Origin of the sequence: Mesorhizobium sp. M0751 (genome assembly GCF_040320265.1) — a bacterium.
Taxonomy (GTDB): Bacteria; Pseudomonadota; Alphaproteobacteria; order Rhizobiales; family Rhizobiaceae; genus Mesorhizobium.
In genome coordinates this window covers 1-55590 of the sequence record NZ_JAMYPH010000016.1, presented here as the reverse complement: position 1 = coordinate 55590, position 55590 = coordinate 1, and the positions used below count along the sequence as shown (strand labels likewise).

Annotated in this window: 59 protein-coding genes and 1 pseudogene (1 of these 60 only partly in view); 33 read left to right on the top strand and 27 right to left on the bottom strand. The window is 61.4% G+C overall.

Translation table 11 applies throughout. From position 1 onward, the window contains the following. A protein-coding gene (locus NKI19_RS22855; RefSeq protein WP_352491310.1) for a pyridoxamine 5'-phosphate oxidase family protein crosses the window boundary here: on the bottom strand, positions 1-203 show its 5' portion. Its footprint begins 409 nt before the window's first position; 203 of the gene's 612 nt are visible here — the first part of the coding sequence; its start codon is at positions 201-203; its stop codon lies beyond the left edge, outside the window. A gap of 36 nt (positions 204-239) precedes the next feature. On the opposite strand from NKI19_RS22855, the gene NKI19_RS22850 reads away from it, so the two are divergent. Next, positions 240-791 (top strand): nuclear transport factor 2 family protein, encoded by a 552-nt coding sequence (locus tag NKI19_RS22850; RefSeq protein WP_352491309.1) that lies wholly within the window; start codon positions 240-242, stop codon positions 789-791. Between the two features lie 23 nt (positions 792-814). On the opposite strand, the gene NKI19_RS22845 is transcribed toward NKI19_RS22850, so the two are convergent. After that, positions 815-1168 carry a gamma-butyrobetaine hydroxylase family protein gene (locus tag NKI19_RS22845; protein ID WP_023717628.1) on the bottom strand — a complete coding sequence of 118 codons (354 nt, stop codon included), beginning with the start codon at positions 1166-1168 and terminating at the stop codon, positions 815-817. 199 nt (positions 1169-1367) lie between these two features. Here NKI19_RS22845 and moaA point away from each other — a divergent pair, with 199 nt between their 5' ends. Together moaA and NKI19_RS22835 are read left to right on the top strand one after the other, a co-directional pair. Beyond that, positions 1368-2363 (top strand): GTP 3',8-cyclase MoaA, encoded by a 996-nt coding sequence (gene moaA / locus NKI19_RS22840; RefSeq protein ID WP_352491308.1) that lies wholly within the window; start codon positions 1368-1370, stop codon positions 2361-2363. Positions 2364-2418: 55 nt separating this feature from the next. Then, on the top strand, positions 2419-2892 hold the full coding sequence (locus NKI19_RS22835; RefSeq protein ID WP_352566232.1) for a hypothetical protein: 474 nt from the start codon (positions 2419-2421) through the stop codon (positions 2890-2892). Positions 2893-2942: 50 nt separating this feature from the next. Here NKI19_RS22835 and NKI19_RS22830 read toward each other — a convergent pair whose 3' ends face one another. Further along, complete coding sequence (locus NKI19_RS22830) at positions 2943-3452, bottom strand: DUF1579 family protein (RefSeq protein WP_502899328.1); 510 nt, start codon at positions 3450-3452, stop codon at positions 2943-2945. On the opposite strand from NKI19_RS22830, the gene NKI19_RS22825 reads away from it, so the two are divergent. The 12 genes from NKI19_RS22825 (at position 3445) to NKI19_RS22770 (ending at position 11951) form a co-directional block, all read left to right on the top strand. Continuing rightward, complete coding sequence (locus NKI19_RS22825) at positions 3445-3678, top strand: hypothetical protein (protein WP_352710193.1); 234 nt, start codon at positions 3445-3447, stop codon at positions 3676-3678. The two genes, NKI19_RS22830 and NKI19_RS22825, sit on opposite strands and share 8 nt — an antisense overlap. Positions 3679-3868: 190 nt before the next feature. Continuing rightward, entirely contained in the window at positions 3869-4225 is a 357-nt protein-coding gene (locus NKI19_RS22820; RefSeq protein ID WP_352491305.1) for a hypothetical protein, read from the top strand. Positions 4226-4347: 122 nt separating this feature from the next. Beyond that, on the top strand, positions 4348-5268 hold the full coding sequence (locus NKI19_RS22815; RefSeq protein WP_352491304.1) for a DMT family transporter: 921 nt from the start codon (positions 4348-4350) through the stop codon (positions 5266-5268). A gap of 66 nt (positions 5269-5334) precedes the next feature. After that, positions 5335-5964 carry a molybdenum cofactor guanylyltransferase MobA gene (gene mobA / locus NKI19_RS22810; RefSeq protein WP_352491303.1) on the top strand — a complete coding sequence of 210 codons (630 nt, stop codon included), beginning with the start codon at positions 5335-5337 and terminating at the stop codon, positions 5962-5964. After that, positions 5961-6470 carry a molybdopterin-guanine dinucleotide biosynthesis protein B gene (mobB, locus tag NKI19_RS22805; protein ID WP_352491302.1) on the top strand — a complete coding sequence of 170 codons (510 nt, stop codon included), beginning with the start codon at positions 5961-5963 and terminating at the stop codon, positions 6468-6470. Before mobA ends, mobB begins: the two co-directional genes overlap by 4 nt. A 213-nt stretch (positions 6471-6683) precedes the next feature. Next, a complete protein-coding gene (locus NKI19_RS22800) occupies positions 6684-7466 on the top strand; it encodes an ABC transporter substrate-binding protein (RefSeq protein ID WP_292653573.1) in 783 nt (260 codons plus the stop codon). Positions 7467-7584: 118 nt separating this feature from the next. Beyond that, a complete protein-coding gene (locus tag NKI19_RS22795) occupies positions 7585-8298 on the top strand; it encodes an ABC transporter permease (RefSeq protein WP_023675013.1) in 714 nt (237 codons plus the stop codon). After that, positions 8295-9122, top strand: coding sequence for an ABC transporter permease (locus tag NKI19_RS22790; RefSeq protein WP_023675012.1), 828 nt, complete (start codon positions 8295-8297; stop codon positions 9120-9122). The genes NKI19_RS22795 and NKI19_RS22790 overlap by 4 nt, the downstream gene beginning before the upstream one ends. A gap of 64 nt (positions 9123-9186) precedes the next feature. Beyond that, positions 9187-10056, top strand: a complete 870-nt coding sequence (locus tag NKI19_RS22785; protein WP_352566233.1) for an NAD(P)-dependent oxidoreductase — start codon at positions 9187-9189, stop codon at positions 10054-10056. A 7-nt stretch (positions 10057-10063) separates the two neighbouring features. Then, positions 10064-10768, top strand: a complete 705-nt coding sequence (locus tag NKI19_RS22780; RefSeq protein ID WP_352491300.1) for a DNA alkylation repair protein — start codon at positions 10064-10066, stop codon at positions 10766-10768. Next, complete coding sequence (locus NKI19_RS22775) at positions 10728-11309, top strand: GNAT family N-acetyltransferase (protein WP_352491299.1); 582 nt, start codon at positions 10728-10730, stop codon at positions 11307-11309. The genes NKI19_RS22780 and NKI19_RS22775 overlap by 41 nt, the downstream gene beginning before the upstream one ends. 69 nt (positions 11310-11378) lie before the next feature. Then, positions 11379-11951 carry a DUF3299 domain-containing protein gene (locus NKI19_RS22770; protein ID WP_352566235.1) on the top strand — a complete coding sequence of 191 codons (573 nt, stop codon included), beginning with the start codon at positions 11379-11381 and terminating at the stop codon, positions 11949-11951. A gap of 11 nt (positions 11952-11962) precedes the next feature. Here the strand turns inward: NKI19_RS22770 and NKI19_RS22765 are convergent, their stop codons facing one another. The 4 genes and pseudogenes from NKI19_RS22765 to NKI19_RS22750 form a co-directional block, all read right to left on the bottom strand. Further along, complete coding sequence (locus NKI19_RS22765) at positions 11963-12454, bottom strand: Lrp/AsnC family transcriptional regulator (RefSeq protein ID WP_023675006.1); 492 nt, start codon at positions 12452-12454, stop codon at positions 11963-11965. Between the two features lie 202 nt (positions 12455-12656). Beyond that, positions 12657-13274 (bottom strand): annotated as a pseudogene (locus NKI19_RS22760) (uracil-DNA glycosylase family protein); the annotation flags it as partial. Positions 13275-13287: 13 nt separating this feature from the next. Next, positions 13288-13899 carry a glutathione S-transferase gene (locus NKI19_RS22755; protein ID WP_352491297.1) on the bottom strand — a complete coding sequence of 204 codons (612 nt, stop codon included), beginning with the start codon at positions 13897-13899 and terminating at the stop codon, positions 13288-13290. A 41-nt stretch (positions 13900-13940) separates the two neighbouring features. Then, a complete protein-coding gene (locus NKI19_RS22750; RefSeq protein WP_352466227.1) occupies positions 13941-14564 on the bottom strand; it encodes a thermonuclease family protein in 624 nt (207 codons plus the stop codon). 75 nt (positions 14565-14639) lie between these two features. Between NKI19_RS22750 and NKI19_RS22745 the strand changes: the two genes are divergently transcribed. After that, on the top strand, positions 14640-16154 hold the full coding sequence (locus NKI19_RS22745; protein ID WP_352491296.1) for a sensor histidine kinase: 1515 nt from the start codon (positions 14640-14642) through the stop codon (positions 16152-16154). A gap of 4 nt (positions 16155-16158) precedes the next feature. Here the strand turns inward: NKI19_RS22745 and NKI19_RS22740 are convergent, their stop codons facing one another. Beyond that, complete coding sequence (locus NKI19_RS22740) at positions 16159-17157, bottom strand: nicotinate-nucleotide--dimethylbenzimidazole phosphoribosyltransferase (protein WP_352566245.1); 999 nt, start codon at positions 17155-17157, stop codon at positions 16159-16161. A gap of 197 nt (positions 17158-17354) precedes the next feature. Between NKI19_RS22740 and NKI19_RS22735 the strand changes: the two genes are divergently transcribed. Next, positions 17355-17588: a DUF1289 domain-containing protein gene (locus NKI19_RS22735; protein ID WP_031193575.1), complete on the top strand. Its 234-nt coding sequence runs from the start codon at positions 17355-17357 to the stop codon at positions 17586-17588. A gap of 13 nt (positions 17589-17601) precedes the next feature. Beyond that, positions 17602-18306 carry a TIGR02281 family clan AA aspartic protease gene (locus NKI19_RS22730; protein ID WP_352491295.1) on the top strand — a complete coding sequence of 235 codons (705 nt, stop codon included), beginning with the start codon at positions 17602-17604 and terminating at the stop codon, positions 18304-18306. 9 nt (positions 18307-18315) lie between these two features. Here NKI19_RS22730 and dusA read toward each other — a convergent pair whose 3' ends face one another. Together dusA and NKI19_RS22720 are read right to left on the bottom strand one after the other, a co-directional pair. Beyond that, the gene (dusA, locus tag NKI19_RS22725) at positions 18316-19308 is read right to left on the bottom strand and encodes a tRNA dihydrouridine(20/20a) synthase DusA (RefSeq protein ID WP_352566236.1); all 993 of its coding nucleotides are present in this window, start codon (positions 19306-19308) and stop codon (positions 18316-18318) included. A 200-nt stretch (positions 19309-19508) separates the two neighbouring features. Next, a complete protein-coding gene (locus NKI19_RS22720; RefSeq protein WP_352491972.1) occupies positions 19509-20180 on the bottom strand; it encodes a GntR family transcriptional regulator in 672 nt (223 codons plus the stop codon). Positions 20181-20321: 141 nt separating this feature from the next. Here NKI19_RS22720 and NKI19_RS22715 point away from each other — a divergent pair, with 141 nt between their 5' ends. The 8 genes from NKI19_RS22715 (at position 20322) to NKI19_RS22680 (ending at position 29142) form a co-directional block, all read left to right on the top strand. Next, a complete protein-coding gene (locus tag NKI19_RS22715) occupies positions 20322-20909 on the top strand; it encodes an amino acid synthesis family protein (RefSeq protein WP_352491973.1) in 588 nt (195 codons plus the stop codon). After that, a complete protein-coding gene (locus tag NKI19_RS22710) occupies positions 20902-22701 on the top strand; it encodes an alpha/beta fold hydrolase (RefSeq protein WP_352491974.1) in 1800 nt (599 codons plus the stop codon). The genes NKI19_RS22715 and NKI19_RS22710 overlap by 8 nt, the downstream gene beginning before the upstream one ends. Positions 22702-22706: 5 nt before the next feature. Then, on the top strand, positions 22707-23765 hold the full coding sequence (locus NKI19_RS22705) for an LLM class flavin-dependent oxidoreductase (protein ID WP_352491975.1): 1059 nt from the start codon (positions 22707-22709) through the stop codon (positions 23763-23765). Then, positions 23762-25237, top strand: a complete 1476-nt coding sequence (locus NKI19_RS22700; RefSeq protein WP_352491976.1) for an aldehyde dehydrogenase — start codon at positions 23762-23764, stop codon at positions 25235-25237. The genes NKI19_RS22705 and NKI19_RS22700 overlap by 4 nt, the downstream gene beginning before the upstream one ends. Positions 25238-25320: 83 nt before the next feature. After that, positions 25321-26340: an ABC transporter substrate-binding protein gene (locus NKI19_RS22695; protein WP_352491977.1), complete on the top strand. Its 1020-nt coding sequence runs from the start codon at positions 25321-25323 to the stop codon at positions 26338-26340. 66 nt (positions 26341-26406) lie between these two features. Further along, a complete protein-coding gene (locus NKI19_RS22690; RefSeq protein ID WP_352492020.1) occupies positions 26407-27267 on the top strand; it encodes an ABC transporter permease in 861 nt (286 codons plus the stop codon). 1 nt (position 27268) lies between these two features. Beyond that, positions 27269-28069: an ABC transporter permease gene (locus tag NKI19_RS22685; protein ID WP_352491978.1), complete on the top strand. Its 801-nt coding sequence runs from the start codon at positions 27269-27271 to the stop codon at positions 28067-28069. Next, the gene (locus NKI19_RS22680; RefSeq protein WP_352491979.1) at positions 28066-29142 is read left to right on the top strand and encodes an ABC transporter ATP-binding protein; all 1077 of its coding nucleotides are present in this window, start codon (positions 28066-28068) and stop codon (positions 29140-29142) included. The genes NKI19_RS22685 and NKI19_RS22680 overlap by 4 nt, the downstream gene beginning before the upstream one ends. A 590-nt stretch (positions 29143-29732) precedes the next feature. Here the strand turns inward: NKI19_RS22680 and NKI19_RS22675 are convergent. The 4 genes from NKI19_RS22675 to NKI19_RS22660 form a co-directional block, all read right to left on the bottom strand. Then, positions 29733-30770 (bottom strand): phosphatidylglycerol lysyltransferase domain-containing protein, encoded by a 1038-nt coding sequence (locus NKI19_RS22675; protein WP_352491980.1) that lies wholly within the window; start codon positions 30768-30770, stop codon positions 29733-29735. 273 nt (positions 30771-31043) lie between these two features. Then, complete coding sequence (locus NKI19_RS22670) at positions 31044-31766, bottom strand: glycosyltransferase (RefSeq protein WP_352491981.1); 723 nt, start codon at positions 31764-31766, stop codon at positions 31044-31046. Positions 31767-31855: 89 nt separating this feature from the next. Then, positions 31856-32647, bottom strand: a complete 792-nt coding sequence (locus NKI19_RS22665) for a glycosyltransferase family 2 protein (protein WP_352566238.1) — start codon at positions 32645-32647, stop codon at positions 31856-31858. 113 nt (positions 32648-32760) lie between these two features. Next, a complete protein-coding gene (locus tag NKI19_RS22660) occupies positions 32761-33924 on the bottom strand; it encodes a glycosyltransferase family 4 protein (RefSeq protein ID WP_352491983.1) in 1164 nt (387 codons plus the stop codon). Here NKI19_RS22660 and NKI19_RS22655 point away from each other — a divergent pair. Beyond that, positions 33892-35106, top strand: a complete 1215-nt coding sequence (locus NKI19_RS22655; RefSeq protein WP_352566239.1) for a glycosyltransferase family 2 protein — start codon at positions 33892-33894, stop codon at positions 35104-35106. The two genes, NKI19_RS22660 and NKI19_RS22655, sit on opposite strands and share 33 nt — an antisense overlap. A 30-nt stretch (positions 35107-35136) precedes the next feature. On the opposite strand, the gene NKI19_RS22650 is transcribed toward NKI19_RS22655, so the two are convergent. From NKI19_RS22650 to NKI19_RS22600, 11 genes are all read right to left on the bottom strand, one after another. Then, complete coding sequence (locus tag NKI19_RS22650) at positions 35137-35832, bottom strand: sulfotransferase family protein (RefSeq protein WP_352491985.1); 696 nt, start codon at positions 35830-35832, stop codon at positions 35137-35139. A 14-nt stretch (positions 35833-35846) separates the two neighbouring features. After that, positions 35847-36626: a sulfotransferase domain-containing protein gene (locus tag NKI19_RS22645; RefSeq protein ID WP_292653547.1), complete on the bottom strand. Its 780-nt coding sequence runs from the start codon at positions 36624-36626 to the stop codon at positions 35847-35849. Positions 36627-36929: 303 nt separating this feature from the next. Then, positions 36930-38108, bottom strand: a complete 1179-nt coding sequence (locus NKI19_RS22640) for a glycosyltransferase family 9 protein (RefSeq protein ID WP_352491986.1) — start codon at positions 38106-38108, stop codon at positions 36930-36932. Next, positions 38098-39285: a glycosyltransferase family 9 protein gene (locus tag NKI19_RS22635; protein ID WP_352491987.1), complete on the bottom strand. Its 1188-nt coding sequence runs from the start codon at positions 39283-39285 to the stop codon at positions 38098-38100. The genes NKI19_RS22640 and NKI19_RS22635 overlap by 11 nt, the downstream gene beginning before the upstream one ends. Positions 39286-39294: 9 nt before the next feature. Further along, positions 39295-40476 carry a glycosyltransferase family 9 protein gene (locus NKI19_RS22630; RefSeq protein WP_352491988.1) on the bottom strand — a complete coding sequence of 394 codons (1182 nt, stop codon included), beginning with the start codon at positions 40474-40476 and terminating at the stop codon, positions 39295-39297. A gap of 6 nt (positions 40477-40482) precedes the next feature. After that, a complete protein-coding gene (locus NKI19_RS22625; RefSeq protein WP_352566241.1) occupies positions 40483-42288 on the bottom strand; it encodes an ABC transporter ATP-binding protein in 1806 nt (601 codons plus the stop codon). Between the two features lie 218 nt (positions 42289-42506). Beyond that, a complete protein-coding gene (locus NKI19_RS22620) occupies positions 42507-43049 on the bottom strand; it encodes a class I SAM-dependent methyltransferase (RefSeq protein ID WP_352491990.1) in 543 nt (180 codons plus the stop codon). A 425-nt stretch (positions 43050-43474) separates the two neighbouring features. Further along, positions 43475-43729: a DUF6894 family protein gene (locus tag NKI19_RS32900; RefSeq protein WP_352977186.1), complete on the bottom strand. Its 255-nt coding sequence runs from the start codon at positions 43727-43729 to the stop codon at positions 43475-43477. 215 nt (positions 43730-43944) lie between these two features. Next, the gene (locus NKI19_RS22610; protein WP_352491991.1) at positions 43945-44169 is read right to left on the bottom strand and encodes a hypothetical protein; all 225 of its coding nucleotides are present in this window, start codon (positions 44167-44169) and stop codon (positions 43945-43947) included. 264 nt (positions 44170-44433) lie between these two features. Further along, on the bottom strand, positions 44434-44976 hold the full coding sequence (locus NKI19_RS22605) for a hypothetical protein (protein ID WP_352491992.1): 543 nt from the start codon (positions 44974-44976) through the stop codon (positions 44434-44436). 6 nt (positions 44977-44982) lie between these two features. Next, positions 44983-45306 (bottom strand): hypothetical protein, encoded by a 324-nt coding sequence (locus tag NKI19_RS22600; protein ID WP_352951239.1) that lies wholly within the window; start codon positions 45304-45306, stop codon positions 44983-44985. Between the two features lie 34 nt (positions 45307-45340). On the opposite strand from NKI19_RS22600, the gene NKI19_RS22595 reads away from it, so the two are divergent. After that, positions 45341-46657, top strand: a complete 1317-nt coding sequence (locus NKI19_RS22595) for a methyltransferase family protein (protein ID WP_352567644.1) — start codon at positions 45341-45343, stop codon at positions 46655-46657. Between the two features lie 33 nt (positions 46658-46690). On the opposite strand, the gene NKI19_RS32895 is transcribed toward NKI19_RS22595, so the two are convergent. Beyond that, complete coding sequence (locus NKI19_RS32895; protein WP_502899325.1) at positions 46691-47251, bottom strand: DUF982 domain-containing protein; 561 nt, start codon at positions 47249-47251, stop codon at positions 46691-46693. On the opposite strand from NKI19_RS32895, the gene NKI19_RS22585 reads away from it, so the two are divergent. The 5 genes from NKI19_RS22585 (at position 47250) to NKI19_RS22565 (ending at position 54906) form a co-directional block, all read left to right on the top strand. Beyond that, positions 47250-48311: a glycosyltransferase family 4 protein gene (locus tag NKI19_RS22585; RefSeq protein ID WP_352491995.1), complete on the top strand. Its 1062-nt coding sequence runs from the start codon at positions 47250-47252 to the stop codon at positions 48309-48311. The two genes, NKI19_RS32895 and NKI19_RS22585, sit on opposite strands and share 2 nt — an antisense overlap. A gap of 47 nt (positions 48312-48358) precedes the next feature. Continuing rightward, a complete protein-coding gene (locus NKI19_RS22580; RefSeq protein ID WP_352491996.1) occupies positions 48359-50521 on the top strand; it encodes an amylo-alpha-1,6-glucosidase in 2163 nt (720 codons plus the stop codon). Between the two features lie 178 nt (positions 50522-50699). Next, positions 50700-52481 carry an alpha,alpha-trehalose-phosphate synthase (UDP-forming) gene (locus tag NKI19_RS22575; RefSeq protein ID WP_352466252.1) on the top strand — a complete coding sequence of 594 codons (1782 nt, stop codon included), beginning with the start codon at positions 50700-50702 and terminating at the stop codon, positions 52479-52481. Then, a complete protein-coding gene (gene otsB, locus NKI19_RS22570; protein WP_352491998.1) occupies positions 52478-53320 on the top strand; it encodes a trehalose-phosphatase in 843 nt (280 codons plus the stop codon). Before NKI19_RS22575 ends, otsB begins: the two co-directional genes overlap by 4 nt. 128 nt (positions 53321-53448) lie before the next feature. Next, a complete protein-coding gene (locus tag NKI19_RS22565; protein WP_352491999.1) occupies positions 53449-54906 on the top strand; it encodes an NCS1 family nucleobase:cation symporter-1 in 1458 nt (485 codons plus the stop codon). Positions 54907-54936: 30 nt separating this feature from the next. Here NKI19_RS22565 and NKI19_RS22560 read toward each other — a convergent pair whose 3' ends face one another. After that, positions 54937-55476 (bottom strand): DUF1697 domain-containing protein, encoded by a 540-nt coding sequence (locus tag NKI19_RS22560; RefSeq protein ID WP_352492000.1) that lies wholly within the window; start codon positions 55474-55476, stop codon positions 54937-54939. Positions 55477-55590: the final 114 nt, after the last annotated feature.

Below are 55590 nucleotides of genomic sequence, written 5' to 3'. Positions count from 1 at the left end.
TGGACGCGGACGAAGCCGGCGAGATCGCCGCGCGGCGAGCAGTCCAGCCCTTCAGGCCCGCAGGTTGCGAGCGCGGCAAACGACGAAGCTTCGATGAAGGCTGCGTATTCGGGAATCAGCCTGTCGAGTTCCTTGACCACCGACGCCTCGCCGGGCAGGCCATAGAGCGCTTCGAGCTGTTCGATGCTGGTGATCATGGACATGTTTTCGTCTCCAAAGCTTTGCCGGCGCTACTCCAGATGCATGACGTTTTCACGACATGTGCCCATTTGCGGTCATCAGGAAACGGGTGTCGAGGCAACGCAAACAAGGGCAAACGCTTTCACCTACACAATCGTGCCGACGGATACGGAGACCGAAAAATGGATGAACCGCACGACCGGCGACGCACCGCCATGGAACTTATCGAAAACATGTTCAATGTTGAAATGCGTTTCCTGCAATCAGGGTCGGAGAGCCTCGATATGCTTGCCGGCGCATTTCATGCCGAGATTGTCGTGCATGAGCCGCGCTCCCTGCCCTATGCCGGTGACTGGAACGCCCTCGACGGCGTTGGCGCCCTTTTCCGCAAGATGGGGGAAATCTGGAGCGACGTGGCGGTGGAGGGCCTTCAGGTCGCCCAAAACGATGACACGGTGTTCATGAGCTGCACGCTTTCACTGACATCGCGGGCCAATGGTGCGACCATCAAACAGCCGTTTGCCGAAGTCTTGCGCTTCAAGAATGACCGGCTGATCGAAGGCACGCCGTTTTATTACGACACCAGTGAGATACTGGCGATCCTGCGTTGATCGGAGAGTCCTGCGGGATCCATTCAACGGTCGCGGCTCAGGCCCTTCTCTTCCAATTCGGCGAGATAGGCGGCCCAGCGTGCATCCTTCTCATGACCCAGCGTGTGCAGGTAATTCCAGGTGAAGATGCCGGTATCATGGAAATCGTCGAAGGTGATGCGTACAGCATAATTCCCGACCGGCTCGATCTTAAGGATCGCGACATTGCGCTTGCCGGGAACGGTGACGCGCTGTTCGGGCGAATGGCCCTGCACCTCGGCGGATGGCGAGGCGACGCGCAGCAACTCGGCCGGCAACTCGAACGGCTGATGGCCCGGAAAGGTCACGGAAAGCAGCTTGCGATCTTTCGAGACCCTGAGTTCCTTCGGCGCTGTCATGGTGGTGGATCCTGCGGAGAACTGCCCTTCCCTACGCCGCTTCGTGTCGAGGGAAAAGGCCGCATGGAAAGTTCCGACATGATCTGTCGGCGTCGGAATGTTACCGAAGATCGCGAGCTTCTATCTTGAATGGCAAGTTGGCTCGTATCACATAGCGATATATAACGAAGCCGTTCACGGCCACGGGAAGCGCATAAGCATGGATATGATCGATCCTTTCGGTCGCACGATCACCTACCTGCGCGTGTCGGTCACCGACCGCTGCGATTTCCGCTGCACCTATTGCATGGCCGAGGACATGACGTTCCTGCCTAAGAAGGACCTGCTGTCGCTGGAAGAACTCGACCGGCTCTGCACGGTCTTTATCGAAAAGGGCGTGCGCAAGCTCCGCCTCACCGGCGGTGAGCCGCTGGTGCGCAAGAACATCATGCACCTAGTGCGCCAGCTTTCGCGGCATCTCGAGAGCGGTGCGCTGGAAGAGCTGACGCTGACCACCAACGGATCGCAACTTTCCCGCTTTGCCGCCGAGCTCGCCGACTGCGGCGTCAAGCGCATTAACGTCTCGCTCGATACGCTCGATGCCGACAAATTCCACCAGATCACCCGCTGGGGCAATCTGGACAAGGTCATGGACGGCATCGACGCCGCGCAGGCGGCCGGGCTGAAGGTAAAGCTCAACGCCGTGGCGTTGAAGGACTTCAATGACGCCGAATTGCCGGACATGCTACGCTGGGCGCATGGCCGCGGCATGGATCTGACGGTCATCGAAACCATGCCGATGGGCGAGATCGACGCCGACCGCACCGACCAGTATTTGCCGCTGTCGCTGCTGCGCGCAGCACTCGAGCGCCAGTTCACGCTAAGCGACATCCCTTACAAGACCGGCGGCCCGGCCCGCTATGTCCACGTCGCCGAGACCGGCGGGCGGCTCGGCTTCATCACGCCGATGACGCATAATTTCTGCGAAAGCTGCAACCGGGTCCGGCTGACCTGCACCGGCACTCTCTACATGTGCCTCGGCCAGGAAGATGCCGCAGACCTGCGCGCGCCGCTGCGTGCGTCGGAAGGCAATGAGCTGGTCGCCGATGCCATCGACGAAGCAATCGGCCGCAAGCCCAAAGGCCATGACTTCATCATCGATCGCCGCACCAACCGTCCCTCGGTGTCGCGGCATATGAGCGTCACCGGCGGCTGATTTTTCGCCGATTTCGTGCAAGAATAATCGCCTTGGTATCGGCGCGAGGCAAGGCGTGCAGCGGTTTTTTGCAGTCCTGACGTTTTTCGGAGTGATGGCAGGGACCACGGCAGTCGCCGCGCCATTTACCTATACGAACGAGCGCTTCGGTACCGTCTGCACTTTTCCGGATGAAATCTTCACTCTTCGCCAGCCCGAGCCGGACAATGGCGATGGACAGCAATGGCTCACCGCCGATGGCGCCAGCCTGATCTGTTCGGGTATCCTCAACATCGATGATGACACCCCGACAGCCTTCGTCTCCGCCGAGAGGGCCAGCAAGGAACCTGGCTACAGGATCACCTACAGCAAGACTGGCAAGGACTGGGCGGTGCTGTCGGGCATCAAAGGCGGGAATATCTTCTATGAACGCCGCCTGTTCGGAAAAGACGGTGTCATCCGCACGGTCTGGATCGACTATCCGCCAGCCTTGAAATCGAAATACGACGCGCTCGTCGATGCGATTGCCGGTAGCCTCAGGGGACTGTGAGCATCCGCGACGTCAGAACTTATTCGCAGCCTATTGTTTTTGCTAGCGAGTCACGGTTGTTGACGCGTGTAGTCGTATCGTACGGCAATCCATTTCTTGCCGCCGCCATTGGCCTGGAGGAAATGTTGCTCGGCCACTTCGTGATTGTCGCCGTCCCTGGAAATGACGAAATCGGAGGCCGTGAATCGCCCTTCGACCTCGGGCCCGAACCCGACGAAACCAAGCGGCTCGAACAGCAGTGAAATCTTGCCGTCCTCGTCGCCACCAAAACTCCAGGCGGGCATGATCCCTGCCGGGAAACGGGTGTCCATGGAGACATACTTCCAGCGGCCCTCCACCCGGTCATAGCTCAAATAGGCTATCCGCTGGAAGTCTGGGATTTTCGACCCGCGCGCCGGGCGCATCACCTCCTGCATGAAGGGGCCGATCATCGTGCGCTCGGCCACCAGCCCGGTCATCACGATCGGCTGGGCGCCGGGCGTTGGCCAGATCGTGTTGACGACGGACCATTTCCCGACGCGGCGAGCGAGCTCATCCGCTTCGTGACCCGGCGTGGACATCCGTTCGACTGCCGACGCCGAAGCGCCGTTCTCGGCGAACGCAGGCGCTATCGCCATGAGGATAACCGCCAGTGCAGAAGAGAACCGGAAAGCCGACGAAACGTGCCGCCTGCTGCCTGTGCCAAGCCTGTCCGCATTGCCTCGTGCATTCATCATGGACTACCTCCCCAGACAAGATCAGAAGCCTACAATGACCAATTTGGTGAATCTTGCCGAGCAAATTTGATGGCGTCGAAAAGTTTTCCTGGAGCCGCGGTGTGATCAGTTTGCCCTCCGAAGCCATCCTTTAGAACGGCACCTTTCGGGGTCACACCCAGAAAAGGTCTTGTCCGCAAACGGTCACCGGATTTACCGCAAGCTCATTCGGGCCTAGCCTCTGCCCTGGAGCGGTTCTTCGCCCAGTGGGGGAATACGATATGCGCAAACTCATTCTTTCTCTTGCATTGCTCAGCCTCGCGGCCCTGCCTGCGGCGGCTCAGTCGATCGGCGGCACCTATGTCGTGGCCGGCACCAATTTCGATGGGTCGTCCTATGATGGCGACGCGACGATCACGCTGACGAGCGAGACGACCTGCACGATCCATTGGGAGACAGGCGGCTCGTCCTCGGACGGTATCTGCATGCGGAACGACGATGCCTTCTCCGCCGGCTATGTCATGGGCAAGGCGGTCGGTCTTGTCGTCTACAAGGTGCAGGAAGACGGCTCGCTGCATGGCCTGTGGACGATTGCCGGCAAGGAAGGCAACGGCACCGAGGTACTGACGCCAAAATAAGCCCTGCCGCTCTTGCGCGGCAGATGTCATCGGCCACAGAAAGGCTGTGGCCCAGCCCTTTGACGTTGCTGTCTTGTGGGTGCCTGCTAGACGCTTGCTGCAGGACTCACCCGGTAATCGCCTTGCCTCTTTCGCCAAACCTGCGCGGCGCGTTGTTCATGATGGTGGCCATGGCTGGTTTCACCCTCAACGACGCGATCACCAAATTCTCATCGGAATCGATGAACATGGCGCAGGTCATGCTGATCCGCGGCGCCTTCGCTTCGCTTTTCGTTGGCCTGCTTGCGTGGCAACGCGGCGCGCTTGCCCTGCCAGCTTCGATGCTGCAGCCGACAGTTGCGCTGCGCGTCGCCGGCGAGGCCGGCGCCACCGTGTCGTTCCTGGTTGCTCTGGCACATCTTCCGATCGCCAATGTCTCCGCCGTGCTGCAGGCGCTGCCGCTGGCGGTGACGATGGGCGCCGCGCTTGTGTTCAACGAGGGCGTCGGCTGGCGGCGCTGGCTGGCTATTGCCGTCGGTTTTGCCGGCGTGCTGATCATCGTGCGGCCGGGCTTCGAAGGGTTCAGCGTCTTTTCTCTGCTGGCGCTGGCCAGCGTCGCATGCTGTGCGGTGCGCGATCTCGCCACCAAGCGGATACCGCAGGCAATTCCGACATTGCTGGTGTCGAGCGCCACGGCACTTGCCATGACAGTTCTGGGCGCGGCACTGCTTTCGCCGATGGGCGGCTGGACACCGATGACAGGAAGAACCACGGCGTTCCTGGCGCTGGCGGCGGTGCTTGTGCTCATCGGCTACCAGTTCATCATCACGGCGATGCGGGTGGGCGATATCTCCTTCATCGCGCCGTTCCGCTACACCGCCCTGCTCTGGTCAATCCTGCTTGGCTTCACGGTCTTCGGCGATGTCCCTGATCTGCCGATGATCCTCGGTGCCACGATCATCATCGTGTCGGGCCTCTATGCACTCTACCGCGAACGGATCGTCGGCCGGCAAAAGACAGCTGCCGAAAGCGCTGGACCGGACATGGCGCCGGACGGCATATAGGCGTGACCGTCGACGACCGTCTGATTTGAAAACTGGATTTTGGTCATTGGGTCTAGGCAGCAAACGATGGGCCGACATATTGCAGGGATCATTCTGGCCGGCGGCCGGTCGAGCCGGATGGGTGGCGGCGACAAGACCCTGCTTGCACTTGGCGACGGTACTCTGCTCGACCGTGTCGTTTCGCGCCTTGGCCCGCAAGTCGGCCCGCTTGCGCTAAACGCGAATGGCGATCCGGCACGGTTTGCCGCGACGGGGCTTCCGGTGCTTGCCGACACCGTCAAGGGTTATGCCGGGCCGCTTGCCGGGATCCTGACCGGCCTCGAATGGGCTTTCGACACGACTTGCCAGGCGCTGGTCACGGCTGCCGGCGACACGCCTTTCCTGCCCAGGGACATGGTCGAGCGGCTGCTTGCGGCAGCCGACGAACGCCCCGGCTCGATTGCGGTCGCCTGTTCCGGCGGCAAACGGCATCCGACCTTTGCGCTGTGGCCGCTGAGTTCCGGCCAGGTCTTGCGACAATTTCTCGTCGAGGAAGACAATCGGCGCGTTTCGGCGTTCATCGACCGGCACGGTTTTGTCGAGGTGGAATTTCCCATCCTGAAATCCGGCGGGGCCGAGATAGATCCGTTCTTCAACATCAACACTCCGGACGACCTTGCCCAGGCCGCGCATCTGTTGCAGAGCATCGAGCCATGAAAAGACGTATTTTCGGCATCACCGGCTGGAAGAACTCCGGCAAGACGACATTGACCGAAAAGCTGGTAGCAGAACTCGTCCGGCGCAACTGGAAAGTGTCGACTGTAAAACACGCCCATCATGATTTCGACATCGACAAACCCGGCGCGGACAGCTTTCGCCACCGGCAGGCGGGAGCGACGGAGGTCGCGGTCGTGTCGGGCAGGCGCTGGGCGCTGATGCACGAATTGCGGGGCGAGGACGAGCCGACGCTGGACGCGATCCTGTCACGGCTGGTACCCTCCGATATCGTGCTGGTCGAGGGGTACAAGCGCGAGGCGCACAAGAAAATCGAGACGAGACGGCTCGAGGCCAAGGACCGGACACCGCTCTCGGCAGGCGATCCACACATTGTCGCCATCGCGTCCGACTTCCCCATTGTCGGCGAAGACTTGCCGGTTTTCGATCTCGACGACACGAATTCGATAGCTGACTTCATCGAGCGCGCCACCGGCCTGTCGCGCTGAGAATGCGGCAGAAGACAGTTTCCGCCCGCTTGCTTTCCAATTTAGGCGTCTGACCCAGCGTCATCGCTTTCTGAACATGACCTTCCCTCAAGCGACGGTTTTGCAGTTGCTTTTTCTTGGGAAAGAATGGGAGTATCGCGCCAGCGGGCGGTCAAAAGCACCGCCCACAGAGCCGTTCGGGAACGACGGCCGGGACCAACAGAGAGGACCATTATGCGTATTGCACTGCGTATCGCGCTCGCCGCATCGGCTGCGCTGCTGACGCTTGGCGTTGCCCAGGCCCAGGAAAAAACCTTGCGGATCGGCACCGAGGGAGCCTATCCCCCATTCAACAATCTGACAGCCGACGGCCAGCTCGTAGGCTTCGATATCGACATTGCCAAGGCGCTCTGCGACGAGATGAAGGTGAAGTGCACCTTTGTCGCGCAGGACTGGGACGGCATCATTCCAGCCCTTCAGGCAGGCAAGTTCGACGCCATCGTCGCGTCTATGTCGATCACGCCGGAACGCGCCGAGAAGGTCGACTTCACCCACAAATATTACAATACGCCGCCGGCGATCGCCGCGCCCAAGGACACCGACATCAAGGGTGTCACCAAGGAAGACTTGGCCGGCAAGACAATCGGCGTGCAGGCGTCCACCACGCATTTCAACTATTCGACCAAGACTTATACCGACAGCACCGTCAAGCCGTACCCGACCGCGCAGGAATACCAGCTCGATCTGGCCAATGGCCGGCTCGATGCCGCCAATGACGACGTCGTCGTGCTGCAGCAATGGCTGGATTCGCCGGACGGCGCCTGCTGCAAGCTGGTCGGCACAATCCAGCCGGTTATCGAAATCCACGGTCCGGGCGCCGGCATTGCCGTGCGCAAGGGCGAGACCGATCTGGTCAACCAGTTCAATGCGGCGATCGACGCCATCCGCGCGAACGGAAAGTACAAGGAAATCAACGACAAGTACTTCAAATTCGACGTCTATGGCGGCGAGTCCTGATCGACCGACATAGGACGGCGTGAACGGCGGGAGATTCCCGCCGTTCTTATAAGGATGCCGCGCACGAGGGGTGACGCGGCACGGGTCTCAAAGAGCCTCAAGGAGAACAAGCAGGCGGATGCAGAGCGCACTGACGCTTCTCAGTTGGGGACCCGAAGGCTGGCTCGACGACATCGCCGCGGGTGTGTTTGTCACGGTATGTCTTGCGCTGGCCACTTTGCCATTTGGGCTGACGCTCGGCTTTTTCGTGGCGCTGGCCAAACAGTCGGAAGAGCCGTCGCTGAGGCTGGCCGGGAACATCTACACCACGATTTTTCGCGGAATACCCGAGCTGCTCACGCTGTTTCTGATCTTCTTCGGCATCCCATTGATCCTGCAGTACATTGTCCGGCTGGTGAGCCCCGGAACGTCCGCCGACGTCAACAGCTTCGTCGCCGGCATGATCGCGCTATGCTTTATTTTCTCCTCTTATTCCAGCGAGGTATTTTTATCCGCCTTCCGTGCCATTCCAAAAGGGCAATATGAGGGAGGCTATTCAGTTGGCCTGTCCAGCGGTCAGACGATGCGGCTGATCGTGCTGCCGCAGTTGATCCGCATCGCGTTGCCCGGACTTGCCAATCTGTGGCTGATCCTGCTCAAGGACACCGCCCTCGTCTCGGCGGTCGGCCTCAACGAGATCCTCCGGCAGAGCGGGGTTGCCGCTCGCGTCACCAAGCACGCCTTCCTGTTTTACGGTTTTGCCGGCCTGATCTATCTCCTGCTGGCGATCGTCTCCTCCTTCGGGATCAATGCGATCGAACGAGCGGTCGGCGGCAGCGAGGTCAAGAGATGAGCCTGGCCACCGACACGCTGAAGGTCGACCGGCCGCCGCCGCCCGCACGCGGCTGGTCGCGCCAACGCATCCTCGGCCATGTCCTGGTCGGCCTGTGGATCGCTCTCGGCATTGGCATGGTCGTCTACCTGGTCGCTGCCTGGAACCCGGAGTTCTTCCAGAAATATGCACCCGGCTACATATCCGGCCTCGGCATCACCCTGTTGCTGGTTGCCATCTCGATTGTGCTTGGCGCGATCCTGTCGGTGCCGATCGCCTATGCACGCATGTCGAAGAACCCGATCCTTTCGGGGTTCGCCTATGCCTATGTCTATTTCTTTCGCGGAACGCCGCTGTTGGCGCAGACCTTCCTGGTCTACTACGGGGTCGGCTCCTTCCGGCCGGAGCTCGAGATGGTCGGACTGTGGGGCTTCTTCCGCGAAGCGTTCAACTGCGCGATCTTCGCCTTTTCGCTGAATACGGCTGCGTACCAGGCCGAGATTTTGCGTGGCGCGATCGAGAGCGTGCCGAGGGGCCAGTGGGAAGGTGCCGCCTCGCTTGGCCTGCACAAACTGCAGACGATGTGGAAGATCATCCTGCCGCAGGCGCTGATCGTCGCGTTGCGCCCGTATGGCAACGAGATCATCCTGATGATCAAGGGCTCGGCAATCGTCGCCATCATCACCGTCTACGATTTGATGGGCATCACCCGGCTCACCTATGCGCGCACCTTCGACTTTCAGTCGTATATCTGGGCGGCGATCATCTATCTGATCATCGTCGAAACATTGCGCCACGGCGTCGAGTGGATCGAACGGCGCATCACTATCCATCTGCACCGCTGACTCCCATCGCCTTGCCTGATCCGGTAAGAAGACCGCAAAGCAGGGTTCTAAGGGATTCGACAACATGGCTTCGGTGGCATTTCTTGGTCTTGGCGTCATGGGATATCCGATGGCCGGGCATCTCAAGAACAAGGGCGGTCACAACGTCACCGTCTACAACCGCACCAGGGCCAAGGCCGAGCAGTGGACTGCCCAGCATGGCGGCAGCTTCGCCGCGACGCCAGCGGAGGCGGCCGAGGGCAAGGATTTTGTCTTTTCCTGCGTCGGCAATGACGACGATCTGCGCTCGGTGACGACCGGAGCCGGAGGCAGCTTCAATTCCATGAAGAAAGGCGCCGTCTTCGTCGACAACACCACGGCATCGGCCGAAGTCGCGCGCGAACTGGCGCAGCAGGCGCAAGCGCTCGGGTTTTCATTCCTCGACGCCCCGGTCTCCGGCGGTCAGGCAGGCGCCGAGAACGGCGTTCTGACCGTGATGGTCGGCGGCGAGCCCGACGCCTTCGACAGGGCCCAACCAGTCATAGATGCTTATGCCCGCATGGTCGGATTGATGGGACCAGCCGGGGCTGGCCAACTCACCAAGATGATCAACCAGATCTGCATCGCCGGCCTCGTTCAGGGCCTCGCCGAGGGCATCCATTTCGGCAAGAAGGCTGGGCTCGACATCGAAAAGGTCATCGAGGTGATCTCCAAGGGCGCCGCCGGTTCCTGGCAGATGGAGAACCGCCACAAGACGATGAATGCCGGCAAATATGATTTCGGCTTCGCCGTCGACTGGATGCGCAAGGATCTTGGTATCTGCCTCGCCGAGGCCGACCGCAACGGCGCCAAACTGCCGGTGACGGCACTTGTCGACCAGTTCTACAAGGACGTGCAGGCGATGGGCGGCAAGCGCTGGGACACGTCCTCGCTGCTGGCAAGGCTGGAGAAGTAGGTTCGCCGTGGCCGAGCTTTCGCCTCAATCCAGCGCCGACGACATCGTCGCTCATCTGCGCTCGATCGCCTCGGAGGAAAATCGACTTGGCATGCTGCGCTACGGCATCAAGATCGAACGTGCGCTCGGTATCTCGCATGGCGTGCAGCGGCAGATTGCCAGGAAAATCAAGCGCAACCATGAGCGTGCCTTCGAGCTTTGGCAGACAGGCATCATGGAGGCGCAGTTCATCGCTTCCGTCACGGCCGATCCGGAGCGGTTCTCCGCCGCGGATGCAAGACGATGGGCGGCGACTTTCGATTCCTGGGATATCGTCGACGGGGTCTCCGACCTCTTTGTCGATTCGGATTGCTGGAAGGAATTGATCGCCGAATTCGCGGTCGACGAACGGGAATTCGTTCGGCGCACGGCTTTTGCGATGATGGCCTGGTCGGTGGTTCACCGGAAGAAGGAACCCGAGACGACCTTCCTCGAATTTCTGTCGATCATCGAAGCGCATGCGACCGACGGCCGCAACTTTGTGAAGAAGGCTGTGAACTGGGCACTTCGTTCGATCGGCAAGCGATCGATGAATTTGCACGGCCCTGCCCTTGCCCTGGCGCAAAAACTGGCAGCCTCGACGGACAAGACTGCACGCTGGATCGGCAAGGACGCCGTGAAGGAACTTTCCGATGCCAAGACGCTCGAACGGCTCGCCACCAGAAAAGCTTGACCTGAGCGAAGTGCGCTTCACGGAGGTGACGCAATCGACGCGCGCCGATTTCGAAAACCTGTTCGAGCAACCCGGCGGGCCGAAATACTGCTGGTGTATGGCTTGGCGCAATCTCGACCGCCGCGAGCATGTCGAGAACGTCGAGAAGAAACGCGCGATGATGGCGCTGATCGACGCCGGCACGCCGGTCGGCATTGTCGCCCAGAACGATGGCCGGACCGTCGGCTGGTGCTCGGTCGCGCCGCGCGAGACCTACCGCAAGCTGTCACGGCAGCAGGACGACCGCGAGGCGGGGATCTGGTCGATCGTCTGCTTCTTTGTGCCTAGAGCGTTGCGCGGCGGCGGGCTGGCGAGCGCATTGCTTGATGCAGCCATCGATCACGCCTTTGCCAAAGGCGCCACGACGATCGAGGCCTATCCGGTCGACCAGGCGTCGCCGAGCTACAGCTTTATGGGTTTTCGGGACATGTTCGCCGCCCGCGGCTTTCGCGAGATCGGCATGACCGGCTCGCGCCGGCATGTGATGCGGCTTGAACGTTGACCTTGGCGACAGCGGCAGCTTTACTTGCTGGCATAGGCCGCAGATCAAGGCTCAGCAAGTGGAGCAGGAATGAAAAACCGTCTCAAGTCAGGCGCGACGCTTGCAGCCGCAGTGTTCGCGTCTGTTGTCGCAGGCAACGCTTGCGCCGGGACGATGCATATTTTCTGGAAGGATCTGCGCCCGGCGAGCCAGGCAGCCGCCGAAAGCGTCGGGCTGCCGATGATCGCGGCCAAAATGCCGGATCATGGCGAGACGCTGTCACTCAACTTGCAGGACAAGACCGTACAACTCGCGGGCTATGCACTGCCGGTCGATCGCGACGGCGATCTCGTCTATCAATTCCTGCTGGTGCCCTGGACGGGAGCCTGCAGCCATATGCCGACGCCGCCGCCCAACCAGATCGTCCTCGTTACGCCTGCCCACCCTTACAGGATGTCCGAGGCCTACCAGCCGGTTTCGGTGACCGGCTCCTTGAAACTGGGTATGGAGAAGAGCCAGCTTTTCATTCTTGACGGCGTCAGCGTCATCCAGTCGGGTTACACCGTGCGCAAGGCCGAGGTGGTCAACGTCGACACGGTGCCGGACACGATCACGCTGCCGGTCAACTCGCCCTGGACTTTCCTGAACAAAAAGAAGAACTAAACAGAAGAATCTCAGGCGGCGTTGGCGCCGGACTCCTTGTCGAGCATCATGTAATCCAGCGGCATCTCGGTTGTGTATTTGATCTGCTCCATGGCGAAGGAAGACGACACGTCGCGGATCTCGATCTTGGCGATCAGGCGCTTGTAGAAGGCGTCGTAGGCGGCGATATCCGGCACCACGACGCGCAAGAGATAGTCGACGTCGCCGCTCATGCGGTAGAATTCGACCACTTCGGGAAATTCCTGGATAACTTCCGAAAAGCGCCGCAGCCATTCATGGCTGTGCGAATTGGTACGGATCGAGACGAACACGGTGACCCGCACATTGACCTTTTCATGATCGAGGATGGCGACACGCCGCTTGATGACGCCCTCTTCCTCGAGCTTCTGGATGCGCCGCCAGCACGGCGTCGTCGACAGGCCCACCTTCTTGGCGACGTCGGCGACTGCAAGCGTCGCATCCTCCTGAAGGAGGCGGAGGATTTTTCTATCGAGGCGGTCCATTGGGTGCTCCCCTGATGCAAGTCGTCCAAAGTGCGCAGCGGCCTTGGCACAACGACATGCATAAAAACAAGAATTTAACGTGCGTCCCCTCATGCGCGACGCGCTTCGAGGAATGAATTACCATATTCCCTCTTGCTCAAGCCTATTACAAGAAAGAAATTCTGTTGAATAGCGCAAAAGCGAGTGATTTCTTGCTGATTGCCTAGCCGAGGCGATAGCGAATTTCCGATCTCAGAAAGGGCAGCAAATCCATTTCAAACCATGGATTGCGCGTCAGCCAACCAGTGTTGCGCCAGGACGGGTGCGGCAGCGGCAGGACTTTCGGGTCGGTCGCCGCCGCCCAGATGGCACGCCAATCCATGACCGTTTCCGTCAGCGAGGGACGGCGCGCCGCGCCCATATGCCAGCTTTGCGCGTAGATGCCGATCGTCAGCACCATATCGACTTGCGGCATCAGCGCCATCAGCGATGCGCGCCATGCCGGCGCACATTCGCGGCGCGGCGGCAGGTCGGCGCCCTTGGCGTCCTGACCGGGAAAGCAAAAGCCCATCGGCACGATGGCAAACTTGTCCGTGTCATAGAATTCCTCGCTGCCGACGCCTAGCCAGCTTCGCAGCCGGTCGCCGGAGGCGTCGGTGAACGGCATGCCTGACAAGTGGACCTTGGTGCCCGGCGCCTGGCTGGCGATCAGGATACGCGCGCTCGAAGATGGCCTGAGCACCGGCCGCGGTTGGTGCGGCAGCGGGCCGGCAGCCGGCTTATCGACGCAGATGCGGCAGGCGCGCACCCTCGCCGTCAGGGCTTCCAATTCTTCGCTCATTGGGGACTCGTTGTCAGGCGACGGCACTCGGCCGGCTGGAGATTTCTCGATGCCAGCGTAGCACATTGGTACACTCTTCCGGCACCTTGATGCGAGCCGGCTTCATGAAGTCGATGGCGACCAGCCCGGTGATGTCGGCGATCGAATAGGCATCGTCGGCGACGAATTCCCTGCCGGCGAGCTCAGCGTCCAGAAATCTCAGGAATTCGATCGCCTTCGGCTTGTTGGCCTCGCCCCATTCGGGGATTTGCGGGATCTCCCATTCCCTCATTGCGGGGTGGATATGCCGGAACGCCGCGGCGACGCAGCCGAACAGATTGAACTCCACACGCCTTTGCCACATCTCGACGATCGCCTTGCCGAGCGCGCCACGCCCGAACAAAGCTGGCTCGGGGTGCAGTTCCTCGAAGTAACGACAGATTGCGACGGATTCGGTGATGACTGTGCCATCATCGAGCTCGAGCACCGGCAGACGCTTCAGCGGATTGCGCGAGCTGACCGGCTGCTCTTTGTGCTCCAGCGCGCCCATGTCGACGGGCACCAGCGGAACCTGAAGTCCCTTTTCGGCCAGAAAAATCCGAACCCGACGTGGATTGGGCGCGCGCCCGCCGTCGAACAGCTTCATCTCCATCCTCCTCGTCCGTCCCCACGAACTATAGGCACAACTCACCAGAAGCGAAAAATTTCGCGCAAGGCATCGCCGATCGACGCCAAGGTGCCGTGCTTTCTTTCGACCAGCTCATGGCCGTGGCTCTCGCGCCAGTTCTTCGGCTCGTCGAAAGTTCCGGCCCAGATGCCGGCTTTGCCCGCGCGCGCAGCAGCTTCCTCGGTCTCGAAATCGCCAAAGGCGACCGCCCAGCCGGCCTCGACCTGCGCGCGGTTGAGATCCTTGCCGCCGACTTTGCAGTCGCCGAGCAGCCTGCCGTAGCGGTCGCGCTGCCAGCCGCTGCAGGAGACGGCTTTGCCGGCTATCAGCCGCACCAGGGACTGCCGCGCGAGCTTGCCGCAGGGATAATCGGCACCGTCCTTCCGGCAGATCTGCGAATATTCCGGGGCGTCGATGCCACGCATGCGGATACGCTCGCTGCCGAGGGTGATGCTATCGCCGTCGTTGACGATGGCCGCGCCCTCCGTCTTGCGCGTCTCCACCCGGTCGAGGCGCGCCGCCAGGAGGATCAGCAGGCCGAGCACGATGAGTGTCAGCCCATAGTCCATTAGTCGGCGCCACAGGCTTCGCGGACGCGGCGCATAGTATCGCTGGCGCGGCCATCGCGACCACGAACGGCTCATATGGCAAACCGTTGGTTAATCATTCGAACGTAGCTTAACGAATTGAAATTGCTGCCCGCGTAAATTGAAGACTTCATGCCCCTGCAACGCTCGACCACGGCGGACAAGTTTATTGTGGACCGCAGGAAACGCCATCGCAACAGCGATGTCGCGCGCGCGGTGCGCAAGACGCGCGACCGTCTTTCGCAGCAAGCCGGAAATCCCGACTTCGACCGCGAGCTTTTGAAACTCCACGCGCTTTCGATGACCGGCGGCGTGATCGTCATCCCGCTGCTCGTTCTGGCAACGGCCGCGGCAGGCTTGCTCGCGGGCATCGGCAAGGAGATCGGCGTCTGGGCGCTGTTCACATTCATCTGCTATACCATCGTTGCATTCATGGCCAGACGCGTCACTCAAGCGTCCGAGCTCAACCCGCTGGAAACGCATAGGGATTTCCTGATCGGCCATTTTCTTTGCGGGCTTGGCTGGGCCTGGTTCGCATGGCTCGGCTGCGAAACTTGCCAAATGGATCAGTTCCAGGTCGCCAAGGCGGTGGTGCTGCTGCTCGCCATGTCGGCAACCGCGATCCTGGCCTCGTCCCTGCGCGGTGCACTGTTGGCGACCTTCGCCCTCCCGGTCGCCATCTATGCTTATGCCAGTGCGAAATTATGGATGCCGGTCGAAGTGATCATGGCAGGCTTACTGATCGCGTCGCTGCCTTTCTTCGCCTATGTAGCGCGCCAGCTCAACCGTTCCTCGCTGATGCTGCTGTCGTTCCGCTCCGAAAAGGATGCGCTGATCGCCGAACTGGAGACGGCGAAATCGATGTCGGACGAGGCACGGCGGCGGGCGGAAGACGCCAATCTGGCGAAATCGCGTTTCCTGGCCTCGATGAGCCACGAACTGCGCACACCGCTCAACGCCATTCTCGGCTTTTCCGAAGTGATGGCCAACGAGGTGCTCGGCCCGATGAGCAACCCGACCTATCGCGACTATGCCCGTGACGTGCACGACTCCGGACAGCATCTGCTCGACCTGATCAACGAAATTCTCGATTTGTCGCGCATCGAAGCGGGCCGCTACCAGCTCAACGAGGAACCGATGATGCTGCTCTCCGTCGTCGAGGATTGCTGCCACATGATGGAGCTGAAGGCGCGCAACAAGGACATCCGCATCGTCCAGGATTTCGAAAACACGTTGCCGCGCTTGTTCGCCGACGAACGCGCGGTGCGGCAGATTGCGCTCAACCTGTTGTCCAATGCCATCAAGTTCACCGCCACTGGCGGCGAAATCCGCGTGCGCGTCGGCTGGACGGCGGGCGGTGGGCAATATCTCTCCGTCAAGGACAATGGGCCGGGCATACCGGAGGACGAGATTCCCATCGTGCTCTCGGCCTTCGGCCAGGGCTCGATCGCCATCAAGAGCGCCGAACAGGGCACCGGGCTTGGCCTGCCGATCGTGCAAGGCTTGCTTGCCATGCATGGCGGCGAATTCCAGCTCCATTCCAGACTGCGCGAAGGCACCGAGGCGATCGCCATCTTCCCGCTGAGCCGGGTGATGGAGGAACTGCCGGCGCTGCCGACCAAGGCGGTTGCTTCGCGCCGGCGCTGAATGCTTAACCGCGGACCGCGGCTGCCATGCCTGAACTGGTCAGCGCGGCCGCCTTGACCAGGCCGGCGGCAAGGGCCGCCCCTACCCCCTCGCCTTGACTGACGCCCAGATCGAGCAGCGGGCGAAGGCCGAGGCGCTCGGCGGCCTTGGCATGACCAGGCTCCGGCGACAGACTTGCAAGGAGACAATGATCGAGCGCGGCTGGGTTGGCGGTATGCAGGACACCAGCGGCCGCAGTCGCCGTGAATCCATCGAGCAGCACCGGGATCTTCTGCATCCGCGCCGCCAGAATGGCGCCGCAGATCGCTGCGAATTCCCGTCCGCCGACCCGGCGCAGCGCTTCCAGCGGGTCCTTGAGGCTCGCGCCGTGAAACGCGATCGCGGCATCGACCACCTCCGTCTTGCGCCTCTGCATTGCCGCGTCGGCCCCCGATCCGGGGCCGATCCAGTCGGCGCCGGTGCCGCCGAACAGTGCCGTGCAAAGCGCCGCGGCGACAGTCGAATTGCCGACGCCGAGGTCGCCAAGGCAAAGCAGGTCGGTGCCACCGGCAATCGCTTCCATGCCGAAGGCCATGGTGGCGGCGCAACCGCGCTCGTCCAGTGCCGCATCCTCGGTGATGTCGGCTGTCGGAATGTGCAGAGCCAGATCGAACACCTTCAAGCCGAGATCGTAAGCGATGCAGATCTGGTTGATCGCTGCACCGCCGGCGGCGCAGAGCTCGACTGCATTTGCCGTGGCGGCGGCGGGGCGCGGCGAAATGCCGTGGCGGGTGACGCCATGATTGCCGGCAAAGATTGCCACCAATGGTCGCGTCACCGCCGGCGGCGCGCGGCCGCTCCAGCCGGCGAGCCAGGCGGCGATGTCCTCGATGCGGCCGAGCGAGCCTTCGGGCTTGTCTGCTTCGGCAAACAACTGACGCACGCGGGCCTTGGCCGTCATATCTGGCGGCGGCAGGCTCACCAGAAGGTCGCGAAAATCGTCGAAAGGCAGCGCGCTGGTCATGTCGATGGCGATCGTCCGTGTGAATTGGTGAGCGGCATAGCCGCCTTGGCCAGCCGGCACAACCTCAAGCCGGCACAACCTCCAGGCCCGGTACAACTTGGCGGTATTGACGCGAAAGCATTCGTTGGCGGCGCATCCCGGAGGGCTTGCATTGACTTTGTCGTTGCACCATGTGGAGGCTAGCCAAGGAAATCCTTATGACGGCCATTGAATCCCCGTGCATCCTGGTCTGCTCGATCGATATGAAAACCGGCTTCTGTTTCGGTTGCGGGCGCACGCGCGAGGAAATCGCCGCCTGGATCGATATGACCCCACAAACCCGCCGCAGCGTCATGGCCGAGCTGCCGGCAAGGCTGGAAACGGTCGAGCGACGCCCCCGCCGGGAAACCCGTCGCAGCCGCATGGCACGCGAACGCGACGCCCTCTCGTGAACCGGCCGCAGAGATGAACCGACTATTGTGGATTCTGATCGTCGCGATCGGGGCGGGTGTACTCCTGCTCATGCTCAACGATTCCGCCGGCAGTACATTCGGCATTGAGAATTACGACTTCAGCCAGCTGATCTGGCTTGGCGCTTTAGCGGCGCTCGTCGGTGCCGGCCTGCTCAGATCAGGCAGGCCGTTAGGCACCATGGCACGCAGCCTCGGCGCCTGGGCTGCCATCGTGCTGGCGCTGATCGCCGGCTATCAGTACCGCTATGAGTTGCAGGATTTCGCCAGCCGCATCACCGCCGGCCTTGTTCCCGGCAGTCCGCTGGCGCTGGGTGTGGAAGAAGGCCATGCCACTGTCACTCTGGACAAGGCCGGCAGCGGCCATTTCGAAGCGCGCATCACGATCAATGGCACGCCGATCCTGACGGTAGTCGACACCGGCGCGACCAGCACCGTGCTGACCGCCGAGGACGCGCTGGCGGTCGGGTTCAATTCGGCGGCTCTCCGCTTCACCATACCGATCTCTACCGCCAACGGCATGACACGCGCCGCCGCGGTGCGAACCGACGAACTGTCGATCGGCGGCATCGTACGCAAGGACATGCCCATCATGATCGCCGCACCAGGCACGCTCGGTCAGAGCCTTCTCGGCATGAATTTCATCGGCTCGCTGTCCGGCTTCGACGTCCGTGGTGACCGCATGGTGTTGCGGGATTAAGTCTTCTCCTCAGGCCGCCTCTGCGGTCCTGCCGAAATCGACCTCTGCGAAAGCCGTCTTGAGCACCTCCGGTCCCACACCCGGCTTTGTCGCCTCGGTGGAAAGGATCTGTCGGTAGCGGCGTGCACCGGGCAGGCCGTGAAACAGCCCGACCATGTGCCGGGTGATATGCCCCAGCCGGCCGCCCTGCTCGATGTGGCGTGCCGCATAGTCCGCCATCGCATCGATCAGTGCGGCAAAATCGAACGGCTCAACTGTGCTGCCGTAAAACGCGGCATCGATGCCGGTCAGTATCCCTGGCGTGTGATAGGCGGCGCGGCCGAGCATGGCGCCATCGACATGGTCGAGATGTGTCAGCGCCTCTGCGAGAGATTGAATACCACCATTGATGCCAATGAATTTGTTTTGTTTTCTGGCTTTCAGCCGATAGACGCGGCCATAGTCGAGCGGTGGGATGTCGCGATTTTCCTTTGGGCTCAGTCCTTCCAGCCAGGCTTTGCGGGCGTGCACCCACAGCGCGTCGGCACCGGCCGCGAAAACAGCGTCGGCCAACGCATCGAGTGCCGGTTCCGGATCCTGCTCATCGACGCCGATGCGGCACTTGACGGTAACCGGTATTTTCACCGCCGCCTTCATCGCCGCGACGCAATCCGCGACGAGCACAGGCGTCTTCATCAGGCAGGCGCCGAAGGTGCCCGACTGGACGCGGTCGGACGGACAGCCGACATTGAGGTTGATTTCATCATAGCCGAAGGTTTCGCCGATGCGCGCCGCCTCGGCCAGCTTTCCCGGATCGGCGCCGCCGAGTTGCAGCGCCACTGGATGTTCGCTGTCATCGAAGCCGAGCAGCCGCTCGCGTGCGCCGTGGATGACCGCATCGGCCACCACCATCTCGGTGTAGAGCAGCGCCTCGCGCGTCAGCTGACGATGGAAAAACCGGCAATGCCGGTCCGTCCAATCCATCATCGGTGCCACGGCAACTTTGTGGCGTAACATATTCATTTTACTATTTTCTCTGTCTCAGTCCGTCCGATACTCCGTTCGAATGACAGAGCAATTTGGCAAGAGATGCACACCCAACTAAACCCGATATACGATTTTGCCGCCGCAACTGAAAGCAATTTGGTCACGTCACACACCTCGCTGTACGCACCAGTTAGACGCCTTCCATGGAACGATGAACCGCGTTGGCGGCAAACCAGTCAGCCAAGGCGAAGCGTGTTGCGGGCGATCTGCCACGCGGATTCGACATGCCGCCGCGCCGCCGCCTCCGCCTCGTCCGGCTTGCGCGACCGGATTGCATCCATGATTTCGGTCATTTCGGCGATCGCCGGCTCGCGGCGGTTCTCCGATGCGATCGTCATTGAGCGGAGCTGATTGATGCGGACATTCAGCCCCGTCACGATTTCCCAGGCAATGCGCTTGTCGGCGGCCTCGAACAGCGTTTCGTAGAACTTGGTCGTTGCCCGCATCACCTCGACAGGCGCACCGGACGCCCACGCCTCAAGCAGGTTCGTCAAGGCGTCATCGAGCAAAGCGATCTGCGCGTCCGTGGCCGTTAGGGCGCAAGCCCGCGCGGCGATGCCCTCGAGCAGCGCCCGCAATTCATAGATTTCGTCGGTGCGGCCGAGATCCGGCTTGGCCACGGCGGGTCCGTGGCCCGGTATCATCTGCACCAGGCCTTCCGCCTCCAGCTGCCGCAGGACCTCGCGCACGACGGAACGGCTAACCCCGAGCTGATCGCATAGCGGCCGCTCGACCAGCCTTTCACCAGGCTGGAAATGGAAGCCCATGATCGCTTCACGCATGCGCTCCAGCGCCAGCGTCCTCAGCGTCTTGGCAGAGCGGTCGATCCGCAGCGTATCGCCTGACATCTTCTCTCCCTTACCCCAATCCGGCCACAAAACAGATTCCATAGCCAATTGACAAGGCTCCTGGTGCTCCATAGTATGGTATACCATAAGATGATGTAAAGATTTCGGCGTTGCACAGCGCCATGGCGACCGAGGACTTTCATGAAACCAGCCATTCGAAAGATCGTCACCTATATCGAGAACACGCTAATCGAGGGCGGCAAGGAAGCCCCAAAACCGTTGCGTCTGATCGGCGTCGCCGCCGTGCTGACAAACCCTTGGGCGGGCCGCGGTTTCACCGACGACCTGTCGCCGGAGATCCGTGTCATTGCTCCCGTCCTCGGCGAACTGCTGACCCGCGAGATTATCGCCGTTGCCGATTCCGGCGAGGCAATAGAGGGTTATGGCAAGGCCGCGGTCTGCGGCACGGCGGGCGAGATCGAGCACGCATCGGCGCTGATCCATACGCTGCATTTCGGCAACCATTACCGTCGCGCGGTCGGCGCCAAGACCTATCTCGCCTTCACCAATCTGCGCGGAGGGCCGAACACCCCGATCATGATCCCGCTGATGGACAAGAACGACGAAGGCCGCCGCTCCCACTATCTGACCGTACATTTCCAAATCGGCGACGCGCCCGCGCCCGACGAACTGGTGGTGGCGCTTGGCGCTTCGATTGGCGGCCGCCCGCACCATCGTATCGGCGACCGCTATCAGGACCTCAAGGAGGTCGGAGACCTGCATGGCTGACGTCGCTGCCACCGCATGGGTCCGGGACACGGCTCCGGACGGCACCGGCTTCATCCGCGCCGGCTCCGGCGCGCCGGTTCTGCTCATTCACGGTGTCGGCATGAACGCCGCGATCTGGCACGATCAGATCGCGGCGATGAAAGACCATCATGACCTGATCGCCATCGACATGCTCGGCCACGGCGTTTCACCGCTGCCGCCGGAAGAAGCCAGCCTGTCGGATTTCGCCGATCAGGCGGTTCGCCTGCTCGACCATCTTGGCGTGGCGTCGGTGTCGATCGTCGGCCATTCGATGGGCGCGCTGGTCGCACTGGAAATCGCCCTTCGCGCCCCTTTGCGCGTTCGCGCCATCGTGTGCCTCAACGCGGTGTTCCGCCGCCCCGCGGCCTTGACGCAGGCCGTGCGCGAGCGGGCGGCCGCGCTTGGCCCCCGTGGCAATCCTTCCGCCATTGCGGCAACACTTGCCCGCTGGTTCGGCGACCCGCTGCCTGCGAACCTTGTCGACGCGGCCTCTACCGCGCGCGCCGCCCTTGAAAGGGTCGAACCCGAAGGCTACGCGCGCACCTATCGCCTCTTTGCCCGTGCCGATGCCGAGCATGCCGATGCCCTCCCGAGTCTTGCCGCACCGGCCCTGTTTATGACCGGGTCGCAAGACAGCAATTCGACCCCGGCCATGTCGGCGGCGATGGCGAGGCTTGCGCCGCACGGTCAATGCCTCGTGCTCAATGGAGAAAGGCACATGATGGCAATGGCTTCACCTGAAAAAGTGACCAAACACATCATGGAATTTCTCGACACGGCAGGAGACGCTGGCGTGAACCCGGAGACGGATGCAGTCTTTGACAGCGGCGAATTCCGGCGCGCGCTCGGCTCCTTCCTGACCGGTGTCACCATCGTCACAACGATCAGCACGGAAGGCGAACCGCGCGGCTTCACCGCCAACTCGTTCACCTCGGTCTCGCTCGAGCCGCCGCTGGTGCTTGTCTGCATCGCCAAGAGGGCGCTGGGGCACAGTGCTTTTTCGACGTCGAGAGGTTTCGCCATCAACATCCTGTCAGAGGACCAGAAGGCCCATTCCGGCATCTTCGCTTCCAAAGCAGCGGACAAGTTCGCGGCCGTGAGCTGGCAACCGGGCCGGACCGGCAATCCGCTGATCGACGGCTGCGTTGCGGTGTTCGATTGCGGCATGGAGCAGCTGGTCGATGCTGGCGATCACTCGATCCTCATCGGCCGCGTCCGTGACTTCAGTCACAACGGAGCTCAGCCCCTCGGTTATTGCAGAGGCACCTACGTCACGCCTGGCCTCAGCCAGGAGGCCCTGGCGGCGGCGCCCCCCGATACGGAGATCGGCGCCATTCTCGAGAATGAGGGCCGTGTGCTGTTCTTCGCAACGGCCGATGGGTTTCATGAATTGCCAGCCGGACGCGGATTGGGCACGCCGAACGATGCGCGCAGTCTCAAGGGGCGCCTTGCCGCCAAGGCCATAGACGCCCAGCTCGGCTTCCTGTTCGCGGTGTGGGACGATGCCGCCGAACCCTGGCGCACGCATGTTTATTATCGCGGAACGGTCGAGGGACCCTGTTCCGACGATCGCCAGATGCGGCTTGTCGACATCGAGAAGATCGCGGATCTGAAGATCGCCGATCCCGCAGTGCGTTCGATGCTTGCCCGCTATGCGCGCGAACGTACGGAAGATGCATTCGGCGTCTATGTCGGCAACGAGGTCGAAGGCGAAGTCCGGCCGCTCGCCAAGCCCTCTTCTTCTCAAATTCGTCTTTCCGGCCGCGGGTGAAACCGATGAAATTTTCGCTTTTCGTCCACATGGAGCGGTCGGATCTGGCAAAGCCGCATTCCGAGCTTGTCGGCGAGTTGGAGGAGCTGGTGCTGCAGGCCGAAAAGGCAGGATTCGAGACTGCCTGGATCGGCGAGCATCACGGGATGGAATTCACCATCTCGCCGAATCCGTTCATCAACATCGCCTGGCTCGCCGCCAAAACCAGGCGCATCCGGCTCGGCACCGGAACCATCGTCGCGCCATTCTGGCACCCGATCAAGCTTGCCGGCGAAGCGGCGATGGCCGACGTCATCACCGGCGGCCGTCTCGACATCGGCATTGCGCGCGGCGCCTACGCTTATGAATACCAGCGACTTTTCCCAGGCCTCGAGGCCTGGGGTGCCGGCCAGCGTATGCGCGAGATGGTGCCAGCGATCCGGGGCCTTTGGGATGGTGACTTCGAACTCGCCGGCGAGTTCTGGTCGTTTCCTTCAACCACCTCGTCGCCCAAGCCGTTGCAAAAGCCTTATCCGCCGATCTGGGTGGCCGCACGCGATCCGAACTCGCACGACTTTGCGGTTTCCAGCAAATGCAACGTCCAGGTTACGCCGCTTGCCTCGGGCGATGATGAAGTGGCCAGCCTGATGGAGCGTTTCAACGCGGCGTGCAATGCCCACCCCGACGTACCAAGGCCGGAGATCATGCTGCTTATGCATACTTTCGTCGCCGAGGACGCCGCGGATGCTGACCGGCTCGCGCAGGATCTGTCGCAGTTCTACTGCCAGTTCGGCGCCTGGTTCCAGAACAAGAAGCCGGTGCACCAGGGCATGATGGAAGCGCTGACCGAAGACGAGATCCGGGCCATGCCGCAATATGCGCCTGACAAGATCAAGCAGAACCTGGTCATTGGCGAAGCCGACGAGGTGATCGCCAGGCTGAAGGCCTACGAAGCGCTCGGCTACGATCAGTATTCGATCTGGATCGACAGCGGCCTTTCCCATCAGCGCAAGAAGAAATCGCTGCAGCTCTTCATCGACAGGGTGATGCCGGCCTTTTCCGAGCCGAAAGCTAGATTGCGATGAGCACCACTCAATTCAGGAACTATATAGACGGCAGCTTCGTCGAAGTGGCGGCGACCTTCGACAGCATCGATCCCTCGACGGGCGCGCCATGGGCGACGATGCCAGCTGCATCATCTGATGATGTCGACCGCGCCGTCGAAGCCGCTCACCGGGCGCTGCGCTCCGCCCCGTGGGCAGCGATGACGGCAACGGCACGCGGCAAGCTTCTGGTGAGGCTCGGCGATCTGGTGGTCGCCAATGCCGACCGGCTGGCTGAACTCGAGACACGCGACACCGGCAAGATCATCCGCGAGACCCGCGCCCAGATCGCCTATGTCGGCGACTACTACCGCTATTATGGCGGGCTGGCCGACAAGCACGAGGGCTCATTCGTCCCCATCGATAAGGCCGACATGGAAGTAACCATCCGGCCCGAACCGATCGGAGTGGTCGCCGCCATTGTGCCGTGGAATTCGCAGCTCTTCCTGTCCGCCGTCAAGCTCGGGCCGGCGCTGGCGGCCGGCTGCACAATCGTTCTGAAAGCATCGGAAGACGGCCCTGCCCCGTTGCTGGCCTTCGCCGAACTCGTCCATGAGGCGGGATTTCCCGCCGGGACCGTCAACATCCTGACCGGCTTCGGCCACGATTGCGGTCACCGCCTGACCAGTCATCCGCTCGTCGCCCGCGTCGCCTTCACCGGCGGTCCCTCGACCGCTCGGCAGATCGTCAGGAATACGGCGGAAAACCTCGCCTTCACGACGCTCGAGCTCGGCGGCAAAAGCCCGGTCGTGGTGTTTGCCGATGCCGATCTGGACAGCGCCGCCAACGCGGTCGTTGCAGGCATCTTCGCTGCCACCGGCCAGAGCTGCGTCGCCGGCTCACGGCTGCTGGTCCAGCGCTCCGTGAAGGACGAACTCCTCGCCCGGCTCAAGCGCAAGGCCGAGGCGATCAGGATTGGCGATCCGCAGGATCCCGCGACCGAAATGGGACCGCTCGCCACCTCGCGCCAGCGCGCATGGATAGAGAAGATCGTTGCTGAAAGCCTGGCCGCCGGCGGGCGGCTGGTCACCGGCGGCATCCGCCCCACGGGCATGGCGGGCGGCTTCTATTACGCGCCGACGATTATCGACGCGCCTGATCAGACCCTTGCCTGCGTGCGCGAAGAGCTCTTCGGCCCGGTGCTCTCGGTGCTTGCCTTCGACAGCGAAGCTGAAGCGCTTTCGCTCGCCAACGACACGAAGTTCGGCCTGGCGTCCGGCGTGTTCACCACCAATCTGGCAAAAGCCCACCGCATGGCGCGCGGCATCCATGCCGGCGTGGTCTGGATCAACACCTATCGGGCGGTCTCGCCGCTGGTTCCGTTTGGCGGCTACGGCCAATCCGGGCTCGGCCGCGAGGGCGGCCTCGATGCGATCCGCGACTACACGCGTTCGAAATCGGTGTGGATACGCACCTCCGACGACCCGATTCCCGATCCTTTTGTCATGCGGTAGCCGCCGCTGGCCGGAGATGCGCGATCAAGGCGAAAACGACCGATCGCGAACAGACAACAACGAAAACAACAGAGGAGAACGACATGAAACTGATCATCACCGGCATCCTTGCCGGATTTATTGCAACGACAGTTCTGGCAACGACGGACGCAAAGGCCGAGGACATGGTGTTCACCAGCTGGGGCGGGACGACCCAGGAAGCGCAGACCAAATCCTGGGCCGAGCCGTTCACCGCTGCATCCGGCATCAAGGTCATGCAGGATGGCCCGACCGATTACGGCAAGCTGAAGGCGATGGTCGATAGCGGCAGTGTCAACTGGGACGTCGTCGACGTCGAGATGGATTTCGCCATCAAGGCGGCCAAGGACGGTCTGCTCGAGCCGATCGACTTCAAGACCGTGCCGAAGGCCGACCTCGATCCGCGCTTCACCACCGATCACGCCGTCGGCAGTTTCTACTATTCCTTCGTGCTCGCCTGGAACAAGGGCGCCGTTTCGGGTGAACCGGCCGGCTGGGCCGACATGTTCGACCTGACGAAGTTCCCGGGCAAGCGGACCTTCTACAAATGGTCGGCGCCCGGCGTCATCGAGATCGCGCTGCTGGCCGATGGTGTTCCGGCGGACAAGCTCTATCCGCTGGATCTCGATCGCGCCTTCAAGAAACTCGACACCATCAAGTCGGACATCGTCTGGTGGGGTGGCGGGGCGGAATCGCAGCAATTGATCGCGTCCGGCGAAGCAACGTTCGGCCAGCTGTGGAACGGCCGCGTCTTCGCACTGGACAAAGATGGCGCCGATGTCGGCGTCTCCTGGAACCAGAACCTGACCGCAGCCGACGTTCTGGTGGTACCGAAGGGTGCCAAGAACAAGGATACGGCGATGAAATTCCTCGCCGCGGCGAGCGGCCCCGCTGGCCAGGCCAAATTTGCCGAAGCCAGCGGTTATGCGCCGATCAACACCAAGGCCAAGGCAGAGATGCCGGCCGATGCCGTGAAATCGCTGCCGGACGCTCATGTCGACGGACAGATCAATCTCGACATGAACTACTGGGCCGCCAATCGCGACACCATCGCTGCGCGCTGGTATGCCTGGCAGGCAAAATAAGCCCGCCCTTGAACCGCAATGGACGAGACGGTTCGCGCCGTCTCCTCCCGTAGCCGGGTCGCTGTCATGTCGGTCGAAACACGCCGGAACTTTGGAACGGTGCGGGTGCCGGCAGGTCTCAATGGCCCGCTGCCGGCCCTGATTCTGATTATGCTGTTCTTCGTCGTCCCCGTGCTGGCGCTGCTTTTGCGCAGTGTCACGGAGCCCGAGCCAGGCTTGCAGAACTATGCTGCCCTGCTTGGTGACGGCACCTATGCGCGGGTGTTCTTCAACACATTCCTGGTCGCGGCGCTGGTCACCATCGTCACGGTCCTTGTCGCCTTTCCGGTCGCCTGGATGCTGGCGATCATGCCTTCGGGACTGGCCTCGATCATCTTCGGCATCATCATTCTGTCGATGTGGACGAACCTGCTCACCCGCACCTATGCCTGGATGGTGCTCCTGCAGCGTACCGGCGTCATCAACCGGACGCTGATGACCATCGGCGTCATCGACCAGCCGCTGCCGCTCATCAACAATCTCACCGGCGTCACCATCGGCATGGTCTACATCATGCTGCCCTTCATGATCCTGCCGCTGGTCGGCACGCTGCGGGCGATCGATCCGATGACGCTGCGCGCGGCGTCGCTGTGCGGCGCAAGCCCTTTCCAGGCGTTCCGCCGCATCCTCCTGCCGCTGTCGCTGCCCGGCGTCGCGGCCGGCGGCCTGATGGTCTTCGTCATGTCGCTCGGCTACTTCGTCACGCCGGCACTGCTCGGCGGCACGTCGAACATGATGCTTGCCGAAATGATCGCGCAGATGGTCCAGTCACTGCTTAACTGGGGGCTCGGCAGCGCCGCAGCCTTCATCCTGCTTGTCGTCACCATGGCTCTCTACGCGCTGCAGCTGCGCCTTGTCGGTGCCAGGCGCACGAGCGGAGGCATCTGAGATGCTGCTCGACTATGACCGCATGGGTGGACTGCGGGTTGCCCTGCTCGGCTTCACCGCGCTGGTCGCCGGCTTTCTTCTGTTGCCGGTGGTCTTCATCGTCCTGCTCTCCTTCGGCTCGTCGCGCTGGCTGGCCTTTCCGCCGCCCGGCTGGACGCTCAAATGGTACCAGGAGCTTTTTGCCGATCCGGCTTGGCTCGACGCGGCGCTGACCAGCGCCCGAATCGCCACCATGACGGCGATCCTGGCAGTGGCGATCGGCCTGCTCGCCTCCTTTGCCCTGGTTCGCGGACGGTTTGCCGGACGTGAGATCCTGCGCGGCCTGCTGCTGACGCCGATGGTGCTGCCCGTCGTCGTCTTCGCCATCGCCATCTACGCCTTCTTCCTTCGCCTTGGCCTCGGCGGCACCACCATCGGTTTCGTTATCGCCCACACCGTGCTGGCGCTGCCCTTCGCCATCATCCCGATCGCCGCGGCGCTCGAAGGGTTTGATAAGTCGATCGAGGATGCGGCAATCGTCTGCGGGGCAAGCCCGCTCGAGGCTAGGCTCAGGATCACCTTGCCGTCGATCCGGATCGGCATCTTCTCCGCCGCGATCTTTTCCTTCCTCGCCTCATGGGACGAAGTCGTGGTGGCGATCTTCATGGCCAGTCCCAGTTTGCAAACCTTGCCCGTCAAGATCTGGAGCAGTCTGCGGTCGGACCTCAGTCCGGTGATCGCAGCCGCCTCAAGCCTGCTTGTCGGGCTGACGCTTGCCCTGATGGTGGTGACGGCGCTGCTGCAGCGAAAGTTCCGGACATGACCCACCCTTTCCTCTCCATCCGCAATCTGCGCAAGGCGTTCGGGGCGATTGTCGCCGTGCACGATGTCACGCTGGACATACCCAAGGGTGAGTTCCTGACCTTTCTTGGGCCCTCCGGCTCGGGAAAATCGACGACGCTCTACGCGATCGCCGGCTTTCAGGACCCGACTTCCGGCGATGTCTTGCTGGAAGGAAGATCACTGCTTGCAGTGCCCTCGCACAAGCGCAACATCGGCATGGTCTTCCAGCGCTACACCCTGTTTCCGCATCTGACGGTGGCCGAAAACGTCGCTTTTCCGCTGCGGGTTCGCCGCCGGCCGGACGCCGAGGTGAAGAAAAAGGTCGCCGACATGCTGGGCCTGGTGCGGCTCGAAAGCTTCGCCGGGCGCTTACCCGGCGCGCTGTCGGGCGGCCAGCAGCAGCGCGTCGCGCTGGCCCGGGCGCTGGCCTACGATCCGCCGATCCTTTTGATGGACGAGCCATTGTCGGCGCTCGACAAGAAGCTGCGCGAGGAAATCCAGGGCGAAATCCGCCGCATCCATCGCCAGACCGGCGTCACCATCCTCTATGTCACCCACGATCAGGAAGAGGCGCTGCATCTGTCGGACCGGATCGCCCTGTTCAAGGATGGCCGCATCGAGCAGACCGGCACCGGCGAGGATCTCTATCTCAGGCCGGCGACCGACTTCGTCGCCGGCTTCATCGGCAATTCAAATTTCCTCGCCGCCGAACATCTCGACACCACCAACGGCACGACAACGATCCGCATGACAGACGGTTCGGTCATATCCGGAGTGAGGTCCAACGGCACGTTCGGCAAAGGCCAGAAGAGCAGGCTGATGATCCGGCCCGAAGCCTTTAGCATGGAGCGGAGCCCGGCGAGCGCTGAACTGAATGTCGAGATCGTCGATATCGCATTTTACGGCGAGCGCCGGCGGATTGTCGCGCGCACCGCCGCTGGACAGGAGGTTGACATCAGGCCGACCTCCGCCGCCATGCAATCGCAGGGTGTGTCGCCCTGCAGCCGGCAGGTCTTTTTCGATCCGGCGGCGGCGTTCCTGTTTCCGGCTTGACTAAGCCGCGGTGGATCGCCGCCATCCAACGCTTCGCAGCGATGGAGGCGTGCTTAGGACAAGTTGTGGTTCGGTCCATCATCAACTTCGGTCGGCAAGCGCGTAACGTGGTCGACGCTACCGGCGGCTGATTGGATGGCGGGGGCAGCTCCTCTGTCCATTGACAGTCGTCATGCTCGGTTGGAAGATGAAGAAGGTCAGTGGCGATAGCCATACGGGAAGGCAATGGTCCAACCGCCAGATACCGGACACCATCCTGGCAGCGTCGTCGCGGTCATCGTCATTTGTTTGGTCATCGTTGCTTTGTTCTTCATAGGCTTCAGATACTCAAGGCCGGGCCAGGGTACTCTCGTTATTCCCGGCGGTGCGCAGCAGCAATAGTGAATCCGCTCGCTGGCGCGCTGATGCGGAGCCGGTGTCGGGCTGCCAAAAGTGCCTCGGCGGGACTGGGGGACGACGGCAGAATGGTCCGGCGCTTCGCAGCCGGTCTTTTGCATCCGCCGCGGCATTCCTTTCCCCACCTAAACAACCAGCCTGGCCGGTGTGAGGTCGACCATACCGGGAGACGACGAGCGCTCATCTAACAGGCACTACACGGCCCTGATCAGCCGGAGCAGAGAAAGTGCTTCGAAAAAAGTCCCCTTGCGAAAGGCGAGATAGGTCGGTTCTTCGACACCGTGGAACCGGCGCTTGAAGGCCGCCTGCCCCTGCAGGTTGAAGCGGGTGCGATTGACCCACGGCGAGTCATAGGCACGCTGGAAGGCGTGCCGCCAGAAATCGCTTTCGGCAAAACCGCTAGGTCCGATTTCGACAAGCGGCGACAGGCCCAGGGTGACGACGGAAACACCTTCGTTGCGAAAGCGGTCGACCGCGAACTTGGTCAGGCCGATCTCGGCATGCGCCGAGGCATCGATGTGCTTGCGCTTGAACGAGGTGGTGTAGCCGATGATCTTGCCGTCGCTGAACAGCGGATCGAAATCCAGCAAGGCCACGAGTTCCCCATCCGGACCGTGCAGGACGAAACGGCGCATATCGACGCCAAGGTGATCGGCAAAGGGCCTGTTGAGAAATCTCATCTCCCAGCGCTTGACGATGCGGTCGGCCCGCCAATTCTGGGAGAGCCTGGCAATCTCGTCGAGGAAGATAGTCCCGTTGTCCTCTGCGAAAGAAAACCCCTTCCTCAAGAGCCAGCGTTCGGAATAGCGCACTGTCTCATTGCGCTTTCCGGAAAAGTCGTGTCCGGGAAGGACAAGCCTGGTGTCGACGCCGAGGCGGTTGACCTGATAGCCAAGCCCGGCAAGCACGCGCGCCGTCTGTTCGCCGATCTGCACGAACCACGGGCTGCCGGCAACCTCGATGAAACGTTTGATATAGTCGCGCCGATCGGCCGGGGCAGCCATTGGATCACCGAGCGCGAAATGATGTCGCGTTTTGCTGCCGTAAGCGATGTAGCCCTGGGCATCGCCGAAGTAGTGAAGCCCCTTCTGCACGGCGGTCGAATAGGCAAGGGAAAAATCACCATGGCGACGGACCAGCGCCAGGCGCTCGACATGGTTCAGCTGCAGCCGCGGTATTTTAGGCCCGCGGTTCTCCAGGAAACGATCGAGGCGTCTTCGCAGTGACGGCATGGTCGACTTTCGCGTGCCGGCTAGGCCGATGAAAGAGCTGACGGACCCCAAACCGATCATATTGCCGCGAGTTGATCCTTATCTCAGCGCGGCATGTTTGCCCGGCCGGAGCCGCCAGATTCGTAGGCGCAATCTGCCCCGGTCCCGCCCCCAGGCGGCACCACGCATTGTTGTCGACGCCCAGCGCCTGACGGCTGGTTGCTGCGCCCTTGGCGACACGAAAATCAATGCCACTTTCGGAAGCGCCCAGGTCACCCGCCAAACACGATGTTCTTATCGAACTGCGCTCTGAGAAGATGCCGCTTGATCGGAACCCAGGAACTCGTCGCGTTCTGCTATCCACAAGTCGGCGTAGTCGACATTCTGCCACTCGGCAAACCACGGGCCGCCGCTGGTATAGTGGACCGCCTTGGGTGTGCCGACAGCAGGCTTTTCGTTCCAGCCTTCGAGCCAATTCCACTCTACCGGCAATGAGCCCAAATCCTTGTCGGCAACCCACTGCATTCGGTGAAGATAGGCGCCACTTTCCTGATTCACGACGTCTGGCGTGAGCGATCTGACCGAAGGATGCGCGCAATTGAACAGCATCAGCGACGACCAGTTTTTCCGAGGATAGGACGTCTGGACCACGCCATCCATCTTGGTTGTGGCCTTCGGCGTATAGTCATGCTGGACGCAATAGACCGCCTTGTCCGAGTCCGTGTATTTCAGCAGGCCTGCGACGTCACCGAGCCACAGGAAATCGCAATCGCAAAACAGGGCCCAACCCGTGTAGTCGGCGAGAAAGGGCGTCAGGAAGCGCGTGTAGGTGAACTCCGTTGAGGCGAGCGGATCTTTTTCCCGCCAATACAGCCCGCGGGCACGCATCTCGTCCTGTTTGATCGGAATGACGGAGACAGGCGCCGACGCATGTTTGAGCAGCGAGTGTCGCGCGACGTCGTACGCGATCGGCTCACGGCTGTCCCATCCGATAAATACCCTAAACGCATCAGTCATATTCACTACCCTGGCTTTCGATTTTAACGGTCGTACACTAACTAGTTGGCGATGGCTCGGCAACAATTGCGGTCAACCAAGCCGGTTTGTCACAGATTTGTCCTGGCCTCAGCCTTGCTTTTCTGGTGGACCTGGCCTCGCATTCCCAATGCGACACGCGCCCATTTCTGATAGGTGTAGCTAGCCGAATACGCGGCCACCATCGCACCAATGGAACCGTCCAGAAATCCCAGCCGGAAAACATAGCTGCGCACATAGGCCCAGACCGAGCGCAAGACCGCCTTGCCTATCGAGCTTTTTTTGCCCTCGGCAAGCAGCTGCGCGGCGGACGCTTCTGCGTACCGGCCGATCTTGTCGTGGGCATCTGCCAAGTCGGTGATGGAATCGTGCTCGATCGGCTGGGATAATCGGCTGACCTTCCCGTTCACCAATACCTTCTCGTGCACGGTGTCGTCGCTGAAGCGCCCGGAGCGGCGACGGAAGAGCCTGAGCACCAGATCGGGCGACCAGCCGCTATGGCGGACAATGTGACCGCAAAAGCGCGATCTTCTCGGTATTTCGAAGCCGTCATAGGCTTTTGGGTCGGCGATTGCGGTCCTGATTTCCGCGCCGAGCGGCGCCTCCAACCACTCATCTGCATCCAGCGAGAGGATCCAATCCCCCGTTGCCGCGGCCAGCGCACGGTTTTTTTGCGCGCCGAAACCAGGCCAATCAACGGTCGTCAGAACCTTGGCCCCCAGAGCACCGGCAATCTCCCTGGTCCTGTCGCTGCTGTTGTTGTCGAGAACGACGATCTCATCGGCAAAATGGACCGACCGAAGGCATTGCGCGATGGACGCCTCCTCGTTGCGGGTGATGATAATGACCGAGAGCGCCGGCACGGTCAGAAGGTTCCGGCATCAAAGCTGCCACTGTCATTCGAATGCATCTGCAGCATCGGCTCCCGGCCTGTTGGCACACTGACGGTACTAACCCAATTCAACAAAGTCGAAAATCATTTCAGATCAAGGCTTTCATACAGCGCCATCATTCGCTTGATCATGACATTGAAATCATAGTGTTCGGCGGCCGCCCTCACCCGGGTTGCGGTCTCAGGCCGTGACGACAACTGCAGCGCGTGCGCGAGCGCTGCTGCGAGGTCGCTTTCGCTGGCCGCATCGCAAACGAGCGTCGGCTCGAACCGCTCGACAAGCTCGCGCGCTCCACAGCCGGTGCTTACCACGGCGGGCAAGCCGCTGGCCATCGCTTCGATGACCACTGTGCCGAAAGGATCATAGATGGAAGGCAGCACTGCAATATCGGCCGCGCCGTACCACGGCAGCATGTCTTTCTGCGGCCCCAGCATCTTGAGCCGTGCGCCGAGACCGAGCCTGTCACCGGCCTGCCTGAAGGCGTTGGCGCGCGAATCATGGCCGATGACCCACAATTCAGGCTCGCCATCGAGCCTGGCGACCGCTGTCATCAGTGCAAGCAGTCCCTTTCGCGCAAAGCCCGAGCCGACAAACAGGACGACCGACCTGTTTTCGTCGACGTCGAGCCGCGCGCGGATTGTCGCCCGATGCCGCTGGCGCAGCTGCGGGTTGAAACGGTCGAGATCCACCCCGTTGGGAATATGGTGCACATTTTCCGCCGGATAATCGTAGTGACGGACAATGTCCTCTGCCACCATTTTCGAAATGGCAATGACAGCTTTGAGCCGCGGGCTGGCATAGGTTGCACGCTCGAGGCGCAGCGTCTGGCGGTGAAAGGGGCTCAGCGCCATTGCCGCCCTGCCAAGCCGCGTCTCGAAACGCCGCCGCTCGGCAAGATAGGCGGCATGAACGCCCTCCCCGGCCCGGAAGACATCGCAGCACGGCAGGCGATCATTGCTCTGCACCAGCGCCGGCGGCATCTCGGCGATCTTGCGGCAGGCGGCTTGAGCAAAGGACGTCGCCCGCAGCGAACGCGGAAACCGGCGGCCGGCACAATGGATGAATTCTATGCCTTCGTTTCGCGGCCAGTCGCCGGAGAGCACGGCCACCAGCCGCTGACGCGCGGCAAATGCGGCCATGATGTTTTCCAGCATGATCTCGCCGCCACCAAATGGCGCATAACGCTGGCGCACGAACAGGATCGGCCTGTCGAATTGAATTTCGGTGCCACGAATGCCGGCGTACATGGGGTCTGGGCTCCGGCCTGTTGCCATCCGACGATGTCTATAGAGGCCAGCGCGCATCGGCAACACTTGGAAAGCTCACCCGCCGGAACTCCGCAACTGCTTGCGATTTGCCTAACGGTGCTGCATGTAGAAATTAACAGCAAACAGCGGATCCGCGCCAGCTCCAGCCGGGCGGTGACCGCCATGAGGGGAATCGACGGCTTGAGCAAAGCAACCTGGCCCGCCATTGTCCGCCGGACGATTACCGACACCGCCATATATCGGCTGAGACACACCTTCGGAAGACGAGCAGAAGTGTCATCGCGGCGGCCGATAACGCCCCTTAAAGCGAATGACCTGCCTTTGATCCTCGTCATCCGCAACGAGGCGGACAGGCTACACCCGTTCCTGAAGCACTATCGCGAACTCGGCGTCACCAGATTCGCCGTCCTCGATGATCGCTCGACCGACGGAACAGCTGAGCTTCTGGCCGAGCAGCCAGACGTCGATCTATTCAGCTCGCCGATCACCTATTCGCAGTCGGACCTGGGAAACCTTTGGCGGCAGCGTATTGTGCAGATCTATGGTCAGCCTCGCTGGTATCTGACCGTGGATGCGGACGAATATCTTGTCTATGACGGCATGGATCAGCATCCGCTCGGTGCGATGGCCGACTGGCTCAAGCGGCGCGGAATGACACGCCTGCTGGCGCCGATGATCGACATGTATCCGAGCGGAAACATCTGGGACGTACCCTTCGATCCCATCGTGCCGCCGTGGCAAGTTGCGGACCATTTCGACGTCAGCGGCTATGAGATGACGAGGAGCCCCCGGCATCTCAAGATCACAGGCGGCCCGAGAACCCGGCTTTTCGCCAGGCAGCACAAGTTGACCAAGTTTCCTCTGATATATGTTGATCGCCAGACGATTTTTACGTCGATTCACTCACCGCTGCCCTACTGGCGAAACTATATAAAAGGATTGGCCGGCCTGCTTCATTTCAAGTTCTTCGCCGATTTCAACGACAAGGCGCAGGTCGCGGTGGCGGAAGGTCAGTATTGGAACGGCGCTTCCAAATATCGCCAGTATCATGAGGTATCGAGCGGTAAAGCCGCTCTCAGCGCGATGAGCGAACAGTCAATGCTGTACGAAGGAGCTCACAGCCTGTTCAAAACGGGTTTGATCGACAAGATTGATTGGTAGACGGCATTTCCAGCAGATGCCGAGGCGTCATCATGCATAACCGAATGCTTTCATAAGCTGGGCACCTCGTCCTTGTACCAGGTCCTGTAACTCGGCGTTTCCAAGTTCGGAGCGCCATCTCCCGCTTCCGTCGTAGATCGGCTGATTGACCTGCTGGTTCCGGAGCACCTCATGTTGCGTCTCGACGCTGGCGTCGGTCGGCTTGAACCATTGCTGCGGGTTCTTGTGGTAGTCGAGGAGATCCGGGCTGAAGCTTACGTCGAGAAAGCCGCATATCTGCTCGACGACCTTGGCCGGATTCTCGACCAGGTCCTCATAGCGATAGATCAGCACATCCGGCTTTCGCTGTTCCGCAAGCACCAGCGCATTGTCGTTGATCCAGCGGTCGAGAGCCTCCTTTGGGTCGCCAAGTCGTTTGATCAGGGACGCTACGACGTCGCGCCCATCTCGCACCGGCATGACGAAACGCGCGCCGGGCACGAGCCGGCGAATGCGGGCGACACGGCGGATATGCCGCGGTGTCTTTTCAATCAGCACGTTCTTTCCAGCATCGAGCGCCGCCCGCTTCAGTTTCCAGAAGCGGAACATGGCCAGTGGCGTCCACTTGAAGAAAATGTTGGTTTCCTGGAGCGGCAAGTAGACGTCGGGATGCGACGCAAGGATCGTCGCGATCAACGTCGTCCCGCTATGGCCGCAGCCGCAAATGAATCCGGTCCGCATCACCATGTCGGCAATGCTCCCTAACCCAAGGCGATCCGGGCGCGGTTATCGACGCGAGAGTAGCACAAGCCGTTCGTGCTAAAGACCTTGTCCAGCTTCTCCCAATATTCGAACTTAGCCAACTGCTCGTCACAATAGGCCACGTCGTCGTCGGAAAGATATTCGCCGTAACCGCCTATCTTGCCCTTGCGCACCTTGAAGCTTTCGGGATCATTCGCATCGCGCGGCTGTAATATCTTGCCGTATCGATCGGACAGATCACCGGTCGATTCACTCACTTTCATCTTGTCGAACGTTCGGTTGTTCGCCACCTCGACAAGGGTCCGATCGTCAGCCTGCTGGTTCAGGAATCCAAGGATCGCGCGAAGGACACCAGCCGTATCCCGATGCATATCTTCATATTGAAGATACCGGATTTCGCGCATCCGGGGCATGGCCGCGAACCATTGCAGATTAAATCTGATGATCTTTTCAATCCCATGATTGTCGCTTCTGATAAAATCGCTGAACGATCCCGCTGGAAGCATGTGGCGCTTCTGAACCTGAAAGTACCCTGAGACCACCGTATCTCTTGGGTCGCGAACAAGCATTATTGTTCTTCTCTTCTTGTATCGAGATTTATTCTCCTTGAGGCTCGATTTCGGTCGAAGTAACTTGTGGTCGGTTCCGTCATGAATGTATTGAACTTCAACGCCGAGATCGTCCAGCATGACACGCAGCCACGTGCGCCCTGATTTTGGAAAGGATACGATAAGAGGAAGAGGCGGCGCTTTGGCCTGGAAAAATTTTAGAAAGGACATGGGAGAGACCTCCTTTAGATTATCAGAGCTGGCGCCCGAACCGCTGCCGGCCAGACCAACCCCATTACTGGGCGCCTAAGCCTACGGCTGATTCGAACACAAGGCAGAAATGCCAGCAAGAATTGCGATCCTCTGCGGGGCGAATTGGGCCTTTACTATATCCCGGTTCGGAATGCCTTATGTTTTTTGGCCTGTTGCGACGACTGTTCGACACGGGCGCTCCATTCCGCGGTCCGTCGGCCGAACCCCTTAATGCGCATTGCGTCGAAGCGCATTCAGTGACGCGCTTTTGGACGACATGCTTTAGCCACTCACTTTTGTGACCCATGGCGCCAGAATGGACTCGGCCTCGTCCATCACCACGGACCAGGGGCGTTCCCGTTTCGAGACCAGCACGGCCGATGGATAGTAGGGCGTGCGGTCACCCTCGACCGGCCAGGAGCGCTTGAAGCCGTCGCCCAGAATAAAAACCGAGGGGATGCCGAGCGCGCCGGCCAGATGCGCTCCGGTATTGCTGATGGTCACCACGGCGTCCATCGCGGCAACCTGCGCGGCGAAAAGGTCCATGTCGACGAGCTGATCGACCGATCTGTCATGAAGAATGCGCTCCGGCTCACCGTCGGTCAGGATCTTCAGATCGGTCTCGATCTGGCCGTACTGCAGCGAGACGAACCGGAGATCCGGGCGGCCGATCAGGTTTCGCCAGGCGGCAAGCGGCGGCAGGTCTTTGCCGGGATTGGAGCTGCCCCATGCGATACCGACCAACGGCCGCCCTTCCTTCCGGTAGCGGGCGCGAAGTTCAGCGACCCGGGCCGGATCCGGCTTAAGGGGCACGAAATGCTCGCGGATCGTCGCCTCGTCGGTCTCGAAAACGGCAGTCAGATGCTGGACGCCGGCGAAGGCCTGCGCCTCGGCATAGGCAGCCTTGCCATCAGCGCCGACCGGCCGCACATCGGCGGTTGGAAAAGTGCGCTGAAAGAGCGGTACCAGGCGGCGCTCGACCAGCACGATCGAGCGGGCGGCGCGCGCCAGGGCACAGCCGACGGAACTCGCATGATGAATCGCGGTGGCCAGACCCTGCTTTTCGGTTTCCATCAGATCGATCAGCAGTGTCTGGCCAGAAATATTCTGGCCCAGCCACTCGCCATCGACGCGGCCGTTGACGATGTGGCGTCGTGCGATCCTGAGTTCGGCGGCTGCGCCATAGGCGCCCATCCGCATCAGCGCCTTGCTGAGCTCGTCGATCAGGTGGACCTCGCCCCTCGACTTCGCAATGGACCCAAGAGCCAGGGCTTTCGGCAGTGCCGCCGGCCAATCGCGGGACTCGACGCTTCGCCGATAGTCCGCCATCTGATCGGCAATGTCGCCGTCGCGCCAGCGAAGGAAGAGCTGCCGGCGGTGACGTCGGAACCAGACCTTGTATTTGTAGCCTGCAAGCGCGACAGCGCGGCGCAACCGGCCGAGAAATAGGCTACCTTCCATCGCCAGCTCCGCCGATGATTTGCGTGACCCGTCCGCCTGCTTCCTGCACTGCCGACGCCCAGGCTCGGCCGCCTTTTCGGACCAGTCGAATGCTCGGATATGCGGCGACGGTCTCGCCGAAGGCAGGCCAGGACAGTCGAAACCCGTCGTCGAGCATGACAATCGTCGGCACGCCGAGCGCGCCGGCCAGGTTGGCGCCGGTATTGCTGATCGTCACCACCGCGTCGAGCGCCGCGATTTGGGCGGCAAAGCGGTCCATGTCCGTCAACTGGTCGACGGAAGCGTCATGGATGATGCGCCCCGGCGCGTGGCGCTCGAACTCGGAGAGGGCCGGCCCGACATCGCCATATTGCAAGCTGACGAGGCGCCCCGGCAGGCTGGCGAACAGCGTCCGCCAATCGTCCAGAGCCGGCAGATCCTTGCTCTTGTTGAGGCTTCCCCAGGCAAATCCGATCAGGGGACCTGGGCCGCCATCGAGATAGGTGCCGCGCAGCTCGGCAACCAGTCGGCGGTCCGGCTCCAGCGGAACGAACGGCGCGCGTGCTGCCGGGTCGTCCGGCCAGAAATGCTTTGCCAGTGTCTCGAAACCGGCAACGACATCGGCGTCCACCGCCGCCATGTCCTCTTCCCCTTCAATCCTGACATCGAGCGCAGGATATGTTCTGCGATAAAGCGGTGCCAGTCGCGGCTCGACGAAGACGATGCATCGACCGGCAGCCGCGGCCACTGGACCAAGCAAAGACGCAAACTGGAAAAAGATCGCCAGGTCGCCTTCGCGACGATCGACGAGAAGCGTGCGACCCGCAAGATCACTGCCATCCCAATCGGGCCTGCCGCGCAGCTGCTTGCTCGCCGCCATCAACTGCCAGATGCGATTTCCTCCGTCGAGACGCCTCAGTCCACGCCCCGCTTTCTTGATCAGGCCGAGATCGCCAAGCTGCTCACCAAGCACGCCAAGCGCCAGTGCATGGTCGCGAGCAGTTTGCCAGTCCCCACGCTGCACGCTTTCCTCCATCAGCCTCATATGCCGTTCGGCGCTTTCGTCGGCGTGGCGCGAGGGACGTCTAAGAAGTTCCTTTGCCCGCTCGAGAACCTTCTGCAGCCGCTTGCCGACGGCGCCTTGCGGGCGCAGATCGGCGGTTTTTGCCTTCTGAAGGATGGTTCGTCTGTTCTGCACGGCGATGTTCTATCTTCCCCGGGGAGCGTCGGAAAGCGTCGTCAGGATCGACGAGAGCCGCCGGCCGGCCTCGTCGAGCACCAGCGACCAAGGGCGCCCCTCCTTGCGAATGACAATGCCCTTCGGATACCAGGGTGTCCGGTCGTCGGTCACTGGCCATGCCGTCTGAAAATTGTCGTCGATGAGGAAAACAGTCGGCACGCCAAGGGCTCCGGCAAGATGCGCCGCCGTATTGCTGATCGTCACGACAGCATCGAGTGCGGCCACCTGTGCGGCGAAACGGTCCATGTCGACCATCTGGTCGACGCTGTCGTCAAACATAAGACGTCCGTCGTTGCCGTTGCGAAGGCGCCGCAACGCCGGCTTGATCTGTCCGTACTGGAGCGAAACGAATGTCGCTTGTGTCTGGGCGATGAACCGTGCCCATTCAGGAAAATCAGGCACGTCCTTGGTGTGGGATTTGCTGCCCCAGGAGAGACCCACCAGCGGCAGATCCGTCATCGAGCGATAGCGCTTGCGGAATGTCTCGACGAGTTCAGGATCTGCCCGCAGCGGCACGAAGTCGGCCGCAAGTTTTTCGGCATCGCGTCCGAACACCCAGGCCAGATCTTCGAAAGTCGCACGTTTGTTGCCGACCACATCCTGCTGCGCCGGGACCACGGTCGCCTTCGGGAACGTTCGTTGCAGAATTGATACCAGGCGCGGCTCGACCCGAATTGTTGCGCTTTGCGCATAGGCAGCGGCAGCGCCGGCCAGTCGCGCGTGGCGGATAACCCGGCCAAGGCTGCGCGGGTCATCCTCCACAAGATCGATCAGCAGTGTATCCGATCCGAGATTCTCGCCGATCCACTCGTTGGCGCTTTTCCCTTTCCGCAGCCGGCGCGCCGAAAGCCGAAGCTCAGCTGCCCGCGCAAAGTTGCCAAGCCGCTCGAACGCCTGGCCCGCCTTCTGCATCAACTCCGGATCGCGATTGTGATCGGCCGTGACCGCCATCTCATTGGTACCGGCTTCAAGGCCTTTCCAGTCCCTGCGCACGATCAGAGCCTCAACCTTGGCTTGCAGCTCAAGAATGGAACGCGGCTGCTTGGCACCGGAAAACAACCTGCGCACCGCCTTTTTGTACCGGCGCACCTGAAGGCCCAGTCCACCAATCACATACCGGACATAGGAACCATGATAAAAGCTGGTCATCGGCCTTCAGCGCAATACGCTCTGCCGCAGCTTTTTGCCGCTTTCGACCATCGGATCAGGCGCCTCCAGGTGGAATATCGAACGATATATCTCGCTGTGCTTGGCAAGCTGGTCATGCGTTCCAGCATCGACAAGCTGTCCGGCGTCAAACACGAGAATACGATCGGCCGCCTTGATTGTAGACAGCCTGTGCGCAATGCAGATCACCGTGCGCTGAAATGTGCTGTCGAAGGCTGCCTCCATAACCGCCCGTTCGTTTTCGCCGTCAAGCGCCGATGTCGCTTCGTCATAGACGATTACCGCAGCATTCTTGAGCAGGGCGCGTGCGATGGCGACGCGTTGTTTCTGCCCGCCCGACAGATTGGTGCCGCTCGGCCCGACAAGCGTGTCGAGGCCGTTTTCAAGCGCCGAAGCAAAACTGGTGACCCGGGCGAGGTTCGCAGCGGACTCGATTTCCTGATCCGTGGCGTTCGGGCGGCCGTCGCGAATGTTGTCGCGGATCGAGCCTTCGAACAGGAAGACGTCCTGTGACACAAGTGCGATATTGTCGCGAACGTCCGCTAGGCTGATCTTCGAAATGTCCTTTCCGTCGATCAGGATCCTGCCCTTGGCCGGCTCCATCAGGCGCAGGATCAGATTGACGATGGTGGTCTTGCCGGCGCCGGAGCGGCCGACGATCGCCAGCTTCTCACGAGGTCGCACGTCGAAGGAAACACCCTCGAGCGCCGGGCTGTTGCCGTCATAGGAGAAGGCCACATCTTCAAAGCGGATACCACCATCGACGTCGGTCAGGCGCTCGCCCGCGATTGCGAGTCGCCGCTGCTCGGGCGTGTCGATCAAATCATACATCTGCTCGACGGCGACCATCTGCTTCTGGACGTCGACATTGACCCGGGCCAACCGCTTGGCAGGCTCATATGCAAGCAGGAACGCGGTAATGAAGGCCATGAATTCGCCGGGCGTCTTGCCGTTGCCGAGGGTCTGCCAGCTGGCGTACATAACGAAAAGCCCGATGATCACGCCGCCGCCGGTCTCCATCAATGGGCTCATCAATGCTGACGTCCGGTTGATCTGGATGCCACGTCTTTCCATCTTGCGGACGGCCTTTGCAAAGCTGGCAACCGCCTTGTCCTCGAGCTGGAAGGACTTGATGGTGCGGATGCCTTCGACGGCTTCCGTGCCGATCGACTGGACCTGCGCGGCCAATTCCGTCTCGCCCCTCGCCAGCGCCTTGAGCTTCCTTGTTATCGCGCCGACTGACAGGAACAGCATCGGCAGAACCGCCACGGATATCAGCGACATCACCGGGTCCTGCTTGACCATGACGCTGGCCAAAGCAATCAGGGTCAGCAGATCAGAGACGGCGCTGCTCGTGAGGGTGAGAATAACGGTCGCCCCGGCGCGCGCGTTGAACATGATCTTGGCGATGAATTTTGCCGGATGCTGGTTCGCGAAACGGCTGATGTCGAAGCGCACCATTCGAGAAAATTGACGGTTTTGCAGGTCCGAAACGATAGCCCGGCGAATCTTTCCCGTCGTGACGGTCTGGCAGTAGGCAGCTATGCCCTTGACTAGGAAAATGCCGATGATGACGACGCTGATACCCGATACAGCGGCAGCGTCTCGCTCGACATAGATGGTGTTGATCATGACTTTCATGATCCAGGCCGTCGCGCCGACCGCGGCAGCAGCAGCGATCGAGCACAGCAAACCTGTCACATACAGCATCTTGTGCGGCGGCAGATTTTCGCCAATCAGACGCTTGATCAGCGGATATGCCGGGACCGTTGACACTCGTTTCTTTGCAATCATCTTGTCGCCGCCCGTTGCGATCCCGTCCGGTCTTCGTGTTGTCTTGAAGCGCGAGACGGTTTCGATCACCTGTCTGTGGCTTCGTTCCCGACCGCAGTCAATGCCGAACCGGATCCTTGCACCTCATCGGCCCATGACCGTCGGTCCCTCGCATGCGAGCGTAGCGGACCCCAGCCACGCGGCTCTTGCGCCATTCGTCGTCGGCCGCGCTATGCTGGTCAGTGTTTCGCGAGGACCATGAGATGGCTTCCAAGAGGCGATGTGTGATTGCTCTTGATTGAAAAGCCCACATCCGAAAGCACCGCGATCATCTCCTTGTCCTTACCAGGAGGGACGCGGGCAACGATCGTTTGAGCACGCCTGGCGATATCGCACAGCACGCTTCGCGCCTTGTCCGCGCCGAGACTCCACTGCATGTGATGGTAGACCGCCAGCAGCATGACGATGTCGTACTGCGGTTGGAGAACATTTTGCAGCTTCCGGCTGCCAAGATCGAGACAATCGAACCGGCTTTGGACTGGACAACCCAGGAAGATCATCCTGGCCGTCTCGATATGCGGCTTGAGAATGTCGATCCCATGGATCGAACTCGGTCCTAGCTTGGATATCTCATAGGCGACAACACCCATGTTGCAGCCAACATCGAGAATGGATTTCCCGGCGTAGTCGACCTCTGCTGAGAATAGCCCGTCCAGTCGGTCATCCCACGTTCCTTTGAATCTCTTTTGCTTATTTGACCACCACAAATCATTGTTCTCCAAAACGACGCCGCACTGGTTCCTCTACGGAAGAGGACTGTGCGCCGGGCCTAGCCCGGTCCAGTTGCTGGCGCGCAAACGACACTGTCCAGAGCGTCCTGTAAACGTAACCGCGGGAGAAAGGAACTCCTGATCACAGCATCCTGCCAAGCCGTTTCGGGAAATTGACGAACACCCGGCCCGACAAATCGACACATCGGTTGGAAATCGCAATGTCGCTTGGCGCCCCTACCCGGGCCTGCCCTCGAGTTCCTGAAACGCACGTCTTTTCGGCAAGGTAAGCCATGTTTGTTCTTGCTTTGTGCCGGCAGCTATGCTACTAATTTGGCTATGGTGCTGATTTGCACCAACGACCGTCTTGCCGCGATATGCGGTTTTTTCAGCCAGGCTCGATCAAAGCCCGCCCGCATTGCGGGGCTTTTGGCGAATCACGGTCGAGTGCCAGCCTTTTCGGCAGCTTCCGAGAAGGGAAATCGGAAAAGCAGCTTCCGGTTCTCGTCGCAGATTTCGAAGGAAAGACCTGTCAGGACCGGGCTGCCGCTGAGCAGGCCCTCGGCCAGGATTTCCTTGGCCGAAGCCATGGCGTTATCCTGAGCCGCGGACAAACCGTCCAACTCCTGACCCTCGAAATCTTCCGTCAAGCGGCCCTCATTGTTTCGGAAATGGAAAAAATATCTCGGCATGGCTGCTCCGGTTGGTCGGTTTCTCTAATGCATGTCGCGCAAAAATGTGCAGCGGTTTTGCGATAACAACATGTATCAAAACAAGAACCTAAAGCGCATCGCATGAGGCCGATCGACGCGACGCGCCTTAGTCGCAAGCGCCTCAGGAGCAGCCTCGAATTCGTACACGACAGCACCGCGCGATTTTGGCGTTGGGATTCATGCCGTTTAGGCCTTCATGCGTCAGGTCGATCGAACAGCACCCCCAGCCCATGTTCGAACGCACATGCCGCAATCATTTCGTCAAGGGCATTTCCGGAGACCGGGCAATTCGGCATGACAGCCCTGATCGCGATCTCAGCCGCTGCGGTAGAAACCACATCGTGGCGCCTCTTCCTGGTCTCCATATATTGCTCGATCAGAATTTTCAGGCGCCGCGCTGCAATCTCGTCAACGACCATCGTTCTCCCTCGATTCGGCACAATGTCCGTCTTCCGGGGTCCGTCCTCCGGGTGAAGGGTCCGCTGCCATTGGATAGCAGCGGACCACTCGGCTGGGTGAGCCAGTGGCCCGAGGCGGGGGTGTCTCGGACCGCCACCACAATAGCTTCGGCAGGCCACTCGTTCCACAGAACGCTGTCGTTGGTAATTTTCGTACACTGAGCATTGCCGCAGGCAGTCTGCGACCGTGGGAGTTTTGGGCTATGCCGCGTCGCCGGTACCGGATCAGTTCCGGTTTTGATAGCTGTAAATGCCCGCGCCGATCGCGACCGCTCCTACTGTGATCAGAATCGATGGCACGCCCATCGACGTGGCGACGATCCCCCAGACAATGGCGACGGCAATTGCGCCGGCGGTTCCCAGCACCAGTCTAAGCCGTTTCGACATTATCCATTCCCCCAAAAGTGCATCTTTGGCCTTTTCCGGTCGAAATACCGCAATGCGGCACCATTGTCTGCGCTTCGTCCAACTTTTTATGCCGCCACTGAGCCCCGACCGCTGAGGCGTAAGCGATCCGTATGCGGCCTTGTCGCAAACACCCACTCGACAACGAGGAAGCTTGGGCGTGAGCCCGAGAAGCGAGGCGTCAGAAAGCGAGGTATCTATGCACAATTTTCGGAATTTACTCCGGTTCACGATCACGGGCATGGCGGCCACGACAACCGCAATAGTCATCACGGGCCTTACCCCCGAGACAACCGAAGCGACTTTGATTTGCCATAGGTTGGTCTGCCAGCAGGCGAGCAATGAAGGCAGTGCCTTCGGCACCAAGTATCAGCGCAAGTGCACCTGCGAAAATCTAAGCGAGGGCGCCAACAACCATCCCTCCCCACGCAACGTCAACAAGGGGCCCATCGGCGGCTCAAGCAGCAGCGGATCGAGCGGCGCCAGCAGCTCAAGCGGCAGCAGTTCGAGCGGCACCAGCAGTTCCAGCAGCTCAAGCGGCAGCAGCGGCTCGAGCGGCGGCAGCTGTTGCAGCTGCAGCAGCGGCTCTAGCGGCACCAGCAGTTCGAGCGGCAGTAGCGGATCCAGTGGCGGCAACGACGGAACAAGCAGCGGCGGGTCTAACGGCAGCGGCGGAGTGTAGCGGCTGCTCAAGCGGCTCCGGTGGCGGCGCCACTCGAGTTGAACCGTGGCGGCGACCACGCGGCCGGCAACGACGATCGATCCTCACGACAACGGGAGTAGTAGTATGACGCTCCAACCGAAATCGGCGACCGCGCCCCTCACCGGCCTTGCAGGATTGCTTGGTCTTGCGCTGACCGTCGCGATGCTCGTCGACAGAAGCTGGCCTGTGCATTTGCAGGCCATGACTGTCATTGCAGCTACCGCGGCAGCGATGATCGCGGTCGACACGGCCTATTTCCAGACGTTTCGAAGGCGTTCAACGGGATTGCAGGCCAAGCCGATGCGAGCGCTTGAAGTCGAGCGTGTCGTGCGCAAGCTCATCGGCTTGATCGTTACGCTCACGACCATTGCCGCAGTCTACTGGATAGTGCCGGAATACCGGCGTGAGTTTTACGCCCCCTACTGGGCAGCGCTCTACGACACCTTGCCGGCGCTGCTCGTCGCCGCGCCGTTTTATGTTGCTTATGTCGACCGCAGGCAGACCGATCCGGACGATTCATATGCCGAAATCGGTGCATTCGTCCTCAGCGGCGCCGTGCCGCAGCGAACCGAGCAGATACGCCAGCATGTGCGGGGCTGGATCGTCAAAGGCTTCTTCCTGCCGCTGATGTTCGTCTATCTGTGCTCCACACTGGGTTCGATCCTGGCCGGGCTGGAACAACCGTATCGATTCGACATCACGCGCTGGCACGCTTTTGCAATCGATCTCCTGTTCATGGTGGATGTTCTTGTCGCGGTCGTCGGCTACGTCTTCACGCTGCGCGTCCTCGACAACCATATCCGCAGCGTCGAACCCACCGTGTTCGGCTGGCTGGTTTGTCTTGCCTGCTATGAACCCATCAACGCCGCCACCCGTGCCTACCTGAACTACGAAACGGGCGCCAACTGGACGGCGGTGATGCCCTCACCGGCGCTCCAGGTTTTCTGGGGATCGGCGACCCTCTTCTGCATCTTGATTTTTGTCTGGTCCACCGTGAGCTTTGGCCTGAGATTTTCCAATCTCACCAATCGCGGAATCATCACCTGCGGACCGTATCGCTGGATCAAGCATCCGGCCTATGTTTCGAAAAACCTCTCCTGGTGGCTGATCTCCGTGCCTTTCCTCACCGCCGCAGGACCCGCTGAAGCGCTGCGGCATTCCGCCATCCTGTTCGGGCTCAACGCCGTCTACGCACTCCGCGCCATCACCGAGGAACGCCATCTGTCACGCGACCCCGATTACATCGCCTATTGCGATTACATCAGCGAAAACGGCGCCGTTGCTCAGCTCAAACGCCTGTTCGTGAAAGCGAGTCGGTCGCCGATCGGGCGCTCAGGCTGAATACCCTTGCTCTGACGATCTGCGGCAGCTGGCCTATCGCCTCAACGCGTGATCGCCATGCCGATCCTCGCCGCTCATCGGCAACGGCCTATCGCCCTCGAGCAGCCGGGTGATCCGGGCGAAGCCGGCAAAAGCCTTTCGCGCTTCCTCGGCCGACATCCGGCCGGCCATGGCCGCAGCGCAGCAATTCACGGCGCACTGGTAAACCGGCCCGCGCCGCCCGGCCGGCCATTTTCGCAAGAATGCCATAGCTTCGGCAACGTTGTCGATCTCTTCCACGGGCTGTCCCTGTCCGCGCAAAATCCGCACGGGCGAAAAGAATTGCAAGCGGTCCATCGTTTCCTCCCCGTCGACCGGATGCGTGCGATCGAACCCCACTAAACTCGCGAACCCGACTTTGGTTCCCGGCAAAAGAGGGCTTGGCCTGGAAAAGGTTAGCTGGACCAGACGAGCAGCGGTGGACGCGCCCGGCATCCCCAATTGGGTGACATCTTTGCCCCAATTGAGTGACATCTCGCCATTGTACGGGAACGTTCGCGCGGCTGATGCATTTCGATGCCACGAGCCGTCTTTTTGAGGGAAATGCCAAAACATGAGAATAGCCCATGTGGCGCCGCTCCATGAATCCGTGCCACCCCGGTTCTATGGAGGGACGGAGCGCATCGTCTCCTATCTGACCGAGGGATTGGTCGAGCTTGGCCATGACGTGACCCTGTTCGCCAGCGGCGATACCAAGACGTCGGCGAAATTGGTAGCGTGTCGCGAGCGCGCGCTCCGTCTCGATCCGCGCCCGCACAAATCCGAAACCGCGGCGCATCTGGCGATGCTGGCCGAGGTGAGGAACCGAGCGCAACAGTTCGACATTATCCATTTCCATCTCAGCCACTTCCTGCATTTTCCTTTCTTCGAACACATGCCCGACCGGACGGTGACGACACCGCATGGCAGGCTCGACTATGTCGACCTGGCCCCGGCCTATGAGCGTTTTCCGCGCTTTCCGATGATCTCCATTTCGCGCAGCCAGAGAACCGGCTTACCCAGGGCCAATTGGCTGGCGACCATCCATCACGGGCTGCCGATCAATATGTACGAGCCGACTTTCGAGACGGATGCAGACGAGCCGTATCTGGCCTTTCTCGGCCGGCTGTCGCGCGACAAGCGCCCGGACCGTGGCATTGAGATCGCCTTGCGCTCCGGGCTGAAACTGAAGCTTGCGGCAAAGATCGGCGACGACGACCGTGCTTTTTTCCACGACACGGTCGAGCCACTGATCGACGGCGACCGCGTCGACTATATCGGCGAGATCGAAGAGGACAGAAAAGCGGAATTCCTCGGCAAGGCGGCCGGCCTGCTGTTTCCAATCGATTGGCCGGAGCCGTTCGGTCTTGCCGCGATAGAGGCCATGGCCTGCGGCACGCCGGTAGTCGCTTGGAAATGCGGTGCCCTGCCGGAGATCATCGACCACGGCGTGACCGGTTTCCTTGTCGATACGGTCGATGCTGCGGTCGCCTCGATCCCGGAATTGCTGCGCCTCGACCGGCGACAGGTGAGAGCCGTATTCGAAAACCGTTTTTCTGCCACGAGAATGGCCCACGACTATGTGGCTGCCTATTCGCGCCTGATCGGCGCTCCCGGTGAAGCGAGAGCATCCTGATCGGCGTTATTGTGGACGTTGGAACGAAACGACAGAGCTTGTGACGTATGAATCAACTCGACGAGCGTAAGCTTGATCCCGCCGTAGCCCTTGCCTCCCTCGACGAGGTTGCGCCCCGGGAGCCGCACCGGCTGTTCGCCCTCAAGCAAGGCGACTGCTTCGCGGTGGCCGACGCCTATGGCGACATCCGCGGCGCCGGCGATGGCTTTTTCCGGGACGACACGCGTGTGCTTTCGGAATTCCGGCTGACGGTCGGTGGCCGGCAAATGTCGCTGCTGGGCGCATCGCTCAGCCAGGACAATGTGCTTTTCACCTCGAACCTGACCAATTTGCCGATCCAGAGTGTCGGTGGTCGCGACATTCCGCAGGGCGCGATCCACATAGAACGCGTCAGGCTGCTTTGGCAGGACCGGCTGTTCGAGCGCATCACCCTTTCCAACTACAGCCAGGAATCGTCGGCCATTCGGGTTTCATTGCATTTCGCAGCGGATTTCCGTGACATGTTCGAGGTGCGCGGTTCGACCCGGCTCAAGCGCGGGATTGCCCACGCCGCCGAGACCAGTCCGACATCGGTGGTGCTTCGATATGACGGTCTGGACCAGCTCGTGCGCCTATCGGCGATCTCGTTCTCGCAGGCGCCGGACAATTTGACCGCCAGCCGTGCGGATTTCCTGGTTGCAGTGACGAAGCGCAGCAGCGAGGTCCTCTATATCGAGGTCGGCCCGGAAGTGGCGGAGACACCCGACCGCGACCGTTTTCGGGCTGCCGCCGCCCGCGCTCGCTTCGGCATGCGCGCCAAACGCCGCCACGGTGCGACGGTGCACAGCTCCGGCCGCGTCTTCAACGACTGGATCGAGCGCGCGCGCGCGGACGTGGCGTTGCTGACCACCGAGCTTGCAACCGGACCTTACCCCTATGCCGGCATACCTTGGTTCTCGACGGCATTTGGCCGTGACGGGGTGATTTCCGCACTGCAGATGCTGTGGCTGAATCCTGGGCTGGCGCGCGGCGTACTCGCCTTTCTCGCACAGCATCAGGCAACCGAAACGTCGCCGTTCAGCGATTCGCAGCCGGGCAAGATCATGCACGAGACCCGCAAGGGCGAGATGGCAGCGCTGCGGGAGCTGCCGTTCGGCCGCTACTACGGCGGTGTCGATACCACGCCGCTCTACATTCATCTCGCTTGCGCCTATGCGGATCGTACCGGCGACATGGCGTTCGTCGACAGTCTGTGGCCATCGCTCTGTGCAGCGGCCGAATGGACGGAGGAGACAAGCCGCGCGACTGGCTTCGTTACCTACCAGCGCGGCGCCGAGACCGGCCTCGCCAACCAGGGCTGGAAGGACAGTTTCGATTCCGTCTTCCATGCCGATGGCCGCATGCCCAAGGGGCCGATCGCCCTGGTCGAGGTGCAAGGCTACGTCTTTGCCGCGTTCCGTGGGCTGGCGGCGCTCGCCCGCCGCCGCAGCGAGGACGACAAGGCCGATCACTGGGAGGAACGCGCTGAAACCATGCGCGCCGCGGTTGAACGCCATTTCTGGATGGACGATCTCAATTTCTATGCACTGGCGATCGATGGTGCGGGCGAGCTCTGCAAGGTACGGACGTCGAATGCCGGCCATCTCCTCTATGTCGGGCTGCCCGAGCCGGAACGGGCGCAGATGGTCGCCGATCAGCTGCTCTCAGCGTCGTTCCACTCTGGTTGGGGAGTGAGGACGCTGGCCGACGATGCGATATTCTTCAATCCGATGTCCTACCACAATGGCTCGATCTGGCCGCACGACACCGCCATGTGCGGTGCCGGCTTGGCACGTTATGGCGTGCGCGACAGCGTGGTCCGGCTGATGAGCGGCACGTTCGAATCGGCTGTCCATTTCAACATGCGGCTGCCGGAACTGTTCTGCGGCTTTACCCGGTCGCCGGGCGAAGCGCCCATCGCCTATCCGGTCGCGTGCCTGCCGCAAGCCTGGTCGGCGGGATCGGCCTTCATGCTGATGCAGGCCTGCCTTGGCCTCGAAATCGACGGCTGGAACAGCGAAATCCGGGTCACCCGCCCAAGGCTGCCGATCGGCATCGACACGTTGACATTGCGGCATCTGGGTGTCGGCTCGACGGTGGTCGACCTCACATTCCAGCGTGTCGGCGACCGGGTCGTCGCCTTTCTCGCCGATCGGTATGAAGGGATGGTGCCGCTCATCGTGCGCACTTGATGCCGGCGCGCTGCGGCGCGTCGAAAATGACGCCCGGCATTGCAATCGTCCGGAACCGATAGCCTCTTTGTGCGTTGCAAAAAGGGGCAGTGGGGGATGCTGTCGTCGTCACGCGGCAGCGAACCAGAAAAACGAATAAAAAACGGCTATCGGCCGGCCGGAGGCGAGATCACATTCCATGTCAGATTATACCGTAAACCTGCTCTGGGTTTTGCTGATTGCAAGTTTTGGCTTTTCCGCTTTTGCCATTCTCCTATCGATATCCCGCCAGCGCCGCGGCCGCGCAACGGCGGCCGCATACACGCCGAGCGAGGATGTCGCGTCGGAAGCGGCACGCAAGGTGCTGCGCGAGTTCGAAAAGAACGGCCAGTCGGCCGATGCGGCACTGGTCACATGGTCGCCCGACACCTTGCGCAAGATCCTGGCCGACGACCTGCCGGACGCACAGGTCATCGTGGTGTCCAACCGCGAACCCTACATCCACAACATCAAGGATGACGGGGTGCAACTTTTGGTACCGGCCAGCGGGCTGGTGTCGGCACTCGAACCCATCACCCGCGCCTGTGCCGGCACCTGGATCGCCTATGGCGGCGGCACCGCAGACCGCCTCACCGTCGACAAGGACGACCGGGTGCAGGTGCCGCCCGGCAACCCGTCCTACACGCTGCGCAGGGTCTGGCTGACGGAGGAGGAATATCAAGGCTATTATCTAGGCTTCGCCAATGAGGGCCTATGGCCGCTTTGCCATATCGCCTTCACCCGCCCCGTGTTTCGCGCCTCGGACTGGGATGCCTACGAGGCCGTCAACCGCAAGTTCGCCGATACGGTGGTTGCCGAAGCCCGCAACGAACGGCCGATCGTGCTGGTGCAGGACTACCATTTCGCGCTGCTGCCGCGCATGATTCGCCAGCGCCTGCCGGACGCGATAGTCATAACCTTCTGGCATATCCCGTGGCCCAATTCGGAAGTGTTCAGCATCTGTCCGTGGCGTGAGCGGATCCTGGAAGGACTGCTCGGCAGTTCGATCATCGGCTTTCATACCCAATTCCATGCCAACAACTTCACCGAAAGTGTCGACCGCTTTCTGGAGAGCCGGATCGAACGGGCAGACGCGGCAATCTCCTATGGTGGGCAGACCACATTGGTCCACGCCTATCCCATTTCCATAGAATGGCCGGCCCAATTGCTGGCAAAACTGCCGTCTGTGGAGGAGTGCCGCGCCAGCGTGCGCGACAGATTCGGCCTGTCTGCGGATACCAAACTCTGCGTTGGCGTCGAGCGCCTCGACTACACGAAAGGCATTCTCGATCGCTTCCATGCCCTGGATGAATTGTTCACGAGATATCCCGAATGGATAGGCAAGGTGGTTTTCCTGCAGATCGCGGCGCCGAGCCGGGGGACATTGCCCGCCTACCAGCAACTCCACGACGAATGCCGCCGCTGTGCCGAGGAGCTCAACCGGCGCTATGGCAGCGAGACATACAGCCCTATCCTGATGGTCGCCGAACATCATCGGCAGGAGCAGGTCTACGAGGTCTATCGCGCCGCCGACATCTGCATGGTCACCAGCCTGCATGACGGCATGAACCTTGTCGCCAAGGAATTCGTCGCAGCGCGCGACGACGAACAGGGCGTGCTTTTGCTCAGCACCTTCGCTGGCGCCTCGCGCGAACTGCTGGAAGCACTGATCGTCAACCCCTACGATGCGGCCATGATGAGTGAGGCGCTGTTGCAGGCGCTGACGATGACGCCGGACGAGCAGCGCGAGCGTTTGCGGCCGATGCGCGAGATGGTCCGCGACAACAATGTCTACCGCTGGGCCGGCAGCATGCTGCTGGATGCGGCGCGCCTGCGCAAACGCGGCGATCTCGACAGGGTGACCGGAACCGGCGAGCGCCCGCCATCGAACACCAACAACGTCATCTCGATGTTCGAGCGGGCACGGAAGGCAGCGTCGTGAAAAGCTTTGAACAACCGCGGGCGTTGAACCTGTCGGAAGGGCAATGGGCGCTCTTCCTCGACATCGACGGAACCCTGCTGGAACACGCTGCCCATCCCGACGCGGTGTTCGTCGGCGAGGAATTGCGCAATCTGCTCGGACGCATCGAGCGGCGGCTGGATGGTGCGGTCGCCTTCATCACCGGCCGATCGATTCCCGCCGTGGACAAGCTGTTTCATCCGCTGAAGCTGCGGATCGCCGGACTGTATGGGCTGGAGCACCGGCTGACGCCGAGCGGTCCGATCGATGCCGCCGACGCGCCGGCCGACATCGCCGCCCTTGCCGACGAGATCGAGGCCGAACTGGGCAGCGGCAAGGTCTATGTCGAGCGCAAGGGGCCGGTCCTTGCCGTTCATACAAGAGCAGCACCGCAACTGCTTGCGCCCGCAATCCAGCTGGTCGAGCAGGCCTTGGCCCGGCTTCCGAAGGGTTATCGGGTGCTTCCGGGAAACGCCGGCGTCGAGCTCATGCCTTTGGAGGCCGTCAAAGGTGCTGCCATCCGGCGTTTTATGGACATTCCGCCCTTTGTCGGCCGGCGGCCGATATTCCTCGGAGACGATACATCGGACGAACACGGTTTCGAGGCGATCAATGAAATCGGCGGCATCTCCATCCGCGTGAAGCCGAACGGACCGACGGCCGCAAACTATGCCCTCGATGACGTGACCGGCGCGATAGCCTGGCTCGAAGCCAGTTTCGAGACGTCGGCGGTGGCCGGTGCTCGACCGGCCGGCAAGCAAGCAGCGACCGAATCAGCGGCGAAGCTCAATATCGCAGCCACGGCATCGTCCGACCGATAAGCGCGTTTCTCATTGAAGGTCTTTGAGTCCAAAGCCGGCAAATCGTCTGCTTGCCGGTTCCCCTGCGTCAGGCTTAACCTGCGTGCCATGCGTGGAGGCGCGTGCGGTTGCAAGGGGAGGACATAGCAATGACCATACAAGGCGCATCACCGGACCTGTACAATGAGGATCTCGCCCCGGCGAAGGTTCGAAACTGGGGACCGTTCTCGATCTTCAACGTCTGGACGTCGGACGTCCACAGCCTGTGGGGCTACTATCTGGCGGCCAGCCTGTTCCTGTTTTGCGGCGGCTTCGTCAACTTCATCATCGCCATCGGTATCGGTTCGCTGATCATCTATGCGTTGATGAACATGGTCGGCTATGCCGGCGTGAAGACCGGGGTGCCCTACCCTGTCCTGGCGCGTGCCTCCTTCGGCATCTGGGGCGCCAACATACCGGCGCTGGTGCGCGCCATCGTCGCCTGCTTCTGGTACGGTGCGCAGACGGCGGCCGCCTCCGGCGCGATCGTAGCCCTGCTGATCCGCTCGCAATGGTTCGCCGACTTCAACCAGAGCACACATTTCCTCGGCCATTCCGGGCTCGAGGTGATCTGCTTCGTCGTCATCTGGGCGCTGCAGCTCCTGATCATCCAGAAGGGCATGGAAACGGTGCGCCGCTTCCAGGATTGGGCCGGACCGGCGGTGTGGGTGATGATGCTGATCCTGGCGATCTATCTTTGCATCAAGGCAGGCACCTTCGCCTTCACCAGCGACATCCCGATGGATGTGCTGCTGGAAAAGACAAAGGACGCGGGCGTGCCGGGCACGCCGGGCTCCTGGACCTCGCTGTTTGCGGTGGCGGCGATCTGGGTGACCTATTTCTCCGCACTCTATCTCAACTTCTGCGATTTCGCGCGCTACGCCCCGGACAAGGCATCGCTGCGCAAGGGCAACATCTGGGGCCTGCCGGTCAATCTTATCCTGTTCTCGCTGGTCGCCGGCGTCACCACGATCGCCGCCTTCGACGTCTATGGCGAGGTGCTGCTGCATCCCGACCAGATCTCGGCGAAATTCGACAGCTGGTTCCTGGCGGCGCTCGCAGCCCTGACCTTTGCGGTGGCGACGCTCGGCATCAATGTGGTGGCGAATTTCGTGTCGCCGGCGTTCGACTTCTCCAACGTCTTTCCACGCCAGATCGACTTCAAGAAAGGCGGCTACATCGCGGCGCTGATCGCGCTTGTGCTCTATCCATTCGCGCCCTGGGAAGGCGGTGCCGCCTCCTTCGTCAACATCATTGGCGCGACGATGGGGCCGATCTTCGGCGTGATGATGGTCGACTACTACCTGATCCGGAAGGGCGAGGTCGATGTCGAGGCACTCTACAGGGAGAATGGCGAATTCCGCTTTCAAGGCGGCTGGCATGTCAATGCCTTCATCGCCGCCGGTATCGGCGCGGTTTTCTCCTCGATCCTGCCCAACTTCACCAGCCTGCTGCCGTCATGGTGGGGCGTCTATGGCTGGTTCTTCGGCGTGGCAATTGCCGGCGTCATCTATTACGTGCTGCGCACGATGGCACTCGGTGCTGGAGCCAGGATAGCGAAGGCTTGAGCGGATTCGGGGCGGCGCAAGCCGCCCCGTTCATTCTGCGACCATCTCGGCAAGGCGGCGCACGGTGTTCCAGTTGCGCGAGGTGCCGATGCCGAGGCGTTTGTGGCTCACCGCCGCGAGCAGCGGCGAACTCGGCGTCTCGCGCGAAAAGACGATCCAGATGTCGCCGCCGACAATCCGCAGCTTCTCGTCGTTGCCGACATAGGCCTCAAGCGCCGCGGCGGCGCCGGCGGGAACGGGCGCCCGCATCACGCGCACCGCCACCTGGTCCGCGGCCTTGGCCGATTCGGCTGGGAACGGATTGCCGGCCGCGAGCTTCCGCCAATCATCCGCGCCGCGCACGATGATGTCGACGTGGCGGCCGAAAGTCTTTGCGAACGCCGCCTCCAGCCGCTGCTCCAACGCCGCGAGTTCTGTTTCTTGCGCCTCGAAAACCAGATTGCCGGTCGCCACCAGCGTGCGCGGGTTATTCAGACCCAGGCCTTCCGCCATCGCCTTGAGATCGGACATGACGACGCGCCGCCCCTCGCCCAGGACAATGCTGTAGAGCAGCGCGACGTAAGTCTGCATGGGCGGCTAGACTAGTTTCCGTCCGCAAACGACAAGCGTTTGATTTTGTTAGCTGAATCGCATCTTTGCGCGAGCAAGGCCCGGCGGTTTCAGGTATCTTGGATCATGCCACTG

Excerpts from the sequence above, each read along its gene's own strand:
- NKI19_RS22850 (WP_352491309.1), top strand. The coding sequence starts at position 240 with ATGCATGACGTTTTCACGACATGTGCCCATTTGCGGTCATCAGGAAAC.
- NKI19_RS22845 (WP_023717628.1), bottom strand. The coding sequence starts at position 1,168 with ATGACAGCGCCGAAGGAACTCAGGGTCTCGAAAGATCGCAAGCTGCTT.
- moaA (WP_352491308.1), top strand. The coding sequence starts at position 1,368 with ATGGATATGATCGATCCTTTCGGTCGCACGATCACCTACCTGCGCGTG.
- NKI19_RS22830 (WP_502899328.1), bottom strand. The coding sequence starts at position 3,452 with ATGTCCACGCCGGGTCACGAAGCGGATGAGCTCGCTCGCCGCGTCGGG.
- NKI19_RS22820 (WP_352491305.1), top strand. The coding sequence starts at position 3,869 with ATGCGCAAACTCATTCTTTCTCTTGCATTGCTCAGCCTCGCGGCCCTG.
- mobA (WP_352491303.1), top strand. The coding sequence starts at position 5,335 with ATGGGCCGACATATTGCAGGGATCATTCTGGCCGGCGGCCGGTCGAGC.
- mobB (WP_352491302.1), top strand. The coding sequence starts at position 5,961 with ATGAAAAGACGTATTTTCGGCATCACCGGCTGGAAGAACTCCGGCAAG.
- NKI19_RS22800 (WP_292653573.1), top strand. The coding sequence starts at position 6,684 with ATGCGTATTGCACTGCGTATCGCGCTCGCCGCATCGGCTGCGCTGCTG.
- NKI19_RS22795 (WP_023675013.1), top strand. The coding sequence starts at position 7,585 with ATGCAGAGCGCACTGACGCTTCTCAGTTGGGGACCCGAAGGCTGGCTC.
- NKI19_RS22790 (WP_023675012.1), top strand. The coding sequence starts at position 8,295 with ATGAGCCTGGCCACCGACACGCTGAAGGTCGACCGGCCGCCGCCGCCC.
- NKI19_RS22785 (WP_352566233.1), top strand. The coding sequence starts at position 9,187 with ATGGCTTCGGTGGCATTTCTTGGTCTTGGCGTCATGGGATATCCGATG.
- NKI19_RS22775 (WP_352491299.1), top strand. The coding sequence starts at position 10,728 with ATGCCAAGACGCTCGAACGGCTCGCCACCAGAAAAGCTTGACCTGAGC.
- NKI19_RS22770 (WP_352566235.1), top strand. The coding sequence starts at position 11,379 with ATGAAAAACCGTCTCAAGTCAGGCGCGACGCTTGCAGCCGCAGTGTTC.
- NKI19_RS22765 (WP_023675006.1), bottom strand. The coding sequence starts at position 12,454 with ATGGACCGCCTCGATAGAAAAATCCTCCGCCTCCTTCAGGAGGATGCG.
- NKI19_RS22755 (WP_352491297.1), bottom strand. The coding sequence starts at position 13,899 with ATGAAGCTGTTCGACGGCGGGCGCGCGCCCAATCCACGTCGGGTTCGG.
- NKI19_RS22750 (WP_352466227.1), bottom strand. The coding sequence starts at position 14,564 with ATGAGCCGTTCGTGGTCGCGATGGCCGCGCCAGCGATACTATGCGCCG.
- NKI19_RS22745 (WP_352491296.1), top strand. The coding sequence starts at position 14,640 with ATGCCCCTGCAACGCTCGACCACGGCGGACAAGTTTATTGTGGACCGC.
- NKI19_RS22740 (WP_352566245.1), bottom strand. The coding sequence starts at position 17,157 with ATGACCAGCGCGCTGCCTTTCGACGATTTTCGCGACCTTCTGGTGAGC.
- NKI19_RS22735 (WP_031193575.1), top strand. The coding sequence starts at position 17,355 with ATGACGGCCATTGAATCCCCGTGCATCCTGGTCTGCTCGATCGATATG.
- NKI19_RS22730 (WP_352491295.1), top strand. The coding sequence starts at position 17,602 with ATGAACCGACTATTGTGGATTCTGATCGTCGCGATCGGGGCGGGTGTA.
- dusA (WP_352566236.1), bottom strand. The coding sequence starts at position 19,308 with ATGAATATGTTACGCCACAAAGTTGCCGTGGCACCGATGATGGATTGG.
- NKI19_RS22720 (WP_352491972.1), bottom strand. The coding sequence starts at position 20,180 with ATGTCAGGCGATACGCTGCGGATCGACCGCTCTGCCAAGACGCTGAGG.
- NKI19_RS22715 (WP_352491973.1), top strand. The coding sequence starts at position 20,322 with ATGAAACCAGCCATTCGAAAGATCGTCACCTATATCGAGAACACGCTA.
- NKI19_RS22710 (WP_352491974.1), top strand. The coding sequence starts at position 20,902 with ATGGCTGACGTCGCTGCCACCGCATGGGTCCGGGACACGGCTCCGGAC.
- NKI19_RS22705 (WP_352491975.1), top strand. The coding sequence starts at position 22,707 with ATGAAATTTTCGCTTTTCGTCCACATGGAGCGGTCGGATCTGGCAAAG.
- NKI19_RS22700 (WP_352491976.1), top strand. The coding sequence starts at position 23,762 with ATGAGCACCACTCAATTCAGGAACTATATAGACGGCAGCTTCGTCGAA.
- NKI19_RS22695 (WP_352491977.1), top strand. The coding sequence starts at position 25,321 with ATGAAACTGATCATCACCGGCATCCTTGCCGGATTTATTGCAACGACA.
- NKI19_RS22690 (WP_352492020.1), top strand. The coding sequence starts at position 26,407 with ATGTCGGTCGAAACACGCCGGAACTTTGGAACGGTGCGGGTGCCGGCA.
- NKI19_RS22685 (WP_352491978.1), top strand. The coding sequence starts at position 27,269 with ATGCTGCTCGACTATGACCGCATGGGTGGACTGCGGGTTGCCCTGCTC.
- NKI19_RS22680 (WP_352491979.1), top strand. The coding sequence starts at position 28,066 with ATGACCCACCCTTTCCTCTCCATCCGCAATCTGCGCAAGGCGTTCGGG.
- NKI19_RS22675 (WP_352491980.1), bottom strand. The coding sequence starts at position 30,770 with ATGCCGTCACTGCGAAGACGCCTCGATCGTTTCCTGGAGAACCGCGGG.
- NKI19_RS22670 (WP_352491981.1), bottom strand. The coding sequence starts at position 31,766 with ATGACTGATGCGTTTAGGGTATTTATCGGATGGGACAGCCGTGAGCCG.
- NKI19_RS22660 (WP_352491983.1), bottom strand. The coding sequence starts at position 33,924 with ATGTACGCCGGCATTCGTGGCACCGAAATTCAATTCGACAGGCCGATC.
- NKI19_RS22650 (WP_352491985.1), bottom strand. The coding sequence starts at position 35,832 with ATGGTGATGCGGACCGGATTCATTTGCGGCTGCGGCCATAGCGGGACG.
- NKI19_RS22645 (WP_292653547.1), bottom strand. The coding sequence starts at position 36,626 with ATGTCCTTTCTAAAATTTTTCCAGGCCAAAGCGCCGCCTCTTCCTCTT.
- NKI19_RS22640 (WP_352491986.1), bottom strand. The coding sequence starts at position 38,108 with ATGGAAGGTAGCCTATTTCTCGGCCGGTTGCGCCGCGCTGTCGCGCTT.
- NKI19_RS22630 (WP_352491988.1), bottom strand. The coding sequence starts at position 40,476 with ATGACCAGCTTTTATCATGGTTCCTATGTCCGGTATGTGATTGGTGGA.
- NKI19_RS22625 (WP_352566241.1), bottom strand. The coding sequence starts at position 42,288 with ATGATTGCAAAGAAACGAGTGTCAACGGTCCCGGCATATCCGCTGATC.
- NKI19_RS32900 (WP_352977186.1), bottom strand. The coding sequence starts at position 43,729 with ATGCCGAGATATTTTTTCCATTTCCGAAACAATGAGGGCCGCTTGACG.
- NKI19_RS22610 (WP_352491991.1), bottom strand. The coding sequence starts at position 44,169 with ATGGTCGTTGACGAGATTGCAGCGCGGCGCCTGAAAATTCTGATCGAG.
- NKI19_RS22585 (WP_352491995.1), top strand. The coding sequence starts at position 47,250 with ATGAGAATAGCCCATGTGGCGCCGCTCCATGAATCCGTGCCACCCCGG.
- NKI19_RS32895 (WP_502899325.1), bottom strand. The coding sequence starts at position 47,251 with ATGTTTTGGCATTTCCCTCAAAAAGACGGCTCGTGGCATCGAAATGCA.
- NKI19_RS22580 (WP_352491996.1), top strand. The coding sequence starts at position 48,359 with ATGAATCAACTCGACGAGCGTAAGCTTGATCCCGCCGTAGCCCTTGCC.
- NKI19_RS22575 (WP_352466252.1), top strand. The coding sequence starts at position 50,700 with ATGTCAGATTATACCGTAAACCTGCTCTGGGTTTTGCTGATTGCAAGT.
- NKI19_RS22565 (WP_352491999.1), top strand. The coding sequence starts at position 53,449 with ATGACCATACAAGGCGCATCACCGGACCTGTACAATGAGGATCTCGCC.
- NKI19_RS22560 (WP_352492000.1), bottom strand. The coding sequence starts at position 55,476 with ATGCAGACTTACGTCGCGCTGCTCTACAGCATTGTCCTGGGCGAGGGG.